The following is a 56,973-nucleotide window of genomic DNA, read 5'->3' as shown; positions in this document are numbered from 1 at the left end:
CGTCGGCCTGGGTCTCTTCGTCGGCTCGTTCGTGCTGTTCGCCGAGGCGGACTCGACGGGCGACGGTGCGTACGGGGCGCTGGGTGTCGTCGTCCTGATCGTCGGGCTGCTCAGCTTCACCGGGCTCACGGTGCTCAGTCCCGGACAGACGAAGGTGGTGCAGCTGTTCGGCCGCTACCTCGGGACGATCCGCCGCACCGGCTTCGTGCTCACCGTCCCGTTCACGACGAAGAAGCGCGTGTCGGTGCGCGTCCGGAACTTCGAGACGAGCGAGCTCAAGGTCAACGACGCCGACGGCAACCCGATCAACATCGCCGCGATCGTCGTGTGGCAGGTCGCGGACACGGCCAAGGCGACGTTCGCCGTGGAGGACTACGTCGACTTCGTGCGGGTCCAGTCGGAGTCCGCGCTGCGGCACGTCGCGATGTCCCACCCGTACGACCACCCCGACGACGGCGAGCAGTCGCTGCGCGGCGCGACCGACGTCGTCTCGGCGGAGATCGCCACCGAGGTCGCGGCGCGCGTCGTCATCGCCGGCATCGAGGTCATCGAGTCCCGCATCTCCAACCTGGCCTACGCGCCCGAGATCGCCCAGGCGATGCTGCAGCGCCAGCAGGCGGGCGCGATCATCGCGGCTCGCGAGCGGATCGTCGAGGGCGCCGTCACGATGGTCGAGAGCGCACTGTCGCGTCTCGAGGCGGACGGCGTCGTCACGCTCGACGACGAGCGGCGCGCGGCGATGGTGTCCAACCTCCTCGTCGTGCTCTGCGGCGAGAGCCGAGCGACGCCGGTGGTGAACACCGGCTCGCTCTACACGTGACCGAGCAGCCCACCAACGACCCGGCGCTCGCACGTCGCGAGCGCCGGTCGCTGCTGCTGCGCCTCGACCCGTCCATCCACGACGCACTCGCGCGCTGGGCGGCCGACGACCTGCGTTCCGTCAACGCCCAGATCGACCTGCTGCTGCGTCGTGCGCTGCTCGAGGCCGGCCGCCTCCCCGCGGATGCGGCGCCCTCGCCCCGGCGCGGGCGCCCGCCGCGATCGGTCGAGCCGCGCTCAGTCGAGACCGAGCGTCACGAGCCAGGAACCGGGGATCAGCGCGTACCCGACGAACACGGTGATGTCCATGAGCGTGTGCGCGACGACGAGCGGCATGACGCGCCGTGAGCGTTGGTAGTACCAGGCGAACACGACGCCCATCACGACGTTCCCGATGAACGCGCCCCAGCCCTGGTAGAGGTGGTACGAACCGCGCAGCAGCGCGCTCGCGGCGATGATCGCGGGCGCGCTCCACCGCAGCTCGCGCAGCCGCTCGGAGAGGTAGCCGACCGCGACGACCTCCTCGAGCAGGCCGTTCTTGAGCGCCAGCGCGATGAGGAGCGGGATGGTCCACCAGTGGTCGGTCAGACCGCTGGCCTGCACCTGGACGGTGATGCCGAGCGCGCGCCCCACCGCGTACAGCCCGAGCCCGGGCAGGCCGATCAGCGCCGCCAGGCCCACGCCGACGCCGAGGTCGCGCCACGGGCGGGCGAACGTCAGGCCGATGCGCCGCGTCGCGGACCGGCCGCTCGCCGAGAGCAGGTACAGCGCGAGCGCCACGGGAAGCAGCGCGAACCCGATCGCGAGCACCTGGTAGATGACGTCGAGCCAGGGCCGGGCGTTGATCGTCGGGTTGAGCGTCGTGCTCTGGTCACCGAGCGGCGGTCCCGCGGTCAGCCGGTCGAGCATCGCGACGAGCGCGTACACGCCGGAGCGTCCGAGCGAGAGGCCCAGGACGATCCAGATCTCCACGGTGAGCCGCCGCCGCACCGCGCGCTCGTCGGGCGCGGGTGCGGCGGCGGGCCGCTCGTCGGTCATGCGGGGAGAGTAGGTCAGCTCGCTGTGCGGGGCCTCAGGAGGCCGACAGGTCCTTGCCCAACGACCGCGCCGCGATTCCGGTCACGATCGCCAGCACGCCCGCGACCAGCGCGAACAGGCCGATGAGGACCATGACGAACGTGACCGACGACTGCGGGTTGAGGACCAGCAGGAGGCCGATCACCAGGTTCACGAGGCCGAAGCCGAGCGCGAGGATCCACGTGTAGTCGTCGCGCTTGTGCAGCGCGATCGAGCCGATCACGCCGACGACGCCGAGCACCAGGATCCAGCCCGCGACGAGGTAGAAGATCACGCGAGCCGTCGGGTGCGGCCAGACCATCACCACGATGCCCAGCCCGATCACCAGCAGACCGCCGAGGATCTGCCACCACATCGCGCCCTTGGGTCGGTCGATCAGCGCCTGCAGCACCATCAGGACGCCGTCGACGACGGCGAAGATGCCGACGAGCCACACGAGCGCGGTGACCGTCTCGAGGGGGTGCAGGAGCATCAGGATGCCGAGCGCGATCAGCACGATCCCGCGCAGGACGGGAAGCCACCAGATCGCTCGCAGCTGCTTACCGGTCTCGACCACGAGGTCGTCCGTCATCGTCGTTCTCCTTCGTCACCTCGACGCTGGGTGCGTCCGTGTCGTCACGGTATCGCCTCGCGTGCGCGGTACCGCTCACCGTCCTCGGGGCTCGCCGGGTGGCGACCACAACCTGCGCCGACGCTCGCTGCCTACACTCGCGGGTATGTCCCCGCCGCGTCGTGTCCCGGCCGAGCCCGCCGGGCCGGCGGAGGTCGCGTCGGGCGACGACACCACGCTCGCGCCGGGCGGGATCTCGACCGGCGCGTCGGACGACCTCACGACCGGTCCGACGAACGAGGGCGACCCGACGCCGGCGCGGGCCACCGACGACGAGCCCGCCGCCGACCAGCCCGCCGCCGACCAGCGGTCCGCACGCGAGCTCGAGGCGGGCCGGATCGTCGTCGACGACCTGCCGACGGTGCGCGTGCACCACCCCAGCGACCTGCTCGGCGCGGTGGTCGCGCTGCTCGGCATCGTTCTCGTCATCGTGCTCGCGACCTACGCGCAGCACACCACGACGGGTGTCGCGGAGGACGTGCAGGGCTTCGCCGAGCTGCTGCAGCGGATCCTGCTGGTGCCGGTGCAGGTGCTGCTCGCGGTGGTCACGCTCGTCGTGCCGCTCGCGGTGCTCACCGAGCTCGCGCTGCGCCGGCTCGGACGCCAGCTCATCGAGGTGCTGATCGCCTCGGTCGCGGCCCTGGTCCTGAACGTCGCGATCGCGTTCATGATCCACGAGCTCGGGTCCGACGAGCTGGTCACGGGACTGTCGCTACGCGGCGAGCTGTCCCTGCCGGCCTACATCGCGATGCTCTCCGCGCTGCTCACCGTCGCAGGCCCCCGTTCGCGCCGCCGCACCGTGACGTGGTCGTGGAACCTGATGTGGTTCACGATCGGCGTCCTGCTGATCACCGCCAGCGTCTCGCTGCCGGGAGTGGCGGTCAGCCTGCTGGTGGGCCGCGTCGTGGGGCTCGTCGTGAAGTACCTGTCCGGCGTGCGCTCCGAACGCGCGTACGGCGCGAGCCTGGTCGACGGCGTGCGCCGCGCCGGGTTCGAGCCCGTGCGGCTGCGTCGCGTGCCGACGGACGACCCGGCCGACGAGGTCCCCGACGGCGACCAGGCGGTGCGGGCGCTCGTCGCATCCTCCGGGTACCGGGCCTACGAGCTGGACACTGTCGACGGCCGCCGACTCGACGTCGTCGTGATCGACGGCGACCGACAGGTCGCGGGCATGGTCTCGCGCGTGTGGCGGTCGCTGCGGCTGCGCGGGCTGGAGGGTCGGTCCGTCACGTCGCTGCGTCAGACGGCCGAGCGGGCCGCCCTGCTCTCCTACGCCGTCGAGGCCGCCGGCACCCGGACACCCGAGCTGCTCGCGGTGGCCGAGGAGCAGGACTCGATGCTCCTGGTGCACACGCACCCCGGGGCGGCGGTACCGCTGTCGCGACTCGCTCCCGACGACCTCACCGACGACCTCCTGCACGACATCTGGACCCAGCTGCGACGGGCGCACCGCGCCGGCATCTCGCACCGCGCGCTGACGTCGGACACCGTGCTGGTGGACCTGGTCGGCACCGGCGCCGACCGGGTGTGGCTCGTCGGATGGGGCAGCGGGTACGTCGCGTCGACCGAGCTGACCCGGCGCATGGACGTCGCCCAGCTCCTCGCGGTCCTGGCGCTGCGGGTCGGCGCGCAGCGCGCCCTCGCCTCGGCGGCCGACTCGCTGTCCGAGGACGACGTCGCGCAGATCGGCCCGCTCCTGCAGTCGATCACGCTGCCGCGCGAGACCCGCACCGAGCTGCGCACGAACAAGCGCGTGCTCAACGACCTGCGCACCGAGCTCGTCGCCCGGATCCCGCAGGCGGACGTCGAGCCGCAGCAGCTGGTCCGGTTCGGCGCGCGCACCGTGCTGACGATCGTCGTGCCGATCATCGCGGTGCTGTTCGTCGTGACCCGCATCAACATCGACGAGATCTCCAGCGCGCTCGCCGAGAGCGACTGGCGCTGGACGGCGCTGGCCTTCGCGCTGGGGCTGCTCACGATCGTCGGCGCGGCCGTCGCGCTCATCGCGTTCGCCCCGGTGCGGCTGCCGGTCGTGCGCACGCACCTGGTGCAGTCCGCCGCGAGCTTCGTCGCGCTCGCGGCGCCCGCCGGTCTCGGCCCGGCCGCGCTCAACATGCGCATGCTCACCAAGCGCGGCGTGTCCACGCCGCTCGCGGCCGCCACGGTCGCGGTGGTCCAGGTGAGCCAGTTCACCGTCACGATCATCATGCTGGTGCTGCTGTCGCTGGTCTCCGGCGGCGAGGAGTCGTCGCTGCCGATCTCGCCCGCGGTCCTCGTCGTGATCGCCGCCGTCGGCGCGCTCGTCGGGCTCGCGCTGCTCATCCCACGGGTGCGGGCCGAGGTGCTCAAGCGGATCATGCCGACGCTGCGCCAGACGTGGCCGCGCCTGGTCGACATGATCGGCAAGCCGTGGCGCCTCGCGCTCGCCGTCGCCGGCAACCTCACGATGACGCTCGGGTTCGTGCTCGCGTTCGACGCGTGCCTGCACGCGTTCGGCCAGGAGGCGAGCCTCATCCAGGTCGCGATCGTCTACCTCGCGGGCAACACCGCCGGCGCGATGGTCCCGACCCCCGGCGGCATGGGTGCGATCGAGGTCGCGCTGGCGGCGTCGCTGACGGCGGTCACGGGCATCAACGCCGGTGTCGCGACGTCGGTCGCGGTGCTCTTCCGCGTCGTCACCTACTGGGTGCGCATCCCGATCGGCTGGCTCGCGATGCGTCATCTGCAGCGCGTCGGCGAGCTGTAGGCGCGCTCGTCGGACACGACAGCTCGTCGGGCACGACAGCTCGTCGGACACGACGAAGGCCGGCCCGGACGCGGACGTCCGGACCGGCCTTCGGCCATGCGTTGTCAGGCGCTTCGTCAGGCGAGCGCCTTCGCCTTCAGCGTCGCGAACTCGTTGGCGTCGATCGCGCCCGAGTCCAGGAGCGCCTTGGCGTCGGCGATCTGCTCGGCCGCCGACTTGGAGCCGGCGACGGAGCGGATGTAGCTGTCGGTGTCGGCCTTCGCCTGCTGCATCGACGCGGCCTGGCGCTCGGCCATGCCGGTGCCCCGCGCGATCACGTAGACGAGCGCCGTGAGGAACGGGAAGACGATGAGGAAGACGATCCAGACCGCCTTGAGCCATCCACTCGTGGCCGAGTCGCGGAACAGATCACCGAGGATCTGGAACAGGATGACGAGGTAGGCGAAGAACAGGAACCACCACAGGAGGATGAGTACCCAGTGCCAGAAGTCCATGCGTGCGCGACCTTCCTGAGACGCAGGCCGGTCTGGAGACCGACCCGTATGGATGCAGAGGCTAGCGCGCCGCGACCGGACGGTGAATGCCGATCCCACCGTCGCGTCCCGCGCACCAGCCTCCTGAGCACGTCGGACGGGTCATGGACCGGACGGGGTCTCTCGGGATCCCGCCGGAGACGACGAAGCCGCCGCAACCGGTGACCGGTGCGACGGCTTCGATGTGGCGGCCCGCCGTCAGGCGGCGTGCTCGCGCTGCAGGGGCACCATCGCTCCGCTGCCCCGGACCGCAGCCGCCGTTGCCCAAGCCTGGGCGCGTGCGACGAAGGAGGGGGAAGAGGTGATCGGGGTCGCCGATGCGGATTCGCTGGGGAAGCCCGTCTGGTCCATGTGACCGTCCCGTCTGTTCGGTAGCCCGGCTGACCGTCGTGGGTCCCGTGGCTTTGCGTCCCCTCCTCGCGGAGGGTTTGCCGTTTCGCTGACAGGACCGACAGTAACCCGCCTACCCATCCCGGGCCAAGCGCCTGTAGCGGGAGAAATACGACATCGCCGAATTTCACCCGTTCGGCCTAGAGAGCGTTCTCCCCGTTCGACCCGGGCTCGAACTGGTCACGTGTCCGATTTCGGGCGGCCCGCCGGGCGTGAACCCGGCGAAGGCCATGTCGTCCTCGTCGGCCATCACGTTCGAGAACCGCAGCCCGGGCGCCGGCCAGGTGCACGCTCCACCCGTCACCACGACTCGCGCCACGGCACGGCACGGCACGGCACGGCACCTAGGCGCCGCCGAGGTTGCGCGCGGCTTCGAGGAACTCCTCGAGGAGCGGGCCGGCGGTCGTCGAGCCGTACTCGCCCTCGTCGACGAAGACGGCGACGGCGAGGTCGCCCTGCACCGCGATGATCCACGCGTGGTTGCGCAGGTCGTCGACAGGCCCGAACTGCGCCGTGCCGGTCTTGGCCAGCGTCGCCACGGGCTCGTCGGCGAGGAACGACGCACCGCCCTCGCTCACCACCGCGCCCATGAGCTCGCGCAGCGCGGCGGCCTCCTGGTCGGTGAGTGGCAGCTGCGGGCGCGCGCTCGTCGACGACGCGGGGTCGGCCGCCGTGGCGTCGTCGGACTCGTCGCCGGACTCCGTGCCCGCACCCTCGTCGGACCCGTCGTCGTCCGCGGAACCGGTCCCGACGACGAGGCGCGGCGTGACCGTGGCGCCACGCGCGACCGACGCCGCCACGACCGCCATCCCGAGCGGCGACGCCAGCACGCGCCCCTGCCCGATGAGCGTGGCCGCGTGGTCCGTACCGTCCGACTCGGCGGGCACCGCCCCCAGGAACGCGGGGTATCCGAGCGCGGTCTCGGCCGTGAGTCCCAGCGAGGCGGCCGCGTCGAGGATCGCGTCCTGGCCGACCTCCTCGCGCAGCGAGATGAAGGCGGTGTTGCACGAGTTCGCGAACGCGGTGCGCAGCGACACCTCGCCGAGCCGGTCGGCGGGGTAGTCGGGGAAGTTGTCGAACGCGCGCCCGTCCACGACGGCCTGCGCGGGGCACTGCACCGTGGACTCGGGCGACAGCCCCGCCCGCAGCAGCGCGAGCGCGCTGACGACCTTGAACGTCGACCCGGGCGCGTACTGGCCGAGCGTCGCCGTGGACATCCCGTCGCCGCCGGGTCCGCTCGCCGCCGCGAGCACGTTGCCGCTCGACGGCTGGATCGCCACCAGCGCGGACGCCGGCCCGACGCCCGCGAGCACCTGCTCCCCCGCGGTCTGCAGGTCGGCGTCGAGCGTCAGGCGCAACGGCGTCCCCGCGACCGCGTCCACGGTGAACAGGCTGCGCACCGGGCCGCCGTCGCTCGTGGCCTGCACCGACAGGCCGGGGCGGCCGCGCAGCTGCTCGTCGTACTGGCGCTCGAGACCCGACAGCCCCGTGAGGTCACCCGCCGCGACGTCGCCGCCGGAGTCGTCGATGATCTCCGCGGTCGCCTCGCCGACCGTGCCGAGGATCGCACGCGCGAACGTGCGCGTCGGCGCGAGCGGGAGCTCCGCCGCGATCGCGTTGACACCGTCCATCGCGGACAGCTCCGCGACGTCGTAGGCGGGGTCGCCGTCGCGCACGACGATCGCCTCGACGAACGCCTTGTCCCCCGCCGCCGCGACCCGTGCGGCATATGCGTCGGGGTCGAGCCCGAGCGCGGTCGCGAGCGCGGTGGCCGCCGCCGGCGCGTCCGCGGCCTCGACGCGCGTCTTGTCGATCCCGATCCGGTGCACCGGACGGGCCTCGACGAGCACCTCGTCGCCCGCACCCAGCACGTTCGCACGCGGTGCGCTCTCGCGCACGACCCGCAGCACCTCGTCCGCGACGAGATCCGGCGCGAGGATCGCGGGCCGCCACTGCGCGCGCCACTCGTCGTCCGTGCGCTCGAGGTGCGCGGTGGTCACGTACTCCCACTCGTCGCCCTCGACGTCCGGGTCCAGGTCCCAGGAGTACGCGAGCGAGACCGTCGCGGCCGCCTCGTCGTCGGGATCGGTGCTCACCTCGCGCACCGTGACGTCCACCTCGCGGTCGCCCATGCCCGCGTACGCGGCAGTGCGCGCCTCCGCGGCCGCCGCCGCGGTCGTCGTGCCGACGAGCTCGACGTTCTCGAACGTGCCCGTGCGCAGCGCGCTCGCCAGGTCCGCCGCCGCCTCGTCGGGTCCGGGAGGCGAGTCCGTGCACGCGCCCGCGAGCGCTGCGGACGCGCCGATGACCGCAGCACCCAGCCAGGCCCGTCGTCGCACCGATCCCCCTCGTCCACCGCGGATCTCGGCCCGCGGAACGATCCGTCCCATCAGGACGCACGCGTCACCCTACCGACACGTGGCGTTCATGTGGCCGGACCTCCGGACCGTTCGGCCCGACGACCCCGGCCGGCGCTCCTGTCTCGCGGTGGACGACGCCGAGGCCCAGCCGGATCAGGCCGACCCGCGACGCCGGTCCGTGCGGGCTCAGCGCTCGAGACGCCGCTCGAGCGCGGTGCGCACGTCGGGCCACTCCGCGGCGACGATCGAGTAGTACGCGGTGTCCCGCACACCGCCGTCGGTCGCCGGCGTGTGCGCACGACGCACCCCCTCGAACTGTGCGCCGAGGCGCTCGATCGCGGCGCGCGAGCGAGCGTTTCGCGCATCGGTCTTCAGCGTCACGCGCAGGCCACGCCAGGTGTCGAGCACGAGCGCGAGCAGCAGGAGCTTGCACTCGGTGTTGACCGGGGTGCGCTGCGCGTCCGCGGCGTACCAGGTGCTGCCGATCTCCGCGACGGTCGGCGGGTGCTCGTCGTCGGGCACGGGCCCCGTGTCCCCCGCCACGCGCGGCCAGGTGAACACGTCGAGGTCCAGCAGGCTCGTGCTCCCGACGACCGTGTCGTCGGACAGCCGGCGCACCGCGAACGGCACCGCCCGGCCCGCGCGTTCCTTGCTCATCGCGAGGTCGATGTACGCCCGGGCCCCGTCGAGCCCGTCCGGCACGGTGGTGAACGCGTACGAGCTGCGGTCCCGCGCCGCAGCGGCCGCAAGGCCCTCGGCGTGCTCCTGGCGCAGCCTCTCGAGCTGCACGTACCGGCCGGTCAGCACCATCGGTCGACTCAGAGGCACACCATTCACAGGCGCATCCTGCCCGACCCGCAACCCCCCTCGTCCCCCGCGTCCACGCCGCACCCCGTCCCGCCGCTGCGCCCGCACCGGCGCCCCGCCGCCCCCCGACCACGGACCCCCAACCACCCACGGACACCCCCAGCGTCGACGGACCCCGCCACAGAGCGGTCCGACGACGCTGCAGCAGTCCGTCGACGCGGCAGGGGGCCGGCGGCGGTCTGGGGGTCGGCAGGCGAGCGGCGACAGGTGGCGTGACGCTCGGAGGGCCGAGCCGGCAGGACGTCACCCCGCGACTACGGACCCCTCAAACATCCACGGACACCTCCAGCGTCGACGGACCCCGCCATAGAGCGGTCCGACGACGCTGGGGGTGTCCGTCGACGCGGCAGCAGTCCGTCGACGCGGCAGCAGTCCGGCGACGCGGCAGCAGTCCGGCGACGCGGCAGGGGCTGGCGACGCCGCAGGGGGCTGGCGATGTGGCAGGGGCCGGTGGCGGGTGAGGGGAGTGTGGGGTGGGGACTTTGGTGCGGATGGCCGGGCCGGGGGGCCCGGCCATCCGCCTGGGGGGTGGGTCAGGGGGTGGTGAAGACGAACTGGGAGCCGGGCTCCTTGAAGATGTCACCGTCACGCGAGCTGGTGATCGTGGTGCCCGTGATGGTCGCGTTGCCGCGGGCGCCGGACATCGCGAGGATGCCGGACCCGTTGTTCGACCTGTCGATCCGGACGTTCGAGATCACGACGTTCGGCATGTTGCCGCCGCCGTTCTTGAACTGGATGCCGTCGTAGGTGGAGTCGAAGACGTCCGTGTCGCGGATCGTGACCCCGGTGATGTCCAGCGTGGACGGGAACAGCGTGATCGCGCCGAACTCCTGGTCCTCGTTCCAGAACGCGCCGCCCGTGCGGTAGAGCGCGTTGTTGGCGATCAGCGTGGTCCCGCCGAACGGCAGCGGGGAGTGGTCGGTCGCCAGCATGATGCCGGGGTAGTTCATGGTGTCGGACACGATGTTGTTCTCGATCGAGTTGTCGCGGCCGCCGTAGATCGCGATGCCGTTGGCCCGCCACGGCAGCGCCACCGTGTTGTTCACGAAGTGGTTGTCGTGGGCGTTGTCCACCGCGGTGTCCTTGACGTAGGGGTTGGCCCAGATCGCCAGGGAGTCGTCGCCCGTGGTGCGGAACGACGAGTTGTACACCGACGAGTTGCGTGTGCCGTTGGAGAAGTTGATGCCGTCCGCGTAGGTGTCACGGATGCGCATCCCGGTGAACGTCAGTCCGTCCGCCGGTCCCCACAGCTCGGGGATGTTGGAGTAGTCGCGGCCCACCCAGACGGCGACGTTCGCGTGCTCGATCCAGACGTTGCTGATCTTGGTCCCGGTGCCGAAGCGACCGTTGAGGCCCACGCCACCCTCCTGCTGGGCGTTGTTGCCGCGGATGCGGCCCGAGCCGAAGATCGCGATGTCGGAGATCTGCACGTTCTTGTCGATGTCGAACCCGAAGTTGCCCTCGTGCGGGTGGTTGATCGTGTTCGCGTCCTGCGGCTCGATCAGCGAGTACAGCTGTGAGTACCACATGCCCGCGCCACGGATCGTGGTGTCGGAGATGCCCACCTGGTTGTAGTTGCCGCGGTTGAGCGGGTCGTCGGTGAGGATCTTCTTCTCCTGGCGCCACTGGCCGGCCGGGATCCAGACGCACGGGATCTGCCCGTTCTGGTCCGCCGTCACGGCCGCCTGGATGGCGGTCGAGTCGTCGATGCCGTCGTTCGGCACGGCGCCGTACTGCGTGATCGAGACGCACTGGGAGGGCTTGGCCAGCGGGTCCGCCACCTGCTCGAGGTCGACGAGGTCGACGTAGTAGAACTCGGCGTCGTCGCCGGCGTCCTTCTGCAGCCGGAACGTGGTGCCCACCGGGTAGGACTGTGCGAGCAGCGCGTGCGACTCGTCGAAGAGGCGTCGGGCGTCGCCGCCCGGCGTGTTCGTCAGACCCTCGGGATCGTCGGACGTGCCGTAGAGCCATGCGTGCTTCGACGAAAGCGTGAGCTTCTGCACGAACTGACCGTTCGCGTAGAGGCTGAGCGTCGCCTCGCGGCCCTTGCCGTCCGCCGAGTCCGGGATCGAGCTGCGCACGACGACGGAGTTCGTCTGCACGGTCGACGTGAACTGGACGTACTGGCCCTGCGAGGAGAGGCGCACCGACGCGCGGCCCGAGGACTCGGTGCCGAAGTTGGTGTGCCCGAACGTCCGCAGCGCGTCGGCCTGCACGAGCGTGCCCGTGTAGGTGCCGGCCTCCGCCTCGTACGTCGTGAACGGCACCGCGGCACCGCGTCCGACGACGACCGCGAGGGTGCCGGTGTTGTTCGTCTCGTTCGTCTCGGCGACGACGCCCGCGGAGTCGGCCGTGGCCGTGGCGGTCACGCCGCCGGCGACGGCGGTCCAGGTCCCGCCGATCGCGACCGTCGCACTGGCCCCCGCCGCGAGCGCCGGGGTGGCGCCCGTGAGCGTGGCGCCGCCCGCGACGACCTTCGTCGTCGTAGCCGCCGCCGGGCTCGTGCCCCGGTTGCGGACCGTCACCGTGAAGGACACGGCCTGGCCGGGCGACGGGTTCGACGGGGTGGCGGCCACCGTCGTGACGACGAGGTCGGGCCCCGGCGTCTCGGCCACGACGAGCGGGACGGTACGGCTGTTGTTCGCCTCGTCGCGCTCGGTGACGGTGCCTCCCGCGTCGGCACGCGCGACGAGCGTGTACGTGCCGGCCGGGCGGGTGCCGAGGTTCGCCGTGACGGTGGCCGACGAGCCCGCGGCGATCGCCGGGACGTCGACCGTGGCGACGGACGTGCCGTCGACCGTCGCCACGAGGGTGGTGGCCGGGGCGGCGAGGTTGCCGGTGTTCGCCACGACGACGGTCGCGGTGGTGGCGGTGCCCTCGACCGGGGCGGCCGGGCTCGTCGTGACGGACGAGACCGTCAGGTCCGGTGCGGGCGCGAGCGTGCCCCACACCTGCAGCTCGGACACCTGGCCGTTGGTCGCGCCGGTGTTCGCCGTGAGCACGAGGCGGACGTCGGTGGCGGTTCCGCTCAGCGGGATCGTCACCTTGTTGCCGGTGGCGTTGGAGAACGCGTACGCCGCCGACGGCACGGCGGTGGTGAAGGTGCCGTTGCCGTTGGCCGTCTCGACCGCGAAGGTCTGCGTGCGCGGACCCCACGCGTCGACGGGCGGCAGCGTCACGACGACCCGCTGGAGCATGGCGGGGGCGGCGAGTGCGACGGCAAGACGGCTCGGGTACTGACCGGACGCACCCTCCCAGTACGTGCCGGTGTCGCCGTCGACGGCGTTGCCGGGCGCGAACTGCCACTCCTGCGACGAGGCGGTGGCCGGCCGGCCGGCCGAGAGGTTGACCGCCGGGTCGGTGCTGTCGCTGGTGACCGTCATGGACGCCGTGGCGCCGTTGTTGGTCTCGTCGGACTCGGCGACCGTACCCGCGGCGTCCGCGGTGGCGGACAGCGCGTAGGTGCCGGCGGCGCGGGCGCCGGCCGCGAAGGTGACGGTGCTCGTCGCACCCGCCGCGAGCGCACCGACCGGAGCCGTGCCGGCCTGCGTGCCCCCCACCGAGAACGCGACGTTCGTCGCGGTCGAGGCGGCGGTCCCTGCGTTGCGGACGGTCGCCGACAGCGTGATGGCCTGGCTGCTCGTCGGCGCGGCCGGCGAAGCCGTCAGGGCCGAGATCTGCAGGTCAGGGCGCTGCTGGACCGGGTCGGCGGAGACCGTGACCGAGGTGCTCGCCGAGTTGTTCGTCTCGACCGCCTCGGTGAGGGTGCCGGCCGGGTCGACGGTGACCGTGACCGGGTAGCTGCCCGCGGCGCGCGGCGACGCGGTGACGGTGACGGTGGTCGAGGCGCCGATCGCGAGCGCGCCGACGTTCGCCGTGCCGACGGACTGGCCGCCGATCGCGAACGAGGCTGTCGTGGCCGGGCTGGCCGCCACACCGATGTTCCGGATCGTCGCCGTGAGCGTGAGGCTCGACGACGGCGTCGGCGCGGCGGGGCTGACGGTCAGGCCGCCGGCCTGGAGGTCAGGCAGGTCCTGCGACACCGCGGACCCGAAGACCTGCAGCTCCGCGACCTGGGCGCCCGGGGCGCCGGTGTTCGCGGTCGCCTGCAGGCGCACCTGGTTGACGGTGCCGCTCACGGGCACGGTGACCTGGTTGCCTGTCGCGGGCGAGAACGCGTACGCGGCGGACGGCGCGAGCGTCGTCCACGCGCCGGTCCCGGTGCGGCCGAGGACCGCGAAGGTCTGCGTGCGCGGGCCCCAGGCCTGGTCCGGGTTCAGCCGCACGACGACGGACGAGAGGCCGGCCGTCTGCGCGAGCGTCACGTCGAGGGTCGTCGGGTACTGTCCGCCGCCACCCTCCCAGTAGGTGCCCGCGTTGCCGTCCACCGCGTTCGAGGCGACGTACGTCTGGGTCGACGACGACGCGACGACGGGCCGGCCCTGGGCGAGGTTGGTGCCCGGATCGGGGTTGCTCGACGTGCCCAGGACCTCGAGCTCGGAGAGCTGCGCGGCGGGCCAGCCGTTGTTGGCGCTGACCTGCACCCGGACGTAGCGCACGGACGAGTCGGTGACGTCGGCCGTGACGAGGTTCGAGGCGGCCTGGTCGAACCGGTAGGACTGCTGCGCGCGCAGGGTCGTGAAGGTCGAGCCGTTGGTGGAGCCCTGGACCAGGACGGTCTGGTCGCGTGAACCCCACGACGCGGGGAGCCGCATCGCGACGTCGGTCACGGTCTGCGCGGTGCCGAGGTCGACCTGCACCCACTGCGGGAAGGTGCTGCCGGCCGATTCCCAGTAGCTGGACTGGTTCCCGTCGGTGACGTTGGCGGACACGTAGCCGCCGTTGCTGGAGCTCGCCGTCGTCGGCTTGCCCGCCGACAGCAGGACCGTCGCCGCCTGGGCGGGTGCGGTCAGGACGATGCCGAGCGGGACCACGACGGCGGCTGCCGTCAGGGCCACGATCGTGCGCGTGGGACGCCTTCTCATGTGCTTCCTCGTTCTCCCGCCGGGCGGGGATGGGGGAGCACCCGTGGTGCGGTTGTCCCGCTGCGCGCCGGCTGGCGCGGACCGGGACCCGAGTGCGACGTGGTGTGGTGCGGTGTTCGCGGTCTTGGACTTGCGACCTGCGCACTACTTTGTGCGGACTGCTCGTCGGATACTTGCGAACGTGAGCAGGACGATACGGACTGATCGGCCGGCGGTCAACGGCCCGTGCGGCGGCCGCGTTCCGGCTGCAGCTCGAGCCGGAGCGTCACGACGTCGCCGACCTCCACGTCCTCCGCGCGGCGCGCGGCAAGCTTGAGCGGCACCAGGTACCCGCCGTCCTTGGGCCACAGCGACGTCTCCCAGACCGTCGCCCCCATGCGCAGCCGGACCGGGATCATGCCCCAGCCGTAGGTGACCATCGAGGCCACGTCGTGGATCTCGTCGGCCTGCGTCGGCGGCACCGTGACGAAGTGGTGCGGCGCCGGACCGCGCCAGTACCAGACCTCGCCGGTGATCTCGAGCTCCATCGGGCGATGATCGCGCACCGCCGTTCGAAGCGCAGCCGTTCGATGCGCACCGCCGTTCGATGCGCATCGGTGACGCCCGGCCGCGATGATGGAGTCATGACGAGGGGGATGAGCGGTCGGCTGCTGGTGGCGACGCCACGCCTCGTCGACCCCCACTTCCATCGCACCGTCGTGCTCCTTCTCGACCACGGGCCCGACGGCGCGCTCGGTGTGGTGCTCAACCGGATACTGCCCGTGGCGGTGGACTCGGTGCTCCCCGGCTGGCAGGAGGTCACGAGCTCCCCCGGCGGGCTGTTCCAGGGCGGACCCGTCGGGCTCGACGGAGCGATCGGGGTCGCGGTCGGGGTCGCGGTCGGCGGCGGGCTCACGACGGTGGATCCGATGGCCGGGCCGTTCGGTCTCGTCGACCTGGACTCCGACCCCGACGAGCTCGTCGGGAAGGTCGACGGGCTGCGGATCTTCGCGGGGCACGCCGGCTGGTCGGGCGGGCAGCTCGAGGAGGAGCTCGACGAGCGCGCGTGGTTCGTCGTGGACGCCGAGCCGGCCGACGCGTACACCCCCGAGCCGGATACGCTCTGGCGCCGCGTGCTGCGTCGGCAGGGTGGCGAGCTCGCGATCGTCGCGAACTACCCGCCCGACATCTCGATGAACTGACACGTCCGACGAACGCGCCCGACGAACGTGCCCGACGACCCGGCAGGAGCCCATGGACTGGCTGCACGACGCCTGGACGACGATCACGACGCCGAACCCGGTGCCGACCACCCCGGCGATGCTGCTCACGGCCGGGGTCGCCGTCGTCCTGCTCGTCGTGCCGTGGCTGTGGCACCTCTCGCGGCACGGGCTGACGATCGTGCACGAGGCGGGACACGCGGGCGTCGCGCTGCTCGTCGGCCGGCAGGTCGCCGGCATCCGGGTGCACGCCGACACGTCGGGGCTCACTCTCTCGCGCGGGCGTCCGCGCGGCCCCGGCATGGTCGCGACCGCGTTCGCGGGTTACCCGGCGCCCGCGGTCGTCGGCGTCGGCGCGGCGTGGCTGCTCGCGCGCGGGTACGACGTCGCGCTGCTGTGGTCGCTGCTCGTGCTCGTCGTGCTGGTGCTCGCCGCGATCCGCAACTGGTACGGGCTGTGGGCCGTGCTGGTGGCGCTCGCGGTGCTGGTCGCCGTGACGCTGTGGGCGCCGCCGGTGTGGCAGACCGCGTTCGCGTGCGTCGTCACGTGGTTCTTCCTGTTCGGCGCCCCGCGGGCCGTGGTGGAGATGCAGGCGCAGCGACGCGACGCGCGACGTGCCGGGCGTCGCAGCACGTCGGACGCGGACCTCCTGGGCGGGCTCACGCACACCCCCGGCGGGTTGTGGGTCGCGATCCTGGGCCTGGTGACCGTCGGCGCGCTCGCGCTGGGCGCCGCGTGGCTCGTCGGGCTGTCGCTCCTCTGAGAGCGTCACCTGAACGGGTGTCCGGGACCAACGTCCGTAGGGCCGCAGTGCCTCGAGGCGCAGTGTGAACCCGTGCGGACAATGGCTGTCGGTACGGACGGTGCGCGATGAGCAGGACCTACGCGACCCTCCGCGACGAGGTGCTCACCGGGATGGGCGAGCTGACCGGTCGTCACCCCGCCGTGCTGCGGGAGATCGTCGGGCGTCGGCGCCCGCAGCGCTCGTCCCCGGCGTCGTCGTCCCCGCCGTCCGCGGGGGTGCGCGAGCTGATCGTGCTCGGCGTCGCGATCGCCGTGCGGTGTGACGGGTGCGTGGACTGCCACGTGCAGGCCGCGCTCGACGCGGGCGCGACGCCGGCGGAGATCGCCGAGACGGTCGACGTCGCGATCCGGCTCGGGGACGGGTCCGCCGTGGTCTGCGGCGTCGAGGCGCTGGAGGCGCTCGCGCGTCTGGCGCGGCGCAGCGCGTAGCGGCTCCGGGCGGGTCGTTCGTCGGGCGGGTCGTTCGTCGGGCGGCACGACGATCCACCCGCACCCGTCAGAGCGCCGGTGTGGGCTTGCGGCGTATCCCCCAGACGGCGAGCACGATCGTCCCGACCACGCTGATCGCGGTGAACACCGGCAGCCCAGCCGCGGTGATGAACGGGACCGACAGCGCGGTGAGCAGGCCGCCGCCGAGGAACGGCTCGTACGGGAGCTGCTTGTAGCCGTAGTCGTCGGCCGTGCTCGTGGCGCGCCGCGGGTCCACCATGTCGGCCAGGACGAAGCCGGTCGCGACGTTGCCCTGCGACTGACCGAAGTCCGCGATCGCGTGCTCGAACCAGTTGCGCCGGTGGAACGCCTTGCCCCACCACAGCAGCGTGACGGTGCTCCAGAGCACGCCGATCACCGTGAACACGACGACCGCGGGGACGTTCGAGCCGATCGTCGCGAGCGACATCGTGCCGATCGCGCACACGACGAGGGTGTCGAGCGCGATCGCGGAGATGCCGGACACCGCACGCTTGTCGATCTTGGCCGCCTGCCCCGTACGGGTCGCGACACCCTGCACGACGAGCCCGCCGATGACCGTGAGCGGGAACAGCGGGAACGAGTCGAAGACGTCCGTGCCCAGTGCGCCGGCCACCCACCGCAGCGTCCACAGCAGGGCGATCGCGATGAGGATCGCGATCGAGATCAACGCGAACGCGAGGGGCATGGCGTGCATGCCGCCGTCCTCGGTCTCGTGCTCGTCGGCCGGGGCGATCCGCACGCGGTCGACGTCGAGGTCGTCGGAGGCCGGGGACGGTGGCGTGTCGCGCGCGACCGTGACCGCGGGACTGCGCACCGCCCACCGCACCAGCGCGGAGCCGACGACCACCCCCGAGATCATGCTGATCGTCGCCAGGCCCAGGCCGATGTCCACGACCTCGGGGGCGCCCGCGTCGGCGAGCAGCTGGCCCATCCCGGCGATCGTGCCGTGGCCGCCCGCGAAGGACATCTCGAGCAGCGAGCCCGCCTCGGGCGCGAGGCCGAACACGGGTCCGAGCAGCAGGAGCACCGCGAGCCCGCCGAGCGCGAACTGGCCGAACGACAGGAACGAGCCGAAGATCGCGTGCGGCGCGGCCGCGGTCCACAGCTTGCGCGCGCCGGGCAGGGTCTTGCCGATCATGATCGCGCCGAACACGACGTTGATCATCAGACCCGGAAGCACGCGCCAGACGTCGATCACGGACTGCGGGAAGACGCCCTGGGTGTCCGTGAGCTCACCGAGCACCTGCGGACCGAGCAGGAGCACGACGAAACCCGCGACGACGCTCGCGGGGATGAAGAGCGCCCGCAGGAACGGCACGTACCGGCGGACCAACCAGCCGACCCAGAACATGAGCCCGAGCAGCACGATCGCGAACCCGACGGCCTGCGCGTCACTCAGTCGCTCCAGCATGACGGCAAACTAGCTGTCGGGTCCGTCGGCCGGTCGCCGTGGTCCGACGCGGTTCCGGTCCTCGCGCGGCGGCTCACGTTTCGGTCGGGTGGGACGACTACCGGGTGATGAAGATGAAGAGTCCGTTCGAGCATGCTGTCCAGCAGCACGGAGCGACCGTGCTGCGGGTCTGCCGCGCCGCCCTGGGACCGGGAGCGGACGCCGACGACGCCTGGTCCGAGACCTTCCTCGCGGCGCTGCGGGCCTGGCCGGACCTCGACGACGGCGTGAACGTCGAGGCGTGGCTCGTGCGCGTCGCGCAGCGTCGGACGATCGACGTGCTGCGTTCCCGGGCACGGCACCCGGTCCCGACGAGCGAGGTGCCCGACTCGACCGCGTCCCGCGGGGATCCGGGCGAGCACGACCACGACATCTGGCGGGAGGTCGCCACGCTGCCCGAACGGCAGCGGCTCGCGATCGCCTACCACTACCTCGGCGGGCTCCCCCACACCGAGACCGCGGAGCTCGTCGGGGGTACGCCGGAGGCCGTCCGGCGCGCGGCGTCCGACGGCCTGACAGCACTCCGACGACGAATGACGGGCGAACCGGGAGGACCGACGAGATGACCGACATGACTGACCAGACCGGCGCGGACATCAGCTGGGGCGCGCAGTTCGCCGTCGAGATGGACGACCTCGCGCGGCTGCACGGCGACCTGAGCGCGCGCGCGGAACGTGACGGTGTGCTCGAGATCGCCTACCGGACACTGGACTCCCCCGTCGGGACGCTCCTGCTGGCGGCGACGGAGCGAGGCCTGGTGCGCGTCGCTTTCGAGCGCGAGGGGTTCGACGACGTGCTGTCCACGCTCGCGGCACGTCTGAGCCCGCGCGTGCTCGAGGCGCCCGCACGGCTCGAGCAGGCCGCGCTGGAACTCGACGAGTACTTTGCCGGCGCGCGGCGCGCGTTCGACCTGCCGCTCGACGACCGACTCTCGAGCGGCTTCCGGCAGATCGTCCAGCAGTACCTGCCGCTGATCACCTACGGCCACACGCTGAGCTACGGCGAGGTCGCGGACCGGGTCGGCCGGCCACGGGCGGTGCGGGCGGTCGGCACGGCGTGCGCGACCAACCCGCTGCCGGTCGTCGTGCCGTGCCATCGCGTGCTGCGCTCCGACGGCACTCTCGGCGGGTACGTCGGCGGCCTGGACGCCAAGACGGCGCTGCTCGAGCTCGAGCGGGTGGCGTGAGGGAACCCGATCCGGACGGGGCGACTACCCGGAACGGGTGGGGGCGGTCCTGCACGGCCACGTGCACCCTGGACACGGAGCGGTCCGGGTAGGTCGCTCGCGGCTCTCGACCGCGACACCCGGCCCTCGCCGACGTGTTTGGAGGTCATTCGTGCGCAAGGTGCGAGATGGACGGGGCTACATCAAGCCGATCATGATCGGCTCGCTCGTCGGGTCGCTGCTGCTGACCGCAGGATGCTCCGGAGACGGTGCGAGCGACCTGGAGAAGGCTCAGGCCCAGGTCAGCTCCAAGGAGAAGGCGCTCTCGGACGCGCAGGCGAGTGCCGAGTCGACGGGTGACGCGTTCTGCACGTCCGCCACGGACTACATCGAGGCGCTCGACCGGTACGGGGACGTCCTCACCCAGGACGCGGTCACGGTGGGCGACGTCGCGACCGCCGGTGCCGACCTGCAGGCGCCGCGCGCCGAGGTCGTCGCCGACGGAAGGTCCGCGACCGAGGCGAGCCAGGCCGTCGCGGCGGCACAGACCGAGCTCGACCAGGCGAACGCCGAGCTCGCGGCGATCCAGGCCGGCACGTCCGGCACGCCGGCGCCGGTGCCCGAGGTGACGGAGGCGTCGGCCGTGCCGATCGCTCCCGCCGACTCGGTCGCGCGCGTGCAGCAGGCCGACGAGGAGTTCACCGCCGTCCAGGAGGGCATTGGCGAGGACACGCCGCTCGCGCAGGCGTCGCAGCAGTTCAACGCTGCTGCCGTCGCGCTCGAGATGTCGTGGCTCCGCCTGGTCGCGGACGCCGGCTGCCTCTCGGACGACCAGCTCGCGAGCGCGCAGGCGGCGGCCTCGCAGTACACGGCCGCGCTGCAGCAGTCGCTCAAGGACGCGGGCTTCTACGAGGGTGAGGTCGACGGCATCTACGGCCCGCAGACCGTCACCGCCGTCGAGGCGCTCCAGCAGGCGAACGGCCTGCCGGTCACCGGCTCCGTCGACAAGGCGACCAACGCCGCGCTGCAGTCCGCACTGCTCGCCAAGGGCGGCGCCGCGGCGCAGTCCGAGCTGATCGCCACGAGCGCACTGCAGCAGACCCTGCACCTCGCCGGCTACTGGGACGGCCCGATCGACGGCCAGTGGACGCCCGAGCTGACCGAGGCGGTCATGCAGCTGCAGACCGACCTCGGCGTCGAGCCGACGGGCGTGGTCGACGCCGCGACCGTCGCCGCGTTCGACGAGGCGCTCGCCGGGCTCGTCGACCCCGTCGAGCCGACCGAGGAGCCGGAGCCGACCGAGGACCCCGAGCCCACCGAGGCACCGGAGACCCCGGAGCCCACCGCGACGGCCTGAGCCGCAGTCCCGGTACGGGCCGCGCCTGGTCGCTGGGAGATCAGGCGCGGCTCGTCCCGTACCAGATGAGCAACGAGACGACGATCAGCGCGACGATCGTCGCGGCCATGATCTTGGGCACGCTGTACGGGCGCTGACCGACGACCTCGCCCGTGTTGGCGTTGATCGTCACCTGCCACTGCCGGCCGGCGTACATGAACGTCGCGATCCAGATGGGCAGCAGGATCAGCTTGAACATCAGCTGGTCGTACCGGGTGTTCACGTGGTGCACCTGCTGCTCGTCGCCGCCGATGTCCCGCTTGACCTCGTCCCGGATCTCCCCGTCCATCTGCGCCTGCGCCTGCGGCAGTGCTGCCTGCGGGTCGACGTCGTAACGCACCGCAGAGTGGCCGAGCAGGTACTCGGGCTGGTAGGGCTCGACGGCGTCGAGCGACCAGGGACCGAGCTTCTCGACTCGATCGGTCGGCAGCGTCGTCGACCCCGGCACGAGGACGTCGTCGAAGGACAGCTCGACGGTCCCGCGCGCGCCGTACCACCGGGTCTTGCGGACCTGCTGGTCGCCCTCCTTCACCCAGTAGTGCTCGCCGCGCTGGCCCGTGTAGTCCGACGTCGTCTCCGCGTCGAAGGTCCAGTGCGGCAGGTAGGTGCCCTGCAACGACTCCGTGTCGCCGACCTTCTTGAGCGCGCCCGGCGCGAACCACCGCGACCGCACCCAGGAGCGGAACTGGTCGCGCGCCGCGGGTCCGTCGACCTGGAACGGCAGCACACCCTCCGGCACGATCACGCCCGCGGGGTTGGTGACCGAGACGAGCGCTCCACCGCAGAACTGGCAGCTCCCCGCGACGTCCTTGGTCTCAGTGCTCGCGCCGCAGCCCTGGCAGCGCAGCACCTGCCCACCGATCGACGCGACCTCGTACCGGCCGTGGTCGGCGACCCAGTGCGCGTACGAGTGCTCCTCGACCACGTGGTCCTGCGGGCGGGCGATCTCCACCCGGTTGCCGCACGACCCGCACTCGAGCAATCGGGTCCCGGGGGCGTAGGCGAGCTGCGCCCCGCAGACGGAGCACCGGCCCTGCAGCACGGTCGCCTCGGGTGCTGCAGGCGGAGCGCCCCACGACGTGTCGGAGGCAGCCGCCGGCGCGAGGTCCGGCGGGTTGAGGTCGTCCGACATCGGGTCAGGCTCCTGTGCTCGGGCCAGCCGGCGGCAGCGGTGGCGGGACGGCCGCGAACAGGTGCGTGAGCGCGGGGACGTCCCCGGCCGGTGTCCACGCGGCGAGGCCCTGCTTCCAGACGAGCGTGTCGCGCGCGATCTCGCCGGCGTTCACCTTGACCGCAAGGTCCTCGGGCGGCAGCGGACCGGTCTGGGCGCCGCCGACCGCGTAGAACCACACCTCGTCCTGGACGGGCAGCGGCGGCGGGCCGCCGGTCGGAGCCCCACCCGAGGCGCCGGGCCGGTTCGCGGCCTGGATCGACTGCGCCATCTGCGTGCCCATCGCCATGCCCATGCCGAGCCCCATGCCCTCGCCGGCGCCGCCCGGGTTGTTCGCAGCGTCGCCGATCGCGGTGGCGGTCTGGAACTTGGTGAACTGGTCGAGGTCGCCGAGCACGCCCATCTGGGTGCGCTTGTCGAGAGCAGCCTCGACCTCCGGCGGCAGCGAGACGTTCTCGATGACGAACCGCGTGATCGTGACGCCGTACTCCGAGAGCTCGGCGGTCAGCGCGGGCGCCAGGGTCTCGGACAGCGAGAGCTGGTGGGCCGCAAGGTCGAGCATCGCGACGCCGGAGGTCGCGAGCGCGGGTGCGAGGTGCGCGATGACGTTCTGCCGGAAGAACTCGCCGATCTCGTCGGTCCGGAAGTTCGAGTCGGTCCCGACGAGCTGGCGCAGCAGCGCCGAGGGGTCGGTGACCTTCAGCGCGTAGGTGCCGAACGCGCGCAGGCGGACCATCCCGAACTCCGGGTCGCGCATCGTGATCGGGTTCTGCGTGCCCCACTTGAAGTCCGTGAACTGGCGGGTCGCAACGAAGTAGACCTCCGCCTTGAACGGCGAGTTGAAGCCGTACTTCCAGCCCTTGAGCGTGGTGAGGATCGGCAGGTTCTTGGTCTCGAGGACGTAGCGGCCGGGGCCGAACACGTCCGCGATCTGGCCCTCGTTCTCGAAGACCGCGATCTGCCCCTCACGCACGACGAGCTGCGCCTGGTTCTTGATCTCGTTGCCCTGCCGGGGAAACCTCCACACGATCGTGTCCCGGCTGTCGTCCAGGAACTCGATGATGTCGATCAGCTGCCCGCGCAGCTTGTCCACGAAGCTCATGCCCACCCTTTCGTCGCGGTCCCCCCGACCCTAGAGCCCCGCCCCCCTCGCGCCCACCCCTTCCACGCCCATCTCACCCCCCACCCGCCCAGCCCCGCCCCCGGACGCACGCCCGTACCGTTCACCGTGCTCACGCGGGCCTCACACGTGCGCGCCCGGCTCCGGCCCTCGCTGCGCACGGCGCCCCGCCACCACTTCGCCTGAGCCGCTACGCCGTCGCCTCGGGTGCGACCGGGCGTTGCATGAGCACGACGAGGTAGCCCGGCCGATCGGTCTCGGCGACGGGCTCGAAGCCCCAGGAGCCGTAGAGCGCGTCGAGGTGCGGGTTGGACGAGCGGTGGTCGAGGCGCAGCCACGCGACACCCTCGGCGGCGGCGCGTCGGCCCGCCCACTCGACGAGACCCCGTCCGAGCCCGGACCCCGACGCGCGGCGGTCGACCATCAGCCCGTGGACGTACAGCGCGGGCGTGTCGTCGTCGCCCCAGTAGTCCGGGTCCGTACGCACGATCCGCACCGCCGCGACGACGCCCGCATCGTCCCGCAGCACCCACCACTGGCCATCCGCTACCCCGGCCGCAATCCGCGCGGCGGACTGCGACCCGACGGGCCACTGCTCGATCCCGTGCGCGGTCATCCAGTCCTCGAGCGACCGCCGCAACGCATGGATCGCCGCGACATCGCCCGCGCTCGCCCGCTCCGGCTCCCCCGTCACCTGCTCCGGCTCCCCCGTCACCCGCTCCGGCCCCGTCACCCCCGGGACCCTACCCACCCACTCTCACCCCCGCCGCCACGCTGACGCCCCCCCACCCCGGCACCCCCGCCGCTGGCGCCTGCGGACCGCCCGAGCATCGACGGACACCCGCAACGCCCACGGACCCTGCCACCGCACGGTCCACCGACGCTCCCACTGTCCGCAGACGAAACAGCGGTCCGCAGACGTCGCCGGGTCCGTGGATGTCGCGGGGGTCCGTGGATCGAGCGATGGGTACCGGAGGCGGGGTGCCCGCGGCGGGTGCCGGAGCGCGGGTGCCTGCGGCGGGTGCTTGCGGCGGGGGTGGTGGAGCGCGGGTGCTGGTGTTGCGGTCAGCGGGGGTGGGTGGGGTGGGACGGGCTGGACTGGGGAGCGGGGTGGGTGGCGGTGGCGAGGAGGGTGTCGACGGCGCGGTGGTAGGCGGCCGGCTGGTCGCGCCGGACGCAGTGGCCGGCCCCCGGGATCGCGGCGGTGCGCACCAGCGGGTTGTCCACGCGGCGGGGTGCCATCGGCGCATCGACCGGCACGACGAGCAGCGTCGGCACGGTGAGCGCCGCGAACAGCTCCTCCCAGGCGCCGTCACCGAGGTAGCTGCCTCGTCGGACGTACTCGCGGTCCACCAGCGGCTTGCACTGCGCCCAGGCATCCACCTCGGCGCGGCTCCACGACGTCTCGCGCAGCATCCGCTCGACCTGCCCGGCCTGGTCCGCCATGTCGTCGAGGAACCGTTCGGTCGGCGCGACGAACTCGGGGTTCGGCACGCGTGAGCCGCTGGGCTGCGTCGGGTCCTCGAGCACGAGCGCCCACACGCGGTCGGGCCGGGCGAGCGCAGCGCGCAGCGCGAACAGTCCGCCCAGCGAGTGCCCGACGAGCGCGGCGGGGCCGGGCACGGCATCGAGCACCGCCAGCACGTCGGCGAGCATCACCTCAGGGCTGCGCGCCAGCTCGTCCTCCGTGAACCGCGGCGACGCGCCGTGCCCGCGCAGGTCCGGAGCGTGCACGTCCCACGCGCCACCCCAGTGCTCGACGAGGTCGGGCCAGGTGGTGCCGGCCTCGGTGAGCCCGTGCAGCAGCACGACCGGCCGGGCCGCTGGATTTCCGTACCGATGCACGACGAGTCCGCTCACGCCCCGAGCGTAGGCGCGCCGCACCCGCCGAGTGCGCCAGAAGGACGTCACTGCGCCAGCAGGACCTGACGTCCTCGCGTCAGGCTGACGAACTCGGCGGCGGTGGCGGGGGCGGGGGCGGTGGTACGGGTGGTGGGGTGGGTCAGGGGTTCGGGGATGCCAGGAGGCGGCGGACGCCCAGGCGGGCCAGGAGCAGCGTGAGGATCAGTGCCGTGACCAGGAAGAACCCGTCGAGATCGACCGCATCACCGAAGACGACGTCCACCAGCTCGAGCACGACGAACTTCGATCCGGGAAGCAGCACCAGGAGCAGGAGCGCGCTCGTGACCTTGCCGGCCGTCGTCGTCGCGTCCGCGAACCGGCCCTTGACGCGTCGCTTCAGCGCGAGCACCGCCTCGAGCACGAGCTTGAGCAGCAGCGCGACGAGCAGCGACATGGCGAACGACTCGGTGATGACCTGTGGCACGAACTGCGTCGCCAGGTTCAGCACGACGACGTACACGAACCAGTCGACGACGTGCTCAGGGCCGATGCGCCGCTGCACAGCCGCCTCCTCGTCGTCGCCCGCGCGCGGGTGCCGCGCGACCCGACGGTGACGCTACAGGTCGTCGGGCATCTCGACGATCACCGCGGCACCAGACCTGTCGCCGGGTCACGGTCGGTCACGCACAGGCTCGGTCCGGCCGGTGGGTCGAGCACCGTCCAGGCCGGTCCCAGCGCCGCGACGCCCGCACCCAGCGCGACGAGCCGCGCGACCTCCGCCGGGCGGTCGTCGGTCGCGACGTCGACATGCCCGCTCGTCGGACCCTCGTCCTTGCGTTGCAGCAGCACGCGCACCGGCAGCGACGAAGGTGTGTGCAGCCGCACCATCCCCGGGCGGGACGCGGGCGCCGCGGGCCACCCCGTGAGCCTCGGCCAGAACGCGACCTCGTCGTCCCAGCGGTCGGGGGTCACGTCGATCGTGAGCTGGTCCGCGATCGAACGGTGCCCGTCGGCCAGGCGCACAGGAGGCGTCCGGCTCGCCGCGTCGTCGTCCGCCTGCAGCCCGACGAGGCAGAACGGGAACCCGCCGGGCGAGCGCAGCACCACGTGCCCCGGGCGGGCCACGACGCTCGCCCCGGCGCCGGTCGCGAGCGCCGTCGCGTCGTCGAGGTCGGGCACGTGCAGGTCCAGGTGCACGCCGGAGGGCCCGGCGCCGAGCCGCTGCACGCGCAGGTACGCGGCGCCCGACGCCGGCAGCAGAGTCGCGAACTCGTCGTGCGCGCCCCGGCTCGCCGACAGTGCCGCCCCGGTGAGCGCGGCCCAGAACACCGCGCCCGCGGCGTGCTCGTCGGGAGCGAGGTCGACGAAGACCGTCAGCCAACCCGCGCGCACGCCGCTCGTCGCGCTCCCCGTACCGTCCGGCACGCCCACTCAGTGCGCCCCGACCTCACGCAGCCAGCCGAACCGGTCGGGGACCGTTCCGAACTGCATGCCCGTGAGCTCCGCGTGCAACCGCCGCGCCACCGGACCGAAGCCGACCGTCGGCGTCTCGACCACCGCGTCCGCCGACACGAGCCGGACGACCGGTGTGATCACCGCGGCGGTGCCGGTCGCGAACACCTCGGTCAGCTCACCCGACGCGGCGAGCCGCGTCCACTCGTCGACCCCGAACGGCCGCTCCTGCGTCGCGTACCCGAGGTCGGCGGCGAGCCTCAGCACCGAGTCGCGCGTGACGCCCTCGAGGATCGTGCCGGTCGTCGGCGGCGTGACGAGCGTGCCGTCGGCGAGCACGGCGAACAGGTTCATGCTGCCCGCCTCCTCGACCCAGCGGCCCGTCTCCGCGTCGGTGAACAGCACCTGGGCGCAGCCGTGCTCCGCCGCCTCCTGCTGCGCGACGAGCGACGCCGCGTAGTTGCCGCCGCACTTGGCGGCCCCCGTCCCGCCGCGGCCGGCCCGCGAGTACGTCGTCGAGAGCCACAACGAGATGCCGTCCACGCCGGCGTGGAAGTACGCGCCCGCCGGGCTCGCGATCACGCCGAACAGCGCAGCGTCCGCCGCGCGCACACCCAGGAACGCCTCGGACGCGACGACGAACGGCCGCAGGTACAGGCTGTCACCCGGGCCGCTCGGGACCCACGCGTGGTCGGCCGCGACGAGCGCATCGACCGCCGCGTGGAACAGGCCCTCCGGCACCTCCGGCAGCGCCAGCCGCCGCGCCGACCGACGCAGCCGTACGGCGTTGCGGTCCGGGCGGAACGCGACCAGCCTGCCGTCGGGGTGGCGATAGACCTTGAGCCCCTCGAACACCTCCTGGCCGTAGTGCAGCACCGCGGCCGCGGGGTGCAGTGGGAGCGGCCCGAGCGGGACCAGGCGCGGGTCCGTCCAGCCGGCGTCACGCGTCCAGTCGACCAGCACCATGTGATCGGTGAAGCACGTGCCGAACGCCGGCGCGCGCAACGCCTGCGTGCGCTTCTCGTCGGACGCGGGGGACGGGTGCGGCTCGGTGCGCACGAGCGCTGACCAGTCGGTCGGGTGCTCGCTCGTCGCGTGCGTGGTCGTGGTCAAAGGGGGTGCTCCGGGCGTCGGGGACGGGCGACACCCGATTGGACACCCCGGCACCCACACGCGTCACGGTCCACTCGCCGGAAAGTGGCTCGCCCGGAGCGGGCCCGACGAGAGGCGCGGCGTGCGTAGGGTCGGACCCATGACCCGGCAGACGATCGAGCTCGAGTCGCTCGCGGAGCTCGACGACCACCTCGCGGAGACGCTCCACCGGCTCGGGCGGCCGTCGCTGCGGGGCGCCATGGTGCAGTCCGTCGACCTGTCGGGGCGGTCCTCGGTGCTCGCCGAGTGCGACGTCGCCGGTGCGGTCCTGCTGGGGTGCGCGCTGGCCGACGACGTCGAGTCGGAGCTGCGGGCACGCGGCGCGCTCGTCTTCCCGATGCTGCCCGACCTGCCCTTCAACCCCTACCGTTCGACGCTCTACGACGCCGATGCGCTGTTCGGCGACGGTCCGTACGCGCAGTCGCTGGACGGGATCGTCTACGCGTGGTCGCGGGAGTGGCGGACCACGCGCGACCTGCGCGGTTCGCTGGCCGGCACCCTGCACGACCACTCGATCACCGACGCGCTGGACGACCTCATGCTCGGCATCGAGCCGGCGCGGGTCGTCGGGGTCATGGGCGGCCACGACGTGCACCGCAGCACGCCCGCATTCGCGGACGCCGCGCGGCTCGGCCGGGACCTGACCCGCGCGGGCTACACCGTGCTCACCGGCGGTGGCCCCGGCGCGATGGAGGCGGTCAACCTCGGCGCGTATCTGTCCGGGTTCGACGACGACGCGCTCGACGACCCGCAGCGCGGGGCGCTCGCCCTGCTCTCCGCCGCCCCGACCTTCGCCGGCCCCGGCGGGATCGACGCGTGGGTCGACGCAGCCCGCGCGGTGCGTCGGGCGTACCCCCCGGCCCGCGCCGGCCGATCCGTGGGCATCCCCACGTGGTTCTACGGCCACGAACCGCCGAACCTGTTCGCCACGGACATCGCCAAGTACTTCATCAACTCCGTCCGCGAGGACACGCTGCTGCACCGCTGCCGTGGCGGGATCGTCGTGCTGCCGGGCGCCGCCGGCACCGTCCAGGAGATCTTCCAGGCGTCGACCGAGAACTACTACGCGGCGCAGCGCGCCCTGGTCGCGCCGCTCGTGCTCGTCGGGACCGAGCAGTGGATGACGAACCTGCCCGTCTGGCCGCTGCTCACCGCGCTCGGCGCCGGCCGCACCATGGGCGAGCGCCTCCACCTCGTCGCCGACGTCACCGCCGTCCTCCCCACCCTCACCTCGGTGAGGTAGCCGACCCGGGCCGCGACGTCGATCCGCACGCCGTCGAGCGCCCGTCGCTGCAGGCCCGGCCCTCTGACCCACGCCCCGCGCCGCCACCCGCCCACCGCCCGCACCCCGGCGGCCCTCTGCCCCGCCCCCCGCACGTCTACGGACCCCGCGAACGTCCACGGACCCCGCCACGGAGCTGTCCGCAGATGCGCCGGCAGGCCGCGGACGCTGCGGCAGGCCGGGGACGGTCCGGCTGTCCGGGGGTGCGCTCGCGCGCGTCGGGTGGGGGCTGTCAGGGTGGGCGCGTGATCGAGATGCTCATCGTGACGGTGGCGGCGTTGGTGGTGATCGCGGCCGCGACCGTCGCGGGGCCGCGGATGGGTGTCGCTGCGCCGCTCGTGCTCGTCGTCGTCGGCGTCGCGGTCAGCTTCGTGCCCGCGTTCGACTCCGTCCACATCGACCCCGAGCTGATCCTCGCGGGCGTGCTGCCACCGCTGCTGTACTCGGCGGCGGTGTCGATGCCGACGATGAACTTCCGGCGCGAGTTCGGGGCGATCAGCGGGTTGTCGGTCATCCTCGTCGTGCTGAGCTCGCTGGTGCTGGGGCTGTTCTTCATGCTCGTCCTGCCCGAGCTGGGGTTCGCGTGGGGCGTCGCGCTCGGCGCGATCGTCAGCCCGACGGACGCCGTCGCGACGTCGATCATCAAGCGCCAGCCGGTGTCCAGGCGCGTCGTCGCGATGCTCGACGGCGAGAGCCTGCTCAACGACGCGACGGCGCTCGTCCTGCTGCGCACCGCGATCGTCGCGACGGCGGCGTCGTTCTCGTTCTGGCGTGTCGCCGCGTCCTTCTCGTACTCGGTCCTCGTCGCGCTCGTCGTCGGCGGGGTCGTCGGTTGGCTCAACCTCGTCGTCCGCAAGCGCGTGCACGACCCGGCGGTGAACACGCTGCTGTCCTTCACGGTGCCGTTCGTCGCATCGATCCCCGCGGAGCTCCTGAACGCGTCCGGGCTGGTCGCGGCCGTGGTGGCCGGGCTGCTCACGGGGATCCGCGCGCCGCGCGAGCTGTCGCCGCAGCACCGCCTCTCGGACAAGCAGAACTGGCGCACGGTCGAGCTGGTCCTCGAGGGTGCAGTGTTCCTGACGATGGGCGTGCAGCTGCGGGCGGTCGTGACGGACGTGCAGCAGGACCACGCGGGGGTGGGCGCCGCGGTGCTCGTCGCGATCGGCGCGCTCGTCCTGACGATCCTCGTGCGGGCCGCGTACGTCGCGCCGCTGCTGGGCATCCTCGCCCGCCGCGCCCGCCGGTCCGAGCGGCTGCAGTCGAAGCTCGAGACGATGCAGACGAGGATGCAGACCTCGGCGGGCAAGCAGGAGACGCTCGAGAGGCTCAACGCCCGGAGCCGCCGCACCGTCACCGACCGCGACCTCGAACGGTTCGCCGTGCGGATCACGCGCGGGCTCGCCGACCTCGACTACTTCCGTCGCGAGCCGCTGGGCTGGCGCGAGGGCACGGTCGTGGTGTGGGCCGGGATGCGCGGGGCCGTCACCGTCGCCGCCGCGCAGACCCTTCCCGACGACACACCGCAGCGAGCCGTCCTCGTGCTCATCGCCTTCGCGGTGGCGACGATGTCGCTCGTCGTGCAGGGCGGCACCATCGGCCCGCTGGTGCGCCACCTGCGGACCGACGTCGACCAGGAGGCGGTCGACGAGCAGAACGAGGCCGAGCGCACGCGCCTGTTCGACCTGCTGCGCGAGGGGGCCGCGACCGTGCGCGAGCCGACGATCCCCGAGTCCGCGCCCCGTCCGGAGCGGTTCGCGCAGCAGCGGACCTACCGGCTCGCCGTGCTCGCGGCCCAGCGCACCGCGCTGCTCGACGCGCGCGACAACGGCACGTTCGACTCCGACGTCCTCGAGAACGCGCTGGCCAACGTCGACGCCGACCAGACCGCGATCGAGCTGCGCAGCAAGCTCGCGGCCTGACCACAGCCCGCGCCCGCGCCTCGCCTGTGGACAAACCGGGGCAGGACGGGCGCGCCCGCCGCTAACCTCTGGGCGCGCCGACAGGCGTGACGACGACGAGCGCCAGGGGGCGACGACCGTGACGACCACACCCGAGCAGACCTCGACCTTCCCCACGTCCGACGAGGTGCCGGACGGCACGGGCACCCGGCGCCGGCCGTGGTTCGTCGCCGCCGGCGTCGCGATCGCCGTGACTCTCGCCGCGGCCGTCGTCGCGATGCACGGACGGCCCACGTCCGACGTCGCACTCGCCACGGCGTTCCCGGACGCCGGCCTGCGCCGGTGCGTGGCGCAGGCCCTGGGCGCGTCGGACGAGGCCGCCGTTCCACGCGCCGACCTCGCCGCGCTGGAGGCCCTGACCTGCAGCGGCCGGTCGCACGCGGTGACGAGCCTCGTCGGGCTGGAGACGCTCGACTCCGTGCGCTCGCTCGCCCTCGCCGACGTGGCGGCCTCCGACCTGTCCCCCGCGAGCGCGCTGGGTCACCTGGCGACGCTCGAGCTGTCCCGGACGGCGATCACGGACCTCACGCCCGTCGCCGACCTGCCCGACCTCGAGACGCTGCTGATCGCCGGCGGCGCGACGACCGAGCCACCGGCGCTCGACAGCCTCGGCGAGCTGACCTCGCTGCGCACGCTCGAGCTCCGCAGTGCGGCGCTCGCGGACCTCGCTCCCGTCGGACGGCTCACAGGGCTCACGGGTCTGACGCTCGACGGGGTCGGCGTCGCGGACCTCACGCCGTTGGCGCACCTGACCGCGCTGACGTCGCTCGACCTGCTCGCGTCGCCCGCCGCGGACATCGGCCCGATCGGCGGCCTGGCCGGCCTGACCGAGCTGTCGCTGCGGGGGTCGGCGGTCGCCGACCTCGGGCCGCTCGCCGGTCTGACCGACCTCACCCTCCTCGACATCTCCCAGACGCCGGTGACGGACCTCGCACCGCTCGCCGGGCTGACGTCGCTCACCTCGCTGGACGCCGCGCACACCCGGGCGCAGTCGCTCGCCCCGCTCGCCGGACTCACCGCGCTCACGACGCTCGACGCCTCGTCGGCCCCCGTCAGGACCGTGCAGCCGTTGGCCGGACTGACGTCGCTGACGACGCTCGACATCAGCTCGACGGGCGTCGACGACCTCGCTCCGCTGGCCACGCTCGGCGCACTGACGAGCCTCGACGCGTCGAGCACCCAGCTCCCGGACCTCTCGTCCGTCGGCGCGCTCGTGTCCCTCACCAGGCTCGACGTCTGGGGGATCGACCGTGTCATGGACCTGACGCCGCTGTCGTCGCTCACCTCGCTGACCGAGCTCACCCTCCCCGAGGTCGGTCAGTCCTTCTACTACGACGAGCTCCCGCCGGTGGACCTGACGCCCCTCGGCGGGCTCACCGAGCTCACGACGCTCCGGTTGTCCGGGGAGACGGTCGACGACGTGACCCCCCTCGCACCGCTCGACAAGCTCACGTCGTTGACGATCAGCCGCACGTCGGTCGAGGACCTGTCGCCGCTCGTCGGTCTGCCGCTCGAGGAGCTCGACGTGACGTCGACCTGGTTGGACGACTTCGCTGCCGTCGGCAGGATGACGACGCTCACCACGCTCACCGCCGCGCTGAGCTCGATCGACCTCGAGGACATCGCCGACCTGCCGAACCTCCAGGTGCTGGACCTGTCGAACTCCATGGTCAAGGGGGTCCCGGCGCTGGCCCGTGCGCGTTCGCTCGTGGATCTCGACCTGTCGGGGACCTACGTCACCGACATCGGCGCGCTCGCCGGCCTGCCGGAGCTGCGCACGGTCGACGTGAGCGCGTCGTGGGTCATCTCGGTGACTCCGCTCGCCACGTGCCCTCGGCTGGAGCGGGTCGTGCTCTCCGCCTCGAGCAGCGCATCGGGGCGCGGGTCCCTCGCCACCGTCGAGGGCCTCACCGTCGTCGACCGCTCGGGCCGCTGAGGGTGCCGACGACCACCGGGCAGCTCGCGTGCGTCAGTCGTCGCGGTCCGCATCAGGGGACGGTGTGGCCCGCCGCCCGGAACAGCTCGTACCACTGCGCGCGGGTCAGCCCGAGCCCGGAGCCCTGCGCCGCGGCGGTGACCCGCTCGGGTGTCGTCGTGCCCAGCACGACCTGCATCTGCGCGGGGTGACGCGTGATCCACGCGGTCGCGACCGCGATCGGCGGCACGCCGTACTCCACGGCCAGCCGGTCGAGCACCGCGTTGAGCTCGGGGTACTTCGTCGAGCCGAGGAAGACGCCGTCGAAGAACCCGCCCTGGAACGGCGACCACGCCTGCACCGTGATGTCGTGCAGTCGGCAGTAGTCGAGCGTGCCGGTGTCGCGCGCGATCGACTGGTCGAGGTCGCGCATGTTGGAGGCCACACCCTGCGCGACGAGGGGCGCGTGCGTGATCGACAGCTGGAGCTGGTTGACGACGAGCGGCTGCGTCACGTGCTTCTTCAGCAGCTCGATCTGCCCGGGCGTGTGGTTCGAGACGCCGAAGTGACGCACCTTCCCGGCGGCCGCGAGCTCGTCGAACGCGCGCGCGACCTCCTCGGGCTCGACGAGCGCGTCGGGCCGGTGCAGCAGGAGCAGGTCGAGGTAGTCGGTGCCCAGCGCCTGCAGCGAGGCGTCCGCGGACGCCACGAGGTGCTCGTAGGAGAAGTCGAAGTACGGGCCGCTGGGCACGATGCCCGCCTTGGTCTGCAGCACGACCTCGGCCCGCTGGCTCGGCGTCAGGGCCATGGCCTCGGCGAACCGTCGCTCGCAGCCGTGCAGCTCGGCGCCGTACACGTCGGCGTGGTCGAAGAACGCGATGCCCGCGTCCCGGGCCGCGCCGACCAGCGCGCGCACCTCCTCGTCGGACTTCTGTTGGATGCGCATGAGGCCGAGGACGACGTCGGGCACTGTCAGGTCGGTGCCGGGGAGCGTGAAGGTCTTCATCGGTTCCTCCTCAGGACTGCGACAGGAGCGCGACCTCGTCGGCCGTGAGCACCAGGTCGGCGGCGTGCACCGAGTCCTGGATGCTGGCCGGGCGGGACGCGCCGGGGATCGGCACGACGACGGGGGCGAGCGCGAGCTCCCAGGCCAGCGTCACCCGCTGCGGGCTGACGCCGTGCTCGTCGGCCACGCGCTGGAACGCGGCGTGGCGCGAGCCGACCTCGCCGGCGCGCGAGATCCCGCCGAGCGGGCTCCACGGCAGGAACGCGATGCCGAGCGCGGCGCAGTGCTCGAGCTCGCCCAGGCTGGAGCGGAACGCAGGCGAGAACTGGTTCTGCACGGAGACCAGTCGGCCGCCGAGGACCTCGTTCGCCTCGTCGATCTGCGCGACGCTCGCGTTCGAGATCCCCGCGAGCTCGATCCAGCCCTCGTCGAGCAGATCACGGATGGCGCCGACCGAGTCCGCGTACGGGACCCGCGGGTCGGGGCGATGGAACTGGTAGAGCCCGATCGCGTCCACACCGAGGCGTCGGGCGGAGGCCTTCGCGGCCTCCTTGAGGTGCTCGGGACGGCCGTCCTGGGTCCAGCTCCCGTCGCCCGGGCGCAGGTGCCCGCCCTTCGTCGCGACGAGCACGCCCGACGTGTCGCCGCCGTACGAGCGCAGTGCCGCGGCGATGAGCTCCTCGTTGTGCCCGACCTCGTCGGCGTGCAGGTGGTACGCGTCGGCGGTGTCGATCAGGGTGACCCCGGCGTCGAGCGCGGCGTGGACGGTGGCGACGGACCGGTCGGTGTCGGGCCGGCCCTCGATCGACATCGGCATGCCGCCGAGACCGATCGTGCTGACGGTGCGCGGGCCGATGGTGCGCTGCTGCACTGCGGATACCTCCGAGGTGGCGGGGACCGACGCACAGCGCCGGGCATCTCGCACGCTAGGCCCGTGCCTGTCAGAAGTCCAACCACTATGGTTCATGCCAACAAGAAGCAGAGGTGATGAATGGACCTGCGTCAGATGGAGTACCTCGTCGCGCTTGCCGACGAGCAGCAGTTCACGCGCGCCGCCGCGCTGTGCCGCGTCTCCCAGTCAGGGCTCTCGGCCGCGATCCGCGGGCTCGAGGAGGAGCTGGGGACGGCGCTGTTCACGCGCACCACCCGGCGCGTCGAGCCGACGGACGCCGGACTGGCCCTGCTGCCGCACGCCCGCTCGATGCTCGCGCAGGCCGCGTCCGGTCGCGACGCCGTCGTGCGGGCCACGCGCGCGCTGTCCGGCCGGCTGCGCGTGGGCGCCGAGCAGTGCCTCGGCGTCGTCGACGTGCCGACGCTCCTGAGCCGGTTCCACCACCGCTACCCCCAGGTGGACATCCACTTCGACCAGGCCGGGTCGCACGAGCTCGTCGGGCGGGTGCGCAGCGGCGACCTGGACGTGGCCTTCGTCGCGACGAACGAGCACGTCACGGCCCTGCCGCGCACACCGCTCGGGCGCCGGCCCGTCGTGCTGCTGGCACCCCCGGACCACCCGCTGGCCGCCGCCACCGTCGACTGGGCGCAGCTCGATGCCGTGGAGTTCGTCGACTTCCACCCGTCGTGGGGTGTGCGCTCGCTGAACGACGCGGCGTGCGCGGCCCGCGGCGTGCGCCGTCGCGTGCGGTGCACCGTCAACGACATCCACACGCTGCTCGACCTGGTGCAACGCGGCCTGGGCGTCGCGCTGGTCCCGCAGCACATCGCGACGAAACCGCAGGCGGCGGGCCTGGCGACCGTCCGACTCCCCGCGGCGACCACCCCGCAGTGGGAGGTGTCGGCCCTCACCGGCGCCGGCGGCGCCCAGGCGTCGCCGGCCCCCCGGCTCCTCGAGCTCCTGGACCCGGACGCTGCGGTCGCCTAGGTTCCGGCCGAGCCGATGACCGTGAGGGCGTCCGGGCAAGCACCATCTGCATTCTGCAGCGCGTGCTGCTAGTATGCCTGCATGACGAGCGTCACGGTGCGGGACGTGCCGCAGGAGGTGCGCGACGAGCTCGCCGGGCGCGCGGCACGGGCAGGACAGTCCCTGCAGGAGTACCTCAAGGCACGCCTCGTCGATCTCGCGTACGAGCCGATCGCGGCCGAGGTCGTCGTCGAGATCCGCCGCCGGGCCGCCGCGCACGAGCCCCTCGACTACGCCGAGCTCCTGGCCGACCTCGCGGCCGACCGACGGTGACGGCGCGCGGCAGGCTCGTCGTCGATGCGTCTGCGTTCGTCGGTCTGCTCCTCGATCCCGGTCCCAGCGGCGCCCGCGTCGGCGAGCTCGTCGCGACCGCCGCGGTACATGCGCCCGCACTGCTGCCGTTCGAGGTCGCGAACGCGCTGCGACGCCTGGAGCTCTCCGGGCGGCTGTCGCGGACCGAGGCGGCTCTCGCGCACGAGGACGCGACGCGGCTGCCGATCGAGCTGTGGCCGTACGAGGTGGTCGCGCACCGCGTGCGGCAGCTGACGGGCGCGCTGACGGCGTACGACGCGTCCTACGTCGCTCTCGCCGAGCTGCTCGGCGCACGGCTCGTCACCGCGGACCGCCGTCTGGCCGCCGCGCCGGATGTGCGGTGCGAGCTGCTCGTCGTGTAGCCCTCGAGCCGGGACACGGCGCGACCTGCGCTCGAAGGCTGCTGACGCTCGACGATCGCTGTTCGGGCGCGCCCTGCCGGTTCGTCCGCGGGCCGCCGCTCTCGAGACGTTCACGACCCGAACGGGCGAAATCTGTCGTCACGGCAGGAATCACCCGATGTACCCGGACCAGGACCTTCGTCCCGCCGCTACCTTGCTTCCAACTCCGGTAGGAAGGTCGCCCCGATGCACCCGTTCCGCAGCGCTCTTCGACGGGTCGTCACCGTCGCCACCGCCGCCGTCGTCGCGCTCGGTGCGGGCATCGCCGGCGCGAGCGCCGCGCACGCCAACGAACCCGGCGGTTACGCCGACGGCGCGATCGCCTGGTCCGACGTCATCAACTGCACGTCGATCGTCTTCCCGCCGACGTACACGGAGAAGGGCGCGGGCACGTTCGTCGGGTCGTACGTGGACCCCGACGACAACCAGCCGGCCGCGAACCAGTCGTTCCCCATCCACATCGTCGTCGCGGGCATCGGCAACCCGTGCTCGGGGCAGTACTACGTACCGGGCTTCGTGCTGCCCGCCGGGGTCACGCTCGACACGAGCGTCCAGCCGGTCTGCTACTACGACGGCCAGCCCTCGACCGGCGCGGTCGACTGCCCGACGTACGCGAGCGGTCTGCTCACCGACTACTTCGGTGCGAACTCGTTCGCCTACCGCAACGGCTACACCCAGACCGGCGGGCTGTGGCCGCTCGCGCAGGGACACACGTGGGAGTTCCAGTTCCGCGTCAAGGCCTCCACCGCGATGGCCGCCACGCTGCAGGGGCGGGTGGACATCGCGGACGGCAACTCGAACCCGACACTCACGCCGACCGCACCGCTCAACGTGTTCGGCGCCGGCGGCGGCGTGCCGTCGTACAGGTTCGTCTACGACCAGCCGTCGACGATCGCGACGGCGACGAACCCCGATACCAGTGACCCGACGACGTACGGGCTGTTCTCCCAGGGCGTCGTCTACACGAACGGCGCGGGCGGGACGCTCTACTTCCAGCGTGCCACCACCGCGGGCTTCGGCAGCCCGAGCACCGTGAGCATCCCGGTGCCGACCGGCGGCACCGCGTGGCGCGCGTGGACCGACTGGTACGAGGACGGTTTCGCCGACGTCCAACCCGGCCAGAGGTACTTCTGGCGGCTCGGCTTCCAACCGCCCGGGGGCTCGATCACCTGGTCGTCCGCCGAGACGTTCGTCGGGCTCGAGCAACGCACCTGCCGCGGCCAGGCGATCACGGTGAGCCTCTCCAACGGGCAGGCGCCGACCGACGGTCCGGACGTGATCCTCGGGACCCCCGGGAACGACGTGATCCATGGCCTTGGCGGCGACGACCGGATCTGCTCGCTCGGCGGCAACGACATCGTCGACGGCGGGGCGGGCAACGACCAGGTCGACGGCGGCGCGGGCAACGACACGATCGTCGCGACCACGGGCAACGACACCGTCGTCGGCGGGGCGGGTTCGGACACCGTGAGCTACGCCGGCCACCCGACGAAGGTGAAGGTGGACCTGCGCGTCGCCACGCAGTCGAACGGCACCGCGGGCACCGACACCCTCAGCTCGATCGAGAACGTGGCCGGCACCGCGGGCAACGACACCCTGATCGGCACCGCGGGCGTCAACAAGCTGTGGGGCGGGCCCGGCGACGACACGCTCAGCGGTCTGGCGGGCGCAGACGTGCTCGACGGCGGCGCAGGCAAGGACGTCCTGCGCGCGGGCGCGGGCAACGACACGCTCAAGGGCGGCGACGGGGCCGACGAGCTGCGCGGCGACACGGGCAACGACACGCTGCGCGGCGGCGCCGGCAACGACAAGCTGTACGGCGAGGCCGGGAACGACCTGCTGTACGGGGACGCGGGGACCGACCTGGGCGACGGAGGCCCCGGGACCGACAAGGCGTACTCCTGCGAGAAGAAGGTCTCCATCCCCTGACGGCTCGTCGACCGGTGGGTCGGGCCTGTGGACGACGGGCCACGGGTTGTCGGCGCGAGGACCTACCGTGGCCGCTCGACCACCGATCGGGAGGCCCGATGCCGAAGACCCAGGACGAGACCTTCGCCCTGATCCGCACCCTGCTGGCGATCGCGGACGGCGGCTCGCCGCACGAGCCCGAACGCGAGGTCGCGCGGGCACGCGCCGAGAAGCTCATGCTGCGGCACAGCGTCGACGAGGCCGCGGTGCGGATGACGGCCGAACGCGCCCGCGAGCCGATCCGTACGGACGAGCCCGTCGAGGGCTCGTGGGTGGCGGACCGGATCTCGCTGCGCAGCGCCGTCTACCTCGCGTTCGGCTGCCGGCCGCTGCGTGTCCGCGACGGCCGGGGCACGCAGTTCGTCGCGTTCGGGTTCGCGGCCGACATGTCGCTGGCCGCCGTGCTGTCCGCGTCGCTCGAACCGCAGATGCTGGCCGAGATGTACCGCCACGGCGGGCTGGTGAGCGACAAACGCGCGTTCGCCGCCGGGTTCACCGCGGTCGTCGCGGATCGGCTGCGCTCGTTCTACGCCGAGGTGCTCACCGAGGCGGAGACCGAGGGCACGTCGAACGCGCTCGTCGTGGCCGCCCGCGACCGGGACGTGGACGCCGCCCTGGCGGTCGCGTTCCCGCAGGTGCGCCGTTCGACCCGGCGGCTCTCGGGCCGGGGCTGGGCCGAGGGTGCCGCAGCGGGTGCGCGTGCAGACATCGCCGTCTCCGACCGCAAGGTCGCGCGCGGCCAGAGTCGCGCGCTGCCGAGGTGACGGTCAGGGTGACCTCAGCGGTCCTTGAAGTAGCGGAACAGCCTCGCCTCGCTCGTCGTCGCCGCGACGAGGACCCCGCCCACCAGCACGCCGACCGCCCCCGCGGACGTGACCCGCAACCCGGCGGACCACGCGGGCCACAGCCCGTCCGGGTTGCCGTGGCGGGCGAGGAGGAACGTGACGGGCAGCGTCACCAGCACGGTCGCGAACATCACGACGAGCAGCTCCAGGCCGACCTGCGCGACGATCGCCCGCCTCGGCACCCGCGCGTGCAGTGCCGCCGCGAGCTCGAGCCGCCGCAACCACACGGCCCCGCCGCCCAGCATGAGGCCGATCACGCCCGCGACCGGAGCCGCGGGCGCGGTCGTCCGGCTCGCGAAGAGCGCGGGACCGTCGAACGCCTCACCCAGCCGCGTGCTGAGCTGGCCGAACGTGGCGCTCGACCGGTCATCGGGGTCGCCCGCGTAGGTGGCGCGCACGAGCGTGTCGACGGTCGGCGACGGCGGCCACGCGAGCACCCAGCAGGCGTCGAACAGGCCCGACGCGGGCACCGGCGTGACCGCGGAGTACGCGAGCGAGCGGTCCGAGGCGTCGGACGGGTAGACGTAGCGCGCCGCCACCCGGGCGGGGCCGGCCGACGTCGGGAGCGTGGTGCCGACGTCGGCTCCGACGGTCTGCGCAGCCGAGTCGGACAACCAGACGCCGGCGGCGACGCCCGTGCCCGAGGCCGTCTTGGTGCCGTCGACGATCCCGAGCACACCCGCCAGGCCGACGGTCGCCTCGACCGTCGCGATTCCGGAACGGGGCGCAGCCAGGAAGGTCGGCTGCTCGGCGGACTGTCGCGTCGCGCCGGCGCCGAGCACGCCGGGAAGCGAACCGAGCGCGTCGCAGCGCGGCCCGCTGACGGCGGCGGGGGAGGACAGCACGTGGACGGCCGCACCGGACTCGCGGAACTGCGTGGCCTGCTCGGACAGGTCGACGATCGCGGCGACGTCGGCCGCGGCGAGAGCACCGCACGCGCCCGCCGCCAGGATCGTGAGGGTCACCGCGCGTGTGGTTCCCGTCAGCACGTTGCGCCAGGCCTCGGACGCCACCGACGACGCCCGCATGCGACGGGTGCGCGCCACGTCGTCGGTCACGGCAGCACCGGGGCGGCGCGTTGCGCGTCGGCCAGGTCGAGGACATCCGCGCACGCGTCGCGCGTGTGCGGGTCGTGCGTCGCGACGAGCACGATCGCGCCCGAGTCGCTGATGCCCGCGAGGACGTCGTTCACGGTCCGAGCCGTGCGGAGGTCGAGCTGTGCGGTCGGCTCGTCGACGAGCAGCAGGTCGGGGCGGGTCGCCACGGCGCGCGCGAGCATGAGTCGCTGCGCCTCGCCGCCCGACAACCGCCGGAACTGCCGGTCCGCGACGTCGGCCAGGTCGAACACCGCGAGGATCTCATGCGCCCGGTCCTGCGCCTCGGACCGGGTCAGGTCCTGTGTCAGCAGCGGCAGGACCACGTGGTCGAGCGCCGTTCGTCGGGCGACGCCGTGGGGGTTCTGGAACACCCAGCACACCGTCTCGACGCCGTGCCTGGTCACCGTGCCGGCATCCGGTTCGAGCCACCCGGCGACGATCGACAGCAGGGTCGACTTGCCCGACCCCGAGGGCCCGACGACCGCGGTCGCCCCGCCCGGCCGCACCTCGAACGTCAGCCCGTGGAACAGCGGTCCGGTCCCGGGGAACGCGTGCGTGAGCCCGTCGACGCTCAGGTGCACGTCGCTCCCGCGGCGGTCCGGTCGGCGGGCACCTGCAGGTCGACGCTCGTCGGAGCAGCACCGTCGTCGAACGTGACGAAGGTAGACCCGAGCGACGACGAGACGATCGTGACGCGTCGCGGGACGCCGTCCGACGCGAGGCAGGCCGACGACCCGTCGATGCCGAACAGCGCCCCCGCCGGGACCGCCGCGGCCCGCAGCGGCGTGGTCAACGCGGTCGTGAAGGCGAGCTCCGGGACCGTGTCCTGCTGGTTCGCCGCGAACGCGTACTCCGGGGACGACGAGACTGCGGCGAGGAATGCTGCGTCCGTGACCCGGCCGTCCTCGTCGACGGGTGCGGCCACGTCGTCGAACCGGGCGGTGCGCGCACCGGGCGCGAGGCCGTCGACGAGGACCGCGGGCTCGAGCGCAACGAGCACGCCCCCCGTCGTGAGGAGCGTGTCACCGGCCTCGACGACGTCCGCCACCTCGAGCGCGCAACGCGTCACGACGAGCGAGGGCTCGGGGAGCCAGACCACCGTGTCACGCGTGAGCGCGGCGTCCGATGCCGGAGCACCCCGGTCCGTGAGGAACTCGTGGACCGCCGCGCTCGTGGTCACGTCGACGACCGCGCTCGTGCCGGCGTCATAACCGAGCCGGACGAGCTCGGCCTGGACCGCAGCGACGTCCGGGCCGCTGTCCCCCGGGGCGAGGTCACGCCACACGGGGTACTCGGTGTGCAGCGCGACGACGGGCGCCGCGTCGACCGTCACCGGGACGTCGCCCGACGTGAGCGTGCCGCCCGCCGCGCAGTCCACGCTCGTCACGGTCCCCGCACGCCTCAGCTCGACGTCCTCGCTCGGACTCGTCACGAACGTGAACGGCGTCTCACGCGCGTCGTCGTAGTCCTCGTACGTCACGGGCGCGGCCGTCACCGCCGGCCCCGCGGCCAACGACCCGGGCACCGCGCTCGGCGCCCACGCGATCCCCGCGACGACCACGACGCCCAGCGCCGTACCCGCCACTGCCCCGACGACGCCTACTCGCCCCCGCACCCCGCGCGCCACCGCGCGCGCCAGCCGTCTCACCGGGACGCGTCAGCCGTCATCGACCGACTCACGTCCATCGTGCAGCTCGTGAAGGCGGCGCTCAGCCCAGGGTCGAGCTGGTCGAGGTCCGTGAACCTGCTCTGGCTGTCGGTGTCGAAGTCCTCGACGCCGTAGTCGGACGGGACCGTTCCGGAGTCGACCAGGCACTGCACGATGAGCGGCGTCGGGTCGGCGTTGTCCGGGTTGTCCGCCATGAAGTCCCGCAGCGCCCCGATCGAGTTCTCGCCCGCCACGACGGAGCAGGTGTTGATGATCTCGTGGGTGTCCGCGCCGTTCGGCGCGTTCGTCGTGCTCATCCCGGCGCCCGGCGCGATCGACTGCAGCTCGACGCCGTACCCGTCGAGACACTCGGAGAGTCGCGTCACCATCTCGGCGTACTCCGCGTCGGTGATCTCGCCGTCGGCGAGGACGGCACGGACGAACTCCGACGTCGAGTGCACGTAGAAGTCCGCGAACTCCGCGGCGTACGGCCCCTCGAACTCCGGAACCTCACCGGAGAAGGCGACACTCTCGGCGTTCGAGCTCTCCGTCGCCGCGGCGTGGCCCCCGCAGGCCGAGGTCAGGACGGCGAGCACGACGAGCAGGAGCGCACCGCCCCAACGACCTGGAGCCCCGCCGATCACGAGCTCGAGTCGTAGTCGTAGTAGGTCTTGTTGCCCGACCGGGTCGAGTCCCGCTGGGCGAACGCCCAGAACTTCTTGGCCTTCCACCCGCTCGTGGTGGTGCCTTCGCTCGTGATGACCGTGGACTTGTGGCGGTAGACGGCGTGGTAGTAGAAGGACCACGTCGTGCTCGCGCTCACCCCGTGGTCCCACTCGCCGCCGCCCACGTACGAGATCGTGGCACTGGCGGGCGACGTCGCTCCGAACGTCACGGCCGCGGCCAGCACCAAGGCGGCCATGGACCTACGTGCACTCTTCATGATCAGCACCGTTCCCGTGCGTCAGGCACCCCCTGCAGGCGCAGCAGACAAACTAGAGCAAACCGGAACGGGCGGACAACCACATCCCGCGCGACCGCGACGGCGCGGCCCGGCGCTCGTACGACCGACGCCCCGCAGCTGCTCGAGCTCCTGGGGCCCGACACGGCAGTCGCGTGGTCCGGCCCCGCAGACAGGGGCCGGACCGCGCGGCGTCAGATCGTGCGGGGGGCGACGGCGAGGTTGGCGCGGAGCTCGTCGCGGTTCTGGCGGACCACGTAGGCGGGGCGGTCGCGCTCGACCCGCCACGACTCGCTCAGCGGCGAGACGTCCACCGTGTCGAAGCCGAGCGCGTCGTAGAGCTCGGTGACGAGCCGCACGGCGTCCGGGTGATCGCTGGACGTGGCCAGCGCGCGACGGTCGGGAGTGCCTGCGGGCGTGCCGTCGGTGGTGATCTGCGCGGCCTGGATGTGGTTGAACGCCTTGACGACCTGGGACGTCGGCAGGTGCTCCTGCAGCAGGCCCGACGTGGTGGCCTCGCCGCGATCGAGCGCGTCGATCCGCCCGTCGCGCTCGAAGTAGTAGTTGTTGGTGTCGAGCACGATCTTGCCGGCGAGCGGCTCGACGGGGACGTCGGGGAGCGCGCGCAGCGGCACGGTCACGACCGCGACCTCGGCGGCCTGGGCGGCCTCCTGCGCGGTGGCCGCCCGCGCCCGCGGGCCGAGCTCGGCGACGAGGCCCGCGAGCGTGTGCGGGTCCCGTGAGTTGGCGATGACGACGTCGTGACCCAGCGCGATGACGGCGCGGGCGACCTGGCTGCCGATGTTCCCGGCTCCGATGATTCCGTAGGTGGTCATGGCGGTCTCAATCGGCCAGGACCGGTCGGCATTCCCGAGACCGCGGTCGGTCGAGTCAGGGAGCCAGGCCGTCCCGACCCGCGTCCGCGCGACGACCTGTCGCGGCCGCTCACCATCCGGACGCAGGGCTCACCCGCCGATCCGGATGACCACCTTGCGGTTCTGTGCCGCCAGGGCGGGGTCGAGCACCCCGTCGACCCGGTCGACGACGCAGCCGCCGAGCGGGCCCTCGTCGTAGCCCAGGCCCGTCGCGGCGATGGCACCGGCCGGCACGCCGAGGGCGTCGGCGAGGAGGTCGCGGACCGCCTCCGCCCGCCTCGCCGACAGGGCCGCGCGGCCCGCCTCGGTCCCCGCCGAGCTCGTCGTGCCGACGACCTGGACGTCACCCGAGCACGCGGCCAGCTGCCGTGCGGCCGCGGCGACCGCGGACCGCGCGTCGGCGGGCGAGAGGAGCGTCGCCTCGTCGGCGACGAACCCGACGACGGCGTCAGGCAGGGTGGCCTCGCACGAGGACGCGGCCGCCAGCGCCGGCATCGCCGGGTCCGCCTCGGGGGCGATGGCCCGGGTCGTGTACGCGCCCGCGGGCCCCTCTCCCGTGCGGGGCAACGCCACCGCCGCGACCTCGGCGCCGCACGCCACCAGGACCGACTCCCAGGTCTGGGCCACGCGCGTGCGCTGCCGCGTGGAGATCGGCTCCGCCGGCGCGACCTGGTAGCCCAGCGAGTACAGCTGCACGCGCGCGCCCTCCACCGCGGGGCACGCGCCGCGGTCGACGACGAGCTGGGCGACGTCCGCCGGGTCCACCAGCGTCGTCATGCCCTCGTCGGCCGTGCGCACCACGCCCGTGTCCGTCGTGCCGTTGTCGAGCGACAGGATCTGGCCGCCCGGTGCGAGGTCGGCCGCGAGCGCGACGGCACCGAGCAGGTCGTTGCCGGCCGACGACGCGCTCGCCGACGCCACCGAGGCGATCACGGTGTTCTTCGCGGCGACGACGTCGTCCTCCACGGCCTGCGGGTTGTCCGCGCTGACGTCGGCGCGGAAGCCCTTGAGGAGCACCTGGGGCCGCCCCTCGGCGGTGACGACGCTGATCGGCGCGCCGTCGCGGATCGCCCGGTCCAGCGCGCAGTCCCACTCCTGCGGGACGCCGGGCTCCTGCGCGTTCTGGTGGACGGGCACGACGAGGGCAAGGGCGGGGGCCGTCGGGCAGTCGGCCTGCGCCGACGGCCCGACGGCGGTACCCGACGCGCAGCCGGCGAGCAGGGCCGCCGCGACGACAGCCGCAGCGGCGGCGAGCAGCCGGGTCGAGATGGTGGACATGGCGTTCTCCTTCGGGTCGGGACGGCGGACGGATCAGGCGGTGGCGCGGGCGGGGGCGGGTGCCAGGTAGCGGCCCGGGCGGCGGACGCGCAGCTGGCTGTGGATGTCGACGGACTCGACGAGGGCGCGCGCGGGGCGCGACTCGCCGTTGACGAGCCACGTCCGCAGGCCGTAGACGGACGCCTTCCGCGCGAGGGACAGGTACGCGACGTCGCCACCCGCGATCGCCACCCAGTGGTTGCGGGCGGCGATCTGCTCGAAGTCGGCGTCGGCGAGCAGCGCGAGGTCGGCGCCGTCCCGGCCGCCGCGGACGAGGAACCGGGCGCCGGTGTGGCGCAGGGCCATCCGCACGACGGGGGCGCACAGCTTGCCCGTCGCGATCGTGACGGTGTCGCCGGTCTGGATGAGCGGGCTGAGCGACGCCCAGACCGCCCGGACGAGACCGACGCCGGGGTCGCCGGTGCCGCAGAGGTTCTCGATGTCGATGCGCCAGTCGACGAGGCCCCAGCGCAGCGGGTGCGAGGCCGTGGCGGAGGTCGCGGGGGCGGCGTCCGTGGGGACGAGGTGCAGCCGCGGCCGCGGCGTGGACGACGGACCGGCGGCGAGGTCCGTGGGGTGAGGGGCCGGTGCGGTGAGGGTGCTCACGGTGGTCGATCTCCGTTCGGTGGGTGCCTGACCTGACGTCACAGACGGTCGTCGTGGGACGCGTCGTGGCTCCAGGCCCACCGCGCAACGTCGCTTCAGCGCCCTGCACCCGTGCGAAACCGCGTTCAACGGCGCCCGCTGACGGCCATCGGTTCGTCGGTCGAGGCTGGCGCCCTCAGCACGTCGCGACCACGAGGAGGAGCCATGAGGAACGACCGCACCGACCGCCGCAGGCACCGGTCCCGCAGGCGGGTGGAGCACGCCCTGTCGCTGGACCCGGTGTTCTACGTCGCCGACGGCGCCGCCGGGCGTCTCGACCGCGGTGCGCCCGCCGGCCCCGACGGCACGGCGTGGGAGCAGCGGCTCCTGGCGACCTACCGGGAGAACGACCAGCGGATCCTGGCCCGCACCGCTGACGCACTGGCCCGTGAGGCGCGCGAGCTGCGCGAGCAGTACGGCCACTGGGTGCGGCTCGGCCGTGAGATCGACGCCGTCGAGGCCAGGATCGGCGAGCTCCCCGAGCCCGTGCTCGCCGCGGTCGGGAACGGCGAGCGCCACCTGGACGAGGCCGCGATCAAGGCGCGACGGCTCCGCGAGCACGACGCCGCGCTCGGTGCGCTGCAGGACGAGGCCCGCCGGCTCCGGGACGAGCGCAGCGCCGTGCAGGAGCGCTGCGTCACGCTGCGCGCGACCGTCGCCGAGGAGTTCGAGCTCGCGTGCGAGGTCTCCGAGCGGCTCCGCTGGTTCTACACGCGCCGCCGCGCGACGTACACGCGTGCCCGGCAGCGCGCGGGCCGCGCCACTCCCCTCGACGTGACGACCCAGGCCGCCCCGCTGCCCACCGCGGCCTGGACCACCCAGCCCTGCCCGTGGGTCCCCGCGGGCTTCGACCGCACGATCACCATGGAGGTGGAGGCCGATGTTCGGTAGGAGGAGGAACCGCACCGCGGACGAGCCGGTGCGCGTCGCGCGTCAGGTCCGGCTCGGCGAGGTCGCCGACCCGGACCGCACGACGACGACGCTCGTCGACCACCCCGACAGCTACACCGCGCTCGACCACGCGCCCGGCACCACGCCCGTGGACCGCGACGCGGCGATCGCCTACGTCGTCGCGCGCGTCCGCGCGGCCGTGGAGCAGCACGCGGTCGACGACGAGGTGCCCGACTGGCTCGACGGCCACATCGACGCCCTGCGCGCCGGCTGGGATGCGGCGGTCGAGGCCGAGTCGCGGGAGCGCGAGCTCACCCTGCGTTCGCTCCTCGGCATGGAGCTGCACCACCTCACGGCGTCCCAGGCGCGCCTGGCGCGCCTGCGTGCGGAGGCGGCGCGGCTCGAGGCGGACGTCGCGGGCTGGCGGCGCGTGCTGCTCGGCGCCGACGAGTTCCGTCCGGAGCCGGTCGCGGACGAGCAGCCGACCGCCCCGCGCCCGGTCGCCCTCGGCGACGCGCTCGACGCCTCGTCGGGCCTGCACGACGACGCGGACCTGACGGCCCTGGCCGTGTTCGACAACCCCCTGATCTACGCCCCGAAGGAGCACCAGCGATGACCACGACCCACGCCAACCTCGAGACCCGGCCCTCGAGTCGCAAGGTGAGCTGGGCCGCGCCGCAGCTCGCGGCGCTGATGCCGCGCTCGCCGCTCGGCCCGATCCTCGTCGCGCTCGGCGCGATCGCCTGCACCGTGGTCGACGTGCTCCTCATGGAGCCCGCCGTCGCGCGCGTGCTGCGACACGACGTCGCGCTCTCGTGGGCTACCGCGGCGGGGATCGGCGTCGTCGCGCTGCTGGCCGCCGGGCAGGCGGGCTGGAGCTGGCGCGGCGCGCGCGGCGCGCACCCCGGGTCGCGGTCCGCGCTCGTCGTGCCCGTCGTCCTGCTGGTCGCCTGGGGTGCCGGCGGGCTCGGCATCATGGCGATGCGTCTGTCCGCGTCCCGCGTGAGCACGACGGTGGCGTACGAGGGCGCGACGACCGCGGCGCCGGCGGCCTCGTTCGACGCGGTCGCCGCCGCCGTGTTCCTCGTGGTGTACGTCGTCTGCGGCGTGCTGGCGTTCGGCGACCTGTGGGAGCTGCGCAACGACGCCCACGCGGCGGGACGGCGCGATCTCGTCGAGCTGGAGCAGACCCGCACCGAGCTCGGCGCCGTCGAGGCCACCTACCAGCAGCTTCACTCGAACGTGCACAAGCGGCGCGTTGAGATCCGCCGGATCGCGACCGATGCCAGGATGGCGCGCGAACGCAACGCCCGGTTCGCGGCGGAGCTCAAGCATCTCGTGCGCGGCGAGATGGTGATCGGCCTCGGCGACCCCCGCAGGAGCGGCATCGCGAGCCCCCGCCACCCCGACGCGCCGCACGCTCCTGGCCGGCAGCCCGAGGGGGAGACCCGATGAGCATGCTCGATGTCGAACCGCCGACGGCGGGCCGATGGGTCCAGCCCTTCGCCGACCTGGTCGCGCCCGCTCCGGCCGGCGACTGGTTCCGGCGTGCGGCCGACCTGCGCATGCTGGTCTACGACCGGATCCGGCAGTTCATGTCGCGCCTGGCGCTGGCGGCGCTCGTCGTCGGCGTCGTGGCCGCACTCCCGTCCACGGCCGCCTGGGCGTGGTGGCTCCTCACCGTTCCCGCGGCCCTGCAGGGCGGGCTGGAGATCTACCTCGAGCACGGGAGCGCCCGGAAGGCGGAGGACGCCGGACCGGCAGCGGATGCGCGGGAGCGCGGCCGGGGACTGCGCGCGCGCCTGCTCGAGTGGCGGCGTCGGGTCTACGAGCGCACGCCGCTCTTCCTGACGGGCGTGCTCGGCGCCGTCGCGATCATCGGGTCGGCGTTCGCCGTCGCGTTCGGGACCCGGGCGGACGACGGCACCGGCTGGCTGAAAGTCGTCTCCTACGCCGGCGTCGTCCTGTACGCCAACTCCGGGGCGAGCGGGCCGCTGCTGGAGTCGACCGCCTACTCGGAATTGGCGGACCGCTCGGGCCGCTGGATGGGCCGGCTGCGGCCCGCGGCCTGGCTGATCCTCGGCCTCCTCGCGGCCTTCGTCGTGTGGTGGTCCGACCTGTGCGGGTTCTGGCCGCCGGGCGCGCTTCCGTACGCATTCCTCGTCTGCGGTCTCGGCTACGCGCTCGGCCTGCGCATCCGCGAGCACGACAGGGCCGTCGCGGCGAGCGGTCTCGTGGCCGCCGCCCGCCGTGCCGAGGTCATGGCCCACCTCGGGCGCGAGTTCCACGACGTCACGCAGATCATGTCGGTCGGTGTCGTGAGCCTGCGGGAGTCGCCTCGCCTGACGGCGGCGGAGCTGATCGAGCTCGAGGCGCTCTACCGCGACCTCGAGGACCTCCACCAGTCGTCCCGTGACGGGTTCTCGGAGGAGACGAGCGTCCTGCCGGACGTCCGCACCGTGGTGCGGCGCATCTGCCAGTCGGAGGCGATCCGGCCGGTCCTCGCGATCGACCTTCCGGAGACGAACGACCGGGACTTCGATCCTTCGCGCGTCGTGCGCACGGAGAACGCCCGGTTCGCCAAGCAGCTGATCAGGACGCTCACCCTCAACGCGGTCAGGGCCTACGTCGAGGCCGACGCACCGGAGCGGCCGCTGCGCGTGGAGGCGCGCCTCGAGGGCGGCGACGTCTACGTCGCCGTGACCGACGCGCTGCCCCTGGTCCCCCGGCAGACGTGGCTGACGTCGGGAGGGATCCTGAGGAACTTCCGCCACGAGATCGAACGACGCGGCGGTTCGCTGCGTCAGGTCCCGCTGGACGGCGGAGGAAAGACGATCGAGGCCCGCTGGCGCAACGAGCTGAGGCCGTTGCTCGAATCACGATCGGAGGTGGTCTGAGGTGTCGGTCGGCAAGCGCGTCGTCGTCGTCGACGACCTGGGGGCGAAGTACAGGCGGATCAGAGCCGCCGCCGACGTCCTCGCCGCGGATCTCACCGCGCAGTACGGCGACGAGTCGACCGTCGACGTCCGGGTGGACCGCGTCGAGTCCATCGCCGAGCTCCTCGCGATCGGCGTCGACGACCTCCGAGCGGTCGACATCTTCCTCGTCGACTTCGAGCTCAACACGGCGACCTACGACAGCGACGAGGTCGACCTCGTCGACGTGACCACACCGCCGGTGCTGAGCGCCGAACGGCGGCTCCGCAACGACGACGCCGAGGCGCTGACGGCGGACGAGCGTGACCTGCTGGCTGAGCTGGACTCCGTCCGCACCACCCGCCAGGTCCGCGCGACCACCGGCGTGGGCGTCCTGCTGTACCTGACGCAGGCGCTCGGCCTGCCCGCCGACCGCCCCACGAACCGGGTCTTCGCCTACGTCGACCTCGGTCAGCCGACCGGTCGGCTCTTCGCCGCCGCCGCGCGCGCCTGGTTCCACGTGCCGACGTTCCCGTTCCAGAAGGACGAGCAGGCGCTGTCGACCAGGACGATCGCGACCCGGCTGAAGGGCGCGAAGGGTGACGACTACCAGCAGGCCGTCGTCGACGAGGCCGCGAGGAGGCTCGACGCCCTGCTGGCACCCATCCCCACCCGGAGCAACGAGCTCACCTGGTTGGTCCGTCCGGACGGGCTCGACCCTCACTCGTGGTTCCGCGCCCTGCTGGCCGCGAAGGGCTCCGCCGCGACGGCGCCGTACAAGCGGCTCGGCCTCGTCGAACGGTCCGCGCTGCCGAAGCGGCCCAACCCGACGACCCAGTTCCACGACCTGCTCGTCGCGCGCCTCTACGACGGGATGCGATCGTTCGCGACGGCGTACACGGGCGACGACGATCTCGGCCGGTCGCCGCGCCCACGGGACTCCTGGCCGCCGTCGCTCGCCCAGCTGCGGGCGGACGAGACGCGCAGCGAGGCCGAGTACGACCGCGACCGGGCGCGCGGCCGCCTGCACGACGAGCTGGAGGCGACGCGGTCGTTCTGGGACGCCGACGACGTGGACGCCGCACTCAACGACTGGCACCGCGCCGCCCTCGCGCTGCGCTCGCTCCTCGAGGGCGAAGACCCGGGCGACGACGAGGTCCGGGCCCAGAACCGCCGGTGGCGAAGCCGCATGTCCCGGTCGTACGAGGGAAGGTAGCGTGCTGACGATGCTCCCGGACGACGTCGGTGTCACGACGCGGACCGTCGACCTGGGCGAGGGCCCGCTCGGCGTGGCCGTGCTCGAACCACCCGTGCCGGGCCCCCGGACGTTCGTCGCGGCGATGGGGTACGCGGCGAGCCTGGACCCGTTCGAGCTCCAGCGGTTCCGGTTGCTGGCGCACGTGCTGGGGGCGCGTCTCGTCGTCGTCGAGACCCCCGGCTGTGGAGTGCGAGGCTCGCGGCTGACCGCCGCGGAACGCTGGGCGCTGCTGCGCCGGTCCGACTTCCGGCCGGCCGCCGGCCGGATGCTCGCGGCCGCCGCCGCGGCGGACCCCGCCGCGGGCGCCGCGATCGACGCGTCAGGCGCGGGGTTGGGGATCGTCGGCTACTCGCTGGGCTGCTCGCTCGGGACGGCGATGGCGCGCGAGGCGGGGGCACGCGCGGGTGCCGCAGCGAGTGCGCTCGTGCTCGTCGAGCCTGTGGCCGCGCGACGATGGTCGTCGCGGACCCTGCTCACCGCGACGCGCGCCGAGGACGGCCTCGTCGACGCCGCGCTGGCCGACAACGCCGACGTCGTCGACGCGGTCGAGCCGTGGGACCGACGCCCGGAGGACACCTCGGCACCGCACCGCAACCGCCTCGACATGCTCCTGCTCGCCGGTGCGCTGCGGTCCGGCGGGCTTCCCGACGAGGTCGCCGCGGCCGGCGCCGGACGCCTCGTCGTCGTCCACGGCCGCGACAGCCGCTACGGGCTCACCGAGGCCGGCGCGGCGCTCACCGCGCGAGCTCGTGCAGCCGGGGCCCGCGCGGACCAGCTGGAGGTGGCGGGCACGCACGCCCTGTGGCACTCGCTGCCGGCGGTCGAGCGCATCGGCCGGTTCGTCCGCGACGCACTGGGGGACGCCGGATGACCGCCGCGGGCCCGGTCGACGGCCGGGTGGCCCGCCTGGTGCGTGCGGCGGCCGTCGTCGCCCTGCTCGTCGGCGTCCTCTGCCAGTTCGTGCAGGACACGGACCCGACCTTCCCGCTGCTGTACTTCACGGTCTGCTCGGCGATCCTGGCCGCGGCCACGCTGCTCGCCGCGCAGGCGCGGCCCTCGTCGGTCGCGCTCGACGACGTGCGGGGTGCCACGACCGTCGCCGTCGTGCTCTCAGGCCTGATCTTCGCCACGGTGCTCGCTCCCGTGAACAACGGTGGCCCGTGGTTCGCGCCGCACGACGACACGTGGGTGCGGGCCGCGACGCTGCTCCTGCACGGCATCGGGCCGGTGCTCGTCGTCGCGGACTTCCTCCTGCATCCCCTGCGCACACGCTCCGGCACGCTGCGGACGGCGAGCCTCTGGTGCCTGTGGCCGGTCGCGTGGGCGCTGGTCGCGCTGCCGCTCGACGTCACCGGCGCGGCGCAGACGCCGTACGAGTTCCTCCGGATCCGTGACGCGGGCGACGTGCTGCCCGTGCTGGGGGCGATCGTCGGGCTGTTCGTCATCGTGGTGGCGTTGGGCGCGGCGCTGATCGTTGCCCACCGACGCCTGCACAGGCAGGGCTCGTCCTAGCCGACGTCCTGGCGCAGGCGTGCGGCGGTGAACTCGCGCAGATCCGCGTAGCCGTGGAGGAGCCGGATCCGTTCCTCGATGTCGTCGTCGGGGCGGGCGGACGCCGGGCGGGCCAGCAGGGCGCGCGCGGCCACGTCGACCGCGAGCCGGGCGACCTCCGCCCGCAGGCGCAGCCCGAGCAGGTCCCGCTCCGGCGGCACGGTGGACAGGAACTCGTCACCCACCCGACCGCGCCATGAGGTGCCCGCTCCCGCCGCCAGCCGGTTCCCGACGAGCCGGCCCGCCGAGGTGTCCGACCGGTACCACACGGGCACCGACGCGGTGCGGCGCAGACCGGAGCGCCGGTCGACGACCGCCCCCGGAGTCATCCAGTGCGCGCCCTCGACGACGCTGCCGGGGAACGCCCGGGCCACCAGACCCGTCGCGATCCGCAGGGTGTCGCCGGTGTTCGCCACCTCGTCGACGACGACGATGCGGCGGCCGTCCAGGAAGGTCGGTGCTGCCCAGCTGGCGCGGGGGTGGTCGGGCCTGGTGAGCGCGTACGCGCTGCGCAGCCCGGCGACCGTCTCGTCGGGGATGCGACCCACGTCGACGACGCCGGTCTCGCTCGCGCCCGTCACGTCCCACCACTGCTCGCGGTCGATGTTGGCGAAGCTCATCGACGGCCGCGGTGGCACGCGACCGTCCCCGTAGGCGGTCCCGGGCTCGCGCGCGAGCAGGTTCCACAGCGCGCGCACGAGCCACGCGACGGGCCGCCCGGACTTGTCGAGGAACAGGAGGTGCAGGTCGTCGCCGCACATCGGCTCGAGGCGCTCGATCAGCGCGTCGGTCAGCGTCACGTACGCGGAACGCAGACCCGCCGGCTCGAGGATCGTGTACGCGTCGCTCACCAGGCACGTCCCGTCCGGCGAGCGCCGCTCGCGCGAGCGCACGGCATGTCCGCTCCCCTCGTCGTCCCCCGGCTCGTGGCGACGCTACTGCTCCTTGGCGCAGGACGGGCACCGCACCGTGACCCCGTTCCACGAACGCTTGGCCCAGAAGGCGCGACCGCACCCGGCGCAGCGGTGCACCTCCGTGTACTCGCCGGTCCGCGTCGCAGAGGCCGTCCTGACCTGTCCCATGAGTGATCCCTTCGTCCTCGGTGCCGGCCCTTCCGGCGGCTGAGAGCGTGTCCGCCGGTCCACGGCCCGGACAACGGCCGTCGATGAACGCGGTTCAGGCGGCGGCGTTGAGTCGCGCGCCGGCCGCACGGTCGACTTCGGGTCACACGCACGACGAGCCGCGCGACGACCGAAGGAGCGGAATGGACGAGAAGGACAGGGCCGGGACCGAGCCGGCGCCCGGGCCCGGCCGGGGCACGACCGTGCGCTACCCGGTCGAGGCGCTCGTGCGCGGCGACGACCCGGGGTCGCGGTCGGTCGGCGACTCACGGGAGCTCGTCCGGCTGACCCGCTATCTCCCCGAGGGTTCGGGCATCCGGCTCGTCCTGCACGCCGCGGGCGGGTCGGGCCGTGTCCAGGCCTGGCTGGACGTCGTCGGCACCCGGACCGTGGCCGCCGCCGACCTCGCCGGCGCCTGCGCGCAGTCTCTGGTGCTCGGGTCGGGCGAGCCGGTGGACGAGCCGGACCCGCCCCGCACCGTCACGCACGCGTACGAGCTGACGCGGATCCGGACGGCTCCGATGTTCGGGCAGTCCGACGAGGAGGTCGCGTTCCGGCCCGAGTGGATGACCGAGGCCAAGACGTCCGACCGGCTCGCGCTCGGCCAGCCCAAGCCGAGCGCGGACCACGCCGAGGCGCTCGTGACCGCCCTGGCGCGCGTCGACCACGACACGTGGGTCGTGACGGTGCTCGGGGCGCCGAGCGCGCTCGACCGGGGGCTCGTGCTCGACGAGCTGGACGCCGCGACCGGTCGCGGCGTGCGCACCGAGCACGCGGGCGCGATCGTCTGCGCCCGCACGTTCGTCGCGAGCGCCGGTCCCGTCTCGTCGGCCGTGCTGGCGGGACTCGCCCGTCGCTCCGCCGAGCTCGAGGCGGTGCCCTCGGCCCCGCACGAGGCGGCGGCCGCGCTCGAGCAGTCCGCACGGGCGCTGTACGGGCACGCTGTGGCCGAGAACCACGCGGTCGCACTCCTGCGGGTGCCCACGACGACGACCGGCCAGGGCCTGGGCATCCCCGCGCGGCTGCCCGACCCGCCGCGCCGCCCGCTCGACCCGCCGCTGCCGGCCCCCGCGGTCCCGATCCGGCTCGGCGCCTCCGTCGACGTCGCGGGTGACCCCGTCGACGTCACGCTCGACGCGCAGGACCTGCGCCGTCACGTCTTCGTCGAGGGGAAGACCGGCTCCGGCAAGAGCGCGCTGCTCAAGGCCGTGGCGGTCTCCTGGCTCGACGTGGGCCTCCCGCTCGTCGTCCTGGACCCCCACGGCGACGTCGCCGCCACGGTCGCCGCGCACAGCGCAGGCCGGACGGACCGGGTCACGCACTACGTCGACCACGCCGACCTGGAGCACCCGGTCGGCCTCAACCTCCTCGCCGAACCCGACCCGGAGCTCTGGGAGCAGAACGTCGACGCGCTGCTCGAGTCGATGGCGCGGATCATCGACCCGGGCCGGGACGGCCTCTTCGGCGAGCGCGCCAAACGCACGTTCTGGCTGGTCGCGGCCGCCGCGCGCCACGTCTACGGCCGCAGGCTCACCATTCACGTCGTCCAGACGCTGCTGGTCAGCCAGAGCCACCTGCGCGGGCTCGTCGACGCGGTCAGGACGATCGCGCCCGACGTCGCCCGCCGGGTCCGCGCCGAGCTCGTCGAGCTCGGCGACAAGGAGTGGAACGAGCTCGCGTCCTGGTACCAGTCCCGGTTCCACATGTGGCAGCGCACGCGCGCCCTGCGCGACGTGACCGGTACCGGCGTCGACGCGATCGACATGGCGGACGTGCTCGACGGCGACGTCAACCTCGTCGTCGACCTGGCCTCGACGCAGCTCGGCGACGACGTCGCCGGGGTGCTCGGCGGGCTGTACCTGCGCAAGCTGCGCGATGCGATGGGCCGTCGCGCCGACCCCGACGTGCCCGTGCTCGTCGTGTTCGACGAGGCCCACCTCTTCCAGGACGAGGCGCCCGACCGCCTGCTGGCCGAGGGTCGCAAGTACGGGCTCGCGCTGGTGATCGCCTCCCAGTCGGCCGACAACCTCACGCCGCGGCTCGCCCGCGCGATCGAGGCCAACGTCGGGTCGTTCGTGTCGCTGCGCACCGGCATCAACCTCGCCGCAGCCGCGAGCATCAGGCTCGGCGGGTGGCCGGCCGCGGAGCTCACGCGCCTCCCCGACCTGGTCGCGGCCGCCTCGCTGTCGTCGCACGGCCGTCCGACGGACCCGTTCACGCTCGTCGTCGACCACTACGCCCGTGCCGCGGCGGCAGGCTGGACGCCGACGCGCCTCGCGGACGCCGCGGCGTGCGTCGCATCGGCGACGGTCGACGCGCTCTGGCTGCCGTACGCGGACGTCCGGGTGCCGACCGATGCCGCGGTCGTCGCGGCCCTCAAGGAGTCCGCGGGCACGCTCGCGCCCCGCAGGCCCATCGCGCCCGTCGCACCCGCCGCACCCGCGGGGCGTCGAGCGCCGACGAGCGCGCCCGGCGCACCGGGGTGGCAGGAGCGGTGGCTCGTCGAGGAGACGACGGCACGGTTCGGACGCTACGCGGAGTCGCCCGACCCGCGCCTGCTGGACGAGCTGTACGTCCTCGTCGGGACCCTCAAGATCGCCGGGTTCGAGCGGGCGTACGACGCGATGCGCGCACGTCTGACCGCGGTTCGCGACCCGGGCGCGACCGCGACCGCGCGGTAGGCCGCGTGTCGGCGCCCGGTGGGATCGTCTCCGCACGCACCCGAGCAGGAGGGACAGGGACATGCTCGACGACGCGTTCCCGGGCGGGTCGCCGGTGACGTTCGAGGTCGCGTGCCGCACGTCCCGGCGCGGGCGCTCCACGCGCCGGCATCCCGTCACGATCGCACCGGACTGGTCGGTGACGACGCCGCACGACCTCGAGCTGGAGCGCGTCGCGGCCGCGCTCGGCGGGTACCTGTTCTGCCTCGAGCTCGTGGACCGTTACGTCCCCGCGCTGCGTGAGCTGTGGCTCCGTCGGCGACGCGTGGTCGCGCCCGAGGTGCGCCGGGCGGGGCCAGCGGCGTGGGTGGTGACGGCGCCCGTGACCGGGTGCTCGTGCGGCGCGCGGACGTTCCGCACACCTGCGCTCGCGGCCGAGCACGTGCGCGGCGCCCCGCACTGGGCGCTCACGCAGGACGTGCACGCGGCCACCCTGCAGACCGTCGCCGAGGCGTTCGCCGCGGCCGCCGGTCCGGTCCGTCGCGCCGCCGAGGCCGCGCGCGCGGCCGGCCGCCAGGAGCTCGAGTGGCTGTGGGACGCGGGCGTGCACCCCGCGCGGGTCGCCGAGATCCACGCGGGACTCGGCGCGAGCGGCCGCCTCCCGGTGCAGGTCGTGCACGCCGTCGCGACCGGCGAGGTCGAGCTCGGGTGGCTGCGGCAGTTCGTCGGGTTCGGGCCGGGGGTGATGTCGTGGGCTGCGACGACGTTCGTCGAGGGCGAGGCGGGCGGCGCGCGGCGGCACTGGCTCGAGGTCGGCGCG

Annotated in this window: 51 protein-coding genes and 1 riboswitch (1 of these 52 only partly in view); of the genes, 25 read left to right on the top strand and 26 right to left on the bottom strand. The window is 73.3% G+C overall.

The window, feature by feature from the left end:
* Positions 1-820: the 3' portion of an SPFH domain-containing protein gene (locus CCO02nite_RS13285; protein ID WP_146843636.1), read on the top strand. It extends 137 nt beyond the left edge of the window; only the last 820 of its 957 coding nucleotides appear in the window; its start codon lies beyond the left edge, outside the window; it ends in the stop codon at positions 818-820.
* A 236-nt stretch (positions 821-1,056) separates the two neighbouring features.
* Here the strand turns inward: CCO02nite_RS13285 and CCO02nite_RS13275 are convergent, their stop codons facing one another.
* A complete protein-coding gene (locus tag CCO02nite_RS13275; RefSeq protein WP_146843635.1) occupies positions 1,057-1,857 on the bottom strand; it encodes a CPBP family intramembrane glutamic endopeptidase in 801 nt (266 codons plus the stop codon).
* Positions 1,858-1,891: 34 nt separating this feature from the next.
* Positions 1,892-2,467 (bottom strand): HdeD family acid-resistance protein, encoded by a 576-nt coding sequence (locus CCO02nite_RS13270; protein WP_146843634.1) that lies wholly within the window; start codon positions 2,465-2,467, stop codon positions 1,892-1,894.
* 145 nt (positions 2,468-2,612) lie between these two features.
* On the opposite strand from CCO02nite_RS13270, the gene CCO02nite_RS13265 reads away from it, so the two are divergent.
* Positions 2,613-5,252 (top strand): lysylphosphatidylglycerol synthase transmembrane domain-containing protein, encoded by a 2,640-nt coding sequence (locus tag CCO02nite_RS13265; protein WP_146843633.1) that lies wholly within the window; start codon positions 2,613-2,615, stop codon positions 5,250-5,252.
* 116 nt (positions 5,253-5,368) lie between these two features.
* On the opposite strand, the gene CCO02nite_RS13260 is transcribed toward CCO02nite_RS13265, so the two are convergent.
* From CCO02nite_RS13260 to CCO02nite_RS13240, 5 genes are all read right to left on the bottom strand, one after another.
* Positions 5,369-5,746, bottom strand: coding sequence for an SHOCT domain-containing protein (locus CCO02nite_RS13260; RefSeq protein ID WP_146843632.1), 378 nt, complete (start codon positions 5,744-5,746; stop codon positions 5,369-5,371).
* 406 nt (positions 5,747-6,152) lie between these two features.
* A riboswitch (cyclic di-GMP riboswitch) is annotated at positions 6,153-6,228 on the bottom strand.
* Between the two features lie 291 nt (positions 6,229-6,519).
* A complete protein-coding gene (locus tag CCO02nite_RS13255; protein ID WP_246117545.1) occupies positions 6,520-8,514 on the bottom strand; it encodes a penicillin-binding transpeptidase domain-containing protein in 1,995 nt (664 codons plus the stop codon).
* A 207-nt stretch (positions 8,515-8,721) separates the two neighbouring features.
* The gene (locus CCO02nite_RS13250; RefSeq protein WP_222593207.1) at positions 8,722-9,372 is read right to left on the bottom strand and encodes a GNAT family N-acetyltransferase; all 651 of its coding nucleotides are present in this window, start codon (positions 9,370-9,372) and stop codon (positions 8,722-8,724) included.
* 563 nt (positions 9,373-9,935) lie between these two features.
* On the bottom strand, positions 9,936-14,387 hold the full coding sequence (locus CCO02nite_RS13245) for a CARDB domain-containing protein (RefSeq protein WP_146843630.1): 4,452 nt from the start codon (positions 14,385-14,387) through the stop codon (positions 9,936-9,938).
* Between the two features lie 215 nt (positions 14,388-14,602).
* A complete protein-coding gene (locus CCO02nite_RS13240; RefSeq protein WP_146843629.1) occupies positions 14,603-14,914 on the bottom strand; it encodes a DUF1905 domain-containing protein in 312 nt (103 codons plus the stop codon).
* Positions 14,915-15,010: 96 nt separating this feature from the next.
* Here CCO02nite_RS13240 and CCO02nite_RS13235 point away from each other — a divergent pair, with 96 nt between their 5' ends.
* From CCO02nite_RS13235 to CCO02nite_RS13225, 3 genes are all read left to right on the top strand, one after another.
* Positions 15,011-15,568: a YqgE/AlgH family protein gene (locus tag CCO02nite_RS13235; protein WP_146843628.1), complete on the top strand. Its 558-nt coding sequence runs from the start codon at positions 15,011-15,013 to the stop codon at positions 15,566-15,568.
* Positions 15,569-15,620: 52 nt separating this feature from the next.
* Positions 15,621-16,349 carry a M50 family metallopeptidase gene (locus tag CCO02nite_RS13230; protein WP_146843627.1) on the top strand — a complete coding sequence of 243 codons (729 nt, stop codon included), beginning with the start codon at positions 15,621-15,623 and terminating at the stop codon, positions 16,347-16,349.
* A gap of 107 nt (positions 16,350-16,456) precedes the next feature.
* Positions 16,457-16,819, top strand: a complete 363-nt coding sequence (locus CCO02nite_RS13225) for a carboxymuconolactone decarboxylase family protein (protein WP_146843626.1) — start codon at positions 16,457-16,459, stop codon at positions 16,817-16,819.
* 67 nt (positions 16,820-16,886) lie between these two features.
* On the opposite strand, the gene CCO02nite_RS13220 is transcribed toward CCO02nite_RS13225, so the two are convergent.
* Positions 16,887-18,272 (bottom strand): sodium/glutamate symporter, encoded by a 1,386-nt coding sequence (locus tag CCO02nite_RS13220; protein WP_146843625.1) that lies wholly within the window; start codon positions 18,270-18,272, stop codon positions 16,887-16,889.
* Between the two features lie 113 nt (positions 18,273-18,385).
* Between CCO02nite_RS13220 and CCO02nite_RS13215 the strand changes: the two genes are divergently transcribed.
* The 3 genes from CCO02nite_RS13215 (at position 18,386) to CCO02nite_RS13205 (ending at position 20,833) form a co-directional block, all read left to right on the top strand.
* Positions 18,386-18,877 (top strand): RNA polymerase sigma factor, encoded by a 492-nt coding sequence (locus CCO02nite_RS13215; protein WP_146843624.1) that lies wholly within the window; start codon positions 18,386-18,388, stop codon positions 18,875-18,877.
* A complete protein-coding gene (locus tag CCO02nite_RS13210) occupies positions 18,874-19,497 on the top strand; it encodes a methylated-DNA--[protein]-cysteine S-methyltransferase (protein ID WP_146843623.1) in 624 nt (207 codons plus the stop codon). Before CCO02nite_RS13215 ends, CCO02nite_RS13210 begins: the two co-directional genes overlap by 4 nt.
* Positions 19,498-19,648: 151 nt before the next feature.
* The gene (locus CCO02nite_RS13205) at positions 19,649-20,833 is read left to right on the top strand and encodes a peptidoglycan-binding domain-containing protein (protein ID WP_246117544.1); all 1,185 of its coding nucleotides are present in this window, start codon (positions 19,649-19,651) and stop codon (positions 20,831-20,833) included.
* 40 nt (positions 20,834-20,873) lie between these two features.
* Here CCO02nite_RS13205 and CCO02nite_RS13200 read toward each other — a convergent pair whose 3' ends face one another.
* The 7 genes from CCO02nite_RS13200 to CCO02nite_RS13175 form a co-directional block, all read right to left on the bottom strand.
* A complete protein-coding gene (locus tag CCO02nite_RS13200) occupies positions 20,874-22,004 on the bottom strand; it encodes a TFIIB-type zinc ribbon-containing protein (protein WP_222593206.1) in 1,131 nt (376 codons plus the stop codon).
* A 4-nt stretch (positions 22,005-22,008) separates the two neighbouring features.
* A complete protein-coding gene (locus tag CCO02nite_RS13195) occupies positions 22,009-23,145 on the bottom strand; it encodes an SPFH domain-containing protein (protein ID WP_146843622.1) in 1,137 nt (378 codons plus the stop codon).
* Positions 23,146-23,353: 208 nt separating this feature from the next.
* Entirely contained in the window at positions 23,354-23,896 is a 543-nt protein-coding gene (locus tag CCO02nite_RS13190) for a GNAT family N-acetyltransferase (protein ID WP_281284605.1), read from the bottom strand.
* Between the two features lie 332 nt (positions 23,897-24,228).
* The gene (locus CCO02nite_RS13185; RefSeq protein WP_146843710.1) at positions 24,229-25,023 is read right to left on the bottom strand and encodes an alpha/beta fold hydrolase; all 795 of its coding nucleotides are present in this window, start codon (positions 25,021-25,023) and stop codon (positions 24,229-24,231) included.
* 142 nt (positions 25,024-25,165) lie between these two features.
* Positions 25,166-25,567, bottom strand: a complete 402-nt coding sequence (locus tag CCO02nite_RS15770; protein ID WP_186812700.1) for a hypothetical protein — start codon at positions 25,565-25,567, stop codon at positions 25,166-25,168.
* 80 nt (positions 25,568-25,647) lie between these two features.
* Positions 25,648-26,430 (bottom strand): VOC family protein, encoded by a 783-nt coding sequence (locus CCO02nite_RS13180; RefSeq protein WP_246117543.1) that lies wholly within the window; start codon positions 26,428-26,430, stop codon positions 25,648-25,650.
* Between the two features lie 6 nt (positions 26,431-26,436).
* Positions 26,437-27,570, bottom strand: a complete 1,134-nt coding sequence (locus CCO02nite_RS13175; RefSeq protein WP_246117542.1) for a branched-chain amino acid aminotransferase — start codon at positions 27,568-27,570, stop codon at positions 26,437-26,439.
* A 139-nt stretch (positions 27,571-27,709) separates the two neighbouring features.
* Here CCO02nite_RS13175 and CCO02nite_RS13170 point away from each other — a divergent pair, with 139 nt between their 5' ends.
* From CCO02nite_RS13170 to CCO02nite_RS13160, 3 genes are all read left to right on the top strand, one after another.
* On the top strand, positions 27,710-28,852 hold the full coding sequence (locus CCO02nite_RS13170) for an LOG family protein (protein WP_146843621.1): 1,143 nt from the start codon (positions 27,710-27,712) through the stop codon (positions 28,850-28,852).
* 293 nt (positions 28,853-29,145) lie between these two features.
* Positions 29,146-30,810, top strand: coding sequence for a cation:proton antiporter (locus CCO02nite_RS13165; protein WP_246117551.1), 1,665 nt, complete (start codon positions 29,146-29,148; stop codon positions 30,808-30,810).
* A gap of 118 nt (positions 30,811-30,928) precedes the next feature.
* Positions 30,929-32,785 (top strand): leucine-rich repeat domain-containing protein, encoded by a 1,857-nt coding sequence (locus CCO02nite_RS13160; RefSeq protein WP_146843619.1) that lies wholly within the window; start codon positions 30,929-30,931, stop codon positions 32,783-32,785.
* Between the two features lie 52 nt (positions 32,786-32,837).
* On the opposite strand, the gene CCO02nite_RS13155 is transcribed toward CCO02nite_RS13160, so the two are convergent.
* Together CCO02nite_RS13155 and CCO02nite_RS13150 are read right to left on the bottom strand one after the other, a co-directional pair.
* Entirely contained in the window at positions 32,838-33,770 is a 933-nt protein-coding gene (locus CCO02nite_RS13155; RefSeq protein WP_146843618.1) for an aldo/keto reductase, read from the bottom strand.
* A gap of 10 nt (positions 33,771-33,780) precedes the next feature.
* Positions 33,781-34,641, bottom strand: a complete 861-nt coding sequence (locus tag CCO02nite_RS13150) for an aldo/keto reductase (RefSeq protein ID WP_146843617.1) — start codon at positions 34,639-34,641, stop codon at positions 33,781-33,783.
* A 120-nt stretch (positions 34,642-34,761) separates the two neighbouring features.
* Here CCO02nite_RS13150 and CCO02nite_RS13145 point away from each other — a divergent pair, with 120 nt between their 5' ends.
* The 5 genes from CCO02nite_RS13145 (at position 34,762) to CCO02nite_RS13125 (ending at position 39,133) form a co-directional block, all read left to right on the top strand.
* Positions 34,762-35,649, top strand: a complete 888-nt coding sequence (locus tag CCO02nite_RS13145; protein ID WP_146843616.1) for a LysR family transcriptional regulator — start codon at positions 34,762-34,764, stop codon at positions 35,647-35,649.
* A gap of 81 nt (positions 35,650-35,730) precedes the next feature.
* Entirely contained in the window at positions 35,731-35,961 is a 231-nt protein-coding gene (locus tag CCO02nite_RS13140) for a FitA-like ribbon-helix-helix domain-containing protein (protein WP_146843615.1), read from the top strand.
* Entirely contained in the window at positions 35,958-36,362 is a 405-nt protein-coding gene (locus CCO02nite_RS13135; protein WP_146843614.1) for a type II toxin-antitoxin system VapC family toxin, read from the top strand. The genes CCO02nite_RS13140 and CCO02nite_RS13135 overlap by 4 nt, the downstream gene beginning before the upstream one ends.
* A gap of 225 nt (positions 36,363-36,587) precedes the next feature.
* Complete coding sequence (locus tag CCO02nite_RS13130) at positions 36,588-38,330, top strand: calcium-binding protein (RefSeq protein ID WP_146843613.1); 1,743 nt, start codon at positions 36,588-36,590, stop codon at positions 38,328-38,330.
* Positions 38,331-38,428: 98 nt separating this feature from the next.
* Positions 38,429-39,133, top strand: a complete 705-nt coding sequence (locus CCO02nite_RS13125; RefSeq protein ID WP_146843612.1) for a DUF2786 domain-containing protein — start codon at positions 38,429-38,431, stop codon at positions 39,131-39,133.
* A 14-nt stretch (positions 39,134-39,147) separates the two neighbouring features.
* On the opposite strand, the gene CCO02nite_RS13120 is transcribed toward CCO02nite_RS13125, so the two are convergent.
* The 8 genes from CCO02nite_RS13120 to CCO02nite_RS13085 all read right to left on the bottom strand — a co-directional run bounded on the left by CCO02nite_RS13120 (position 39,148) and on the right by CCO02nite_RS13085 (position 45,718).
* The gene (locus CCO02nite_RS13120; RefSeq protein WP_146843611.1) at positions 39,148-40,272 is read right to left on the bottom strand and encodes a hypothetical protein; all 1,125 of its coding nucleotides are present in this window, start codon (positions 40,270-40,272) and stop codon (positions 39,148-39,150) included.
* Positions 40,269-40,892 carry an ABC transporter ATP-binding protein gene (locus CCO02nite_RS13115; RefSeq protein ID WP_222593205.1) on the bottom strand — a complete coding sequence of 208 codons (624 nt, stop codon included), beginning with the start codon at positions 40,890-40,892 and terminating at the stop codon, positions 40,269-40,271. The genes CCO02nite_RS13120 and CCO02nite_RS13115 overlap by 4 nt, the downstream gene beginning before the upstream one ends.
* Complete coding sequence (locus CCO02nite_RS13110) at positions 40,883-41,959, bottom strand: peptidoglycan-binding domain-containing protein (RefSeq protein ID WP_146843610.1); 1,077 nt, start codon at positions 41,957-41,959, stop codon at positions 40,883-40,885. Before CCO02nite_RS13110 ends, CCO02nite_RS13115 begins: the two co-directional genes overlap by 10 nt.
* The gene (locus CCO02nite_RS13105) at positions 41,956-42,603 is read right to left on the bottom strand and encodes a hypothetical protein (RefSeq protein ID WP_146843609.1); all 648 of its coding nucleotides are present in this window, start codon (positions 42,601-42,603) and stop codon (positions 41,956-41,958) included. Before CCO02nite_RS13105 ends, CCO02nite_RS13110 begins: the two co-directional genes overlap by 4 nt.
* Positions 42,600-42,881 carry a lactococcin 972 family bacteriocin gene (locus CCO02nite_RS13100; protein ID WP_186812699.1) on the bottom strand — a complete coding sequence of 94 codons (282 nt, stop codon included), beginning with the start codon at positions 42,879-42,881 and terminating at the stop codon, positions 42,600-42,602. The genes CCO02nite_RS13105 and CCO02nite_RS13100 overlap by 4 nt, the downstream gene beginning before the upstream one ends.
* A 233-nt stretch (positions 42,882-43,114) precedes the next feature.
* On the bottom strand, positions 43,115-43,756 hold the full coding sequence (locus CCO02nite_RS13095) for an NADPH-dependent F420 reductase (RefSeq protein ID WP_146843607.1): 642 nt from the start codon (positions 43,754-43,756) through the stop codon (positions 43,115-43,117).
* A gap of 129 nt (positions 43,757-43,885) precedes the next feature.
* Complete coding sequence (locus CCO02nite_RS16250) at positions 43,886-45,073, bottom strand: OmpA family protein (RefSeq protein ID WP_146843606.1); 1,188 nt, start codon at positions 45,071-45,073, stop codon at positions 43,886-43,888.
* Between the two features lie 33 nt (positions 45,074-45,106).
* Positions 45,107-45,718 (bottom strand): hypothetical protein, encoded by a 612-nt coding sequence (locus CCO02nite_RS13085; RefSeq protein WP_146843605.1) that lies wholly within the window; start codon positions 45,716-45,718, stop codon positions 45,107-45,109.
* A gap of 204 nt (positions 45,719-45,922) precedes the next feature.
* On the opposite strand from CCO02nite_RS13085, the gene CCO02nite_RS13080 reads away from it, so the two are divergent.
* From CCO02nite_RS13080 to CCO02nite_RS13050, 7 genes are read left to right on the top strand one after another with little or no spacing between them, the layout of a single operon-like run.
* Entirely contained in the window at positions 45,923-46,648 is a 726-nt protein-coding gene (locus tag CCO02nite_RS13080; RefSeq protein ID WP_146843604.1) for a hypothetical protein, read from the top strand.
* Positions 46,638-47,264, top strand: coding sequence for a hypothetical protein (locus tag CCO02nite_RS13075; protein WP_146843603.1), 627 nt, complete (start codon positions 46,638-46,640; stop codon positions 47,262-47,264). The genes CCO02nite_RS13080 and CCO02nite_RS13075 overlap by 11 nt, the downstream gene beginning before the upstream one ends.
* Positions 47,261-48,103 (top strand): hypothetical protein, encoded by an 843-nt coding sequence (locus tag CCO02nite_RS13070; RefSeq protein ID WP_146843602.1) that lies wholly within the window; start codon positions 47,261-47,263, stop codon positions 48,101-48,103. Before CCO02nite_RS13075 ends, CCO02nite_RS13070 begins: the two co-directional genes overlap by 4 nt.
* Complete coding sequence (locus CCO02nite_RS13065) at positions 48,100-49,545, top strand: sensor histidine kinase (RefSeq protein ID WP_146843601.1); 1,446 nt, start codon at positions 48,100-48,102, stop codon at positions 49,543-49,545. The genes CCO02nite_RS13070 and CCO02nite_RS13065 overlap by 4 nt, the downstream gene beginning before the upstream one ends.
* A gap of 1 nt (position 49,546) precedes the next feature.
* Positions 49,547-50,779 (top strand): hypothetical protein, encoded by a 1,233-nt coding sequence (locus CCO02nite_RS13060; RefSeq protein ID WP_146843600.1) that lies wholly within the window; start codon positions 49,547-49,549, stop codon positions 50,777-50,779.
* A 10-nt stretch (positions 50,780-50,789) separates the two neighbouring features.
* Positions 50,790-51,692 carry a hypothetical protein gene (locus CCO02nite_RS13055; RefSeq protein WP_146843599.1) on the top strand — a complete coding sequence of 301 codons (903 nt, stop codon included), beginning with the start codon at positions 50,790-50,792 and terminating at the stop codon, positions 51,690-51,692.
* Positions 51,689-52,333 (top strand): Pr6Pr family membrane protein, encoded by a 645-nt coding sequence (locus CCO02nite_RS13050; RefSeq protein ID WP_186812698.1) that lies wholly within the window; start codon positions 51,689-51,691, stop codon positions 52,331-52,333. The genes CCO02nite_RS13055 and CCO02nite_RS13050 overlap by 4 nt, the downstream gene beginning before the upstream one ends.
* Here the strand turns inward: CCO02nite_RS13050 and CCO02nite_RS13045 are convergent.
* The gene (locus tag CCO02nite_RS13045; RefSeq protein WP_146843598.1) at positions 52,330-53,223 is read right to left on the bottom strand and encodes a hypothetical protein; all 894 of its coding nucleotides are present in this window, start codon (positions 53,221-53,223) and stop codon (positions 52,330-52,332) included. The two genes, CCO02nite_RS13050 and CCO02nite_RS13045, sit on opposite strands and share 4 nt — an antisense overlap.
* A gap of 413 nt (positions 53,224-53,636) precedes the next feature.
* Here CCO02nite_RS13045 and CCO02nite_RS13040 point away from each other — a divergent pair, with 413 nt between their 5' ends.
* Both CCO02nite_RS13040 and CCO02nite_RS13035 read left to right on the top strand, forming a co-directional pair.
* Positions 53,637-56,174 (top strand): type IV secretory system conjugative DNA transfer family protein, encoded by a 2,538-nt coding sequence (locus CCO02nite_RS13040; protein WP_146843597.1) that lies wholly within the window; start codon positions 53,637-53,639, stop codon positions 56,172-56,174.
* A 61-nt stretch (positions 56,175-56,235) separates the two neighbouring features.
* Positions 56,236-56,973, top strand: a 738-nt coding sequence (locus CCO02nite_RS13035) for a hypothetical protein (protein ID WP_146843596.1), incomplete at its 3' end; no start/stop codon positions are given.

It is taken from the genome of Cellulomonas composti (assembly GCF_007990245.1).
Taxonomy (GTDB): Bacteria; Actinomycetota; Actinomycetes; order Actinomycetales; family Cellulomonadaceae; genus Cellulomonas; species Cellulomonas composti.
This window is presented reverse-complemented; position numbering and strand designations above follow the sequence as displayed.

Excerpts from the sequence above, each read along its gene's own strand:
- CCO02nite_RS13275 (WP_146843635.1), bottom strand. The coding sequence starts at position 1,857 with ATGACCGACGAGCGGCCCGCCGCCGCACCCGCGCCCGACGAGCGCGCG.
- CCO02nite_RS13270 (WP_146843634.1), bottom strand. The coding sequence starts at position 2,467 with ATGACGGACGACCTCGTGGTCGAGACCGGTAAGCAGCTGCGAGCGATC.
- CCO02nite_RS13265 (WP_146843633.1), top strand. The coding sequence starts at position 2,613 with ATGTCCCCGCCGCGTCGTGTCCCGGCCGAGCCCGCCGGGCCGGCGGAG.
- CCO02nite_RS13260 (WP_146843632.1), bottom strand. The coding sequence starts at position 5,746 with ATGGACTTCTGGCACTGGGTACTCATCCTCCTGTGGTGGTTCCTGTTC.
- CCO02nite_RS13245 (WP_146843630.1), bottom strand. The coding sequence starts at position 14,387 with ATGAGAAGGCGTCCCACGCGCACGATCGTGGCCCTGACGGCAGCCGCC.
- CCO02nite_RS13240 (WP_146843629.1), bottom strand. The coding sequence starts at position 14,914 with ATGGAGCTCGAGATCACCGGCGAGGTCTGGTACTGGCGCGGTCCGGCG.
- CCO02nite_RS13235 (WP_146843628.1), top strand. The coding sequence starts at position 15,011 with ATGACGAGGGGGATGAGCGGTCGGCTGCTGGTGGCGACGCCACGCCTC.
- CCO02nite_RS13230 (WP_146843627.1), top strand. The coding sequence starts at position 15,621 with ATGGACTGGCTGCACGACGCCTGGACGACGATCACGACGCCGAACCCG.
- CCO02nite_RS13225 (WP_146843626.1), top strand. The coding sequence starts at position 16,457 with ATGAGCAGGACCTACGCGACCCTCCGCGACGAGGTGCTCACCGGGATG.
- CCO02nite_RS13220 (WP_146843625.1), bottom strand. The coding sequence starts at position 18,272 with ATGCTGGAGCGACTGAGTGACGCGCAGGCCGTCGGGTTCGCGATCGTG.
- CCO02nite_RS13215 (WP_146843624.1), top strand. The coding sequence starts at position 18,386 with ATGAAGAGTCCGTTCGAGCATGCTGTCCAGCAGCACGGAGCGACCGTG.
- CCO02nite_RS13210 (WP_146843623.1), top strand. The coding sequence starts at position 18,874 with ATGACCGACATGACTGACCAGACCGGCGCGGACATCAGCTGGGGCGCG.
- CCO02nite_RS13200 (WP_222593206.1), bottom strand. The coding sequence starts at position 22,004 with ATGTCGGACGACCTCAACCCGCCGGACCTCGCGCCGGCGGCTGCCTCC.
- CCO02nite_RS13195 (WP_146843622.1), bottom strand. The coding sequence starts at position 23,145 with ATGAGCTTCGTGGACAAGCTGCGCGGGCAGCTGATCGACATCATCGAG.
- CCO02nite_RS13170 (WP_146843621.1), top strand. The coding sequence starts at position 27,710 with ATGACCCGGCAGACGATCGAGCTCGAGTCGCTCGCGGAGCTCGACGAC.
- CCO02nite_RS13165 (WP_246117551.1), top strand. The coding sequence starts at position 29,146 with ATGCTCATCGTGACGGTGGCGGCGTTGGTGGTGATCGCGGCCGCGACC.
- CCO02nite_RS13155 (WP_146843618.1), bottom strand. The coding sequence starts at position 33,770 with ATGAAGACCTTCACGCTCCCCGGCACCGACCTGACAGTGCCCGACGTC.
- CCO02nite_RS13145 (WP_146843616.1), top strand. The coding sequence starts at position 34,762 with ATGGACCTGCGTCAGATGGAGTACCTCGTCGCGCTTGCCGACGAGCAG.
- CCO02nite_RS13140 (WP_146843615.1), top strand. The coding sequence starts at position 35,731 with ATGACGAGCGTCACGGTGCGGGACGTGCCGCAGGAGGTGCGCGACGAG.
- CCO02nite_RS13130 (WP_146843613.1), top strand. The coding sequence starts at position 36,588 with ATGCACCCGTTCCGCAGCGCTCTTCGACGGGTCGTCACCGTCGCCACC.
- CCO02nite_RS13125 (WP_146843612.1), top strand. The coding sequence starts at position 38,429 with ATGCCGAAGACCCAGGACGAGACCTTCGCCCTGATCCGCACCCTGCTG.
- CCO02nite_RS13100 (WP_186812699.1), bottom strand. The coding sequence starts at position 42,881 with ATGGCCGCCTTGGTGCTGGCCGCGGCCGTGACGTTCGGAGCGACGTCG.
- CCO02nite_RS13095 (WP_146843607.1), bottom strand. The coding sequence starts at position 43,756 with ATGACCACCTACGGAATCATCGGAGCCGGGAACATCGGCAGCCAGGTC.
- CCO02nite_RS16250 (WP_146843606.1), bottom strand. The coding sequence starts at position 45,073 with ATGTCCACCATCTCGACCCGGCTGCTCGCCGCCGCTGCGGCTGTCGTC.
- CCO02nite_RS13080 (WP_146843604.1), top strand. The coding sequence starts at position 45,923 with ATGAGGAACGACCGCACCGACCGCCGCAGGCACCGGTCCCGCAGGCGG.
- CCO02nite_RS13075 (WP_146843603.1), top strand. The coding sequence starts at position 46,638 with ATGTTCGGTAGGAGGAGGAACCGCACCGCGGACGAGCCGGTGCGCGTC.
- CCO02nite_RS13070 (WP_146843602.1), top strand. The coding sequence starts at position 47,261 with ATGACCACGACCCACGCCAACCTCGAGACCCGGCCCTCGAGTCGCAAG.
- CCO02nite_RS13065 (WP_146843601.1), top strand. The coding sequence starts at position 48,100 with ATGAGCATGCTCGATGTCGAACCGCCGACGGCGGGCCGATGGGTCCAG.
- CCO02nite_RS13055 (WP_146843599.1), top strand. The coding sequence starts at position 50,790 with ATGCTCCCGGACGACGTCGGTGTCACGACGCGGACCGTCGACCTGGGC.
- CCO02nite_RS13050 (WP_186812698.1), top strand. The coding sequence starts at position 51,689 with ATGACCGCCGCGGGCCCGGTCGACGGCCGGGTGGCCCGCCTGGTGCGT.
- CCO02nite_RS13040 (WP_146843597.1), top strand. The coding sequence starts at position 53,637 with ATGGACGAGAAGGACAGGGCCGGGACCGAGCCGGCGCCCGGGCCCGGC.